Raw genomic sequence first — 56,411 nt, 5'->3', positions numbered from 1 at the left:
AACGAAGTGATGGTGATGGCCGACGACGAAGCCCTCAAGGCCAACCGTCTGGCGCTGCTGAACAACCTGCGCAACCTGTTCCTGCAAGTCGCGGATATCTCCTGCTGCAGTAATTTTGGTTGGGTAAGGATATTAAAAACGGCGCCGTTAAGGCGCCGTTTTTGTTTTGAAATATTCAAGTATTGACAGCTATATTGTCCCCAATCTCTGGTACAAACCAATTTGGTGGCCATGTCACAAATTCGCTTGGACAAAAATTCTGGTTTAAAAATTCCATTTTTGAGACTTGATCTGGCAAAAGTGAGAGCACATGGTTCTTCTCATCACTTTCATAATCCCAAAGATGATAACGGTTGTCTTTATTGTGAGCTCGGCGACTGGGGCCGAAGTCCATAGGAGCACATAAACGCACTAAGGGCCTACCGTCCTCTTTAGAAAAGAAAGTTAGCCTTATTTTTGTTTTGGCATGAATTGCATCAATAAATTGAGCTTCTTGCATAACCCCTCCTTTAAATGACAGGGAGCTCAATATAAACATCAACCTATAGTTTTTTCGTGTTGCAACTCACAAGTCTCCATAAAGGGAGGATTATTACTCCATGAAGGCTGGGGTATTGAAAATCCGTAGGTTCGATTAGCCATCAGGCGTAATCGGACGTTCGCGTAAATCTATTCTCCCGCCATAACGGCCAGCCGAATTTCCCCCTCCGGCTGACCAACCCTGACTCGCGGCAATAGCCGGGACAAATGCACCTCGATCGTCCGATTATGCTTCGCTAATCGAACCTACAACGGCTTTCCCAACGCGGCGACTATCTTTTCCACGCTCTGGGCTACCGACAGGGTGGCGCTATCCAGTATCAGGCGCTCCCTGTCACAGGGTTCATAATCGCGGTCGAGCACCGCCTGCCAATTCGGCAACGCCAGCCCCTCGATATCCACGGTCCGGTGCTCGACCCGCTCGCTGTGTAGCGTCGGATTTGAGCAGACGACCTCAACATCGAGACAGGGCACCCCGACCGAGAGGGCAATGTCGTGGTAAGCATCCCGGGTGAGCTGTATGGGGTTAACGGAATCCGTGATGACGATCGAGCCAAGTGTCAGGTTTTCTCTGGCCAGCCCATAGGCGACGACATAACCGGCTGGCCCCATCTCGTTATCCGCCTGCTCAGCGGCACGAATGGCCTGCTCTATGGTATCAATGCCCAGATAGACGGCGCCCAGTCGCTTGGCCAGGGCTCGCGCTATGGTGCTTTTTCCGCTGCCCGGCGCCCCACCGAGTGACCCCCTGCCGCGTTCGGGTATGGGCATGGGAAGCTGCCGCTGTTAGGGTATGACCATCAATTAATCGACGACCGAGGCGTTATGCAACGCAAGACTCTGGCGCTGTTGCTGGCCACCCATCTGCTGGTGGGAGCGGCCGGCTTTGCCACCGGCATCTATCTGCTGCCCATCCTGATAGCACCTGCCGCACCGAGCAGTGAACAGGTGACAGCCAGTCAGCAACAGGCGACCTTTAACGGCACCTTTCGCCGGGATCTGAAAGACAGCGATCGGCTGCACTGGGGGGAAGGCAAGGTGAGCATAGGACCGGACGCCATCAGCCTGATGGGCAGGCTGGCGCCGGGCCCCGACTACCAGCTCTATTTGTCGCCCGCCTTCGTCGAGACCGAGGCAGACTTCGCCCGCCTGAAGCCGCAGATGGTGCATGTCGGGCCGGTGAGGACCTTCGACAACTTTATCGTGCCGCTCCCCGCCGGAGTCGACCCGGCCCGTTACGACACCGTGATTGTCTGGTGTGAAACCTTCGGACAGTTCATCACCTCGGCCCGTTATCGGGAATGAGAGCCCGCCACCCAGCGCGTCTCACAGGCATACCGCCAACGAGCCCAATACAGAAAGCGCCCGACGGGCGCCTTCTGATGATCGGCAGCGACGCCGCCGACCTGCTGCACACAATGTCTTACTCCACTGGCGCCATCAGGTGCTGATAAGGGGTGCCAGACCACATGATGTAGGGGGCCGAGGTATCCGGATCTGCACCCTTCGGATACATGTCGTAGAAGGCATCATCCGCCCCGACGATCATCACGTGGGGCCCGGTCTGCAGCCAGTTGTTGCTGGTGGTGGGCTGGGTCGCGTAGGGGTCGGTGTTGCTGGCATCGGTGCCGCCCTTGAGCATGTACATGAAGCCGATCTTGCCCTTGGGCGGCATCTCGTGGCTGATCCAGGCATGGGCCCAGGCCATCGCCGCCGCGTCCATGCACATGGGATCCGGCCCCGGCGTGGCCGGGTTGTCTGGCATGCAGGTGAAGCCATTGCCGCCCTCGCGCAGGGTGCGCATCTTGCCGTCCGCCCCCATGGCCACTATGGTGGCGCCGGCTCCGACTTTGACGGGGGCCGCCGCCATGGCACTGGCGATCATTGCCTCGTCTGTCATGGCTGGCATACCGGCCTTCTCTTCGGCCTGAACCGGCGTGGTCATGGTGATGGCCGCGAGCACGCCCAGGGCCAATAGGTGTTTGCACATAACATCTCTCTCCCAATTGGGTGAATACGATGCAAAACAGGATCACGCACGGCCTGACTACCATGGCGGCCGTGCTGCCGGGCGCAGCTGTCTGGTGGATGGACGGGGTGATCGAAAGCTGGCAGCCCGGAGACAGTGACTCGCGGGCGCCATCTGTCTGACTATAGCCCCTCCAGGTCCCTGAGCCGGGCGGCACAAAAAACAAGGCGCCACCCGGGCGCCTTGTCGATAGAGGGTCGGAAGCCTCAAAAAGCTGCAAAAGGAAAAAAAGAAAAGCTAGGAAAAGCTAGGACACCCATCTTTTTGACAACGGAAAAAGCTAGGACACCCACCTTTTTGACAACGACATAGCTGGCTGCTTGGCTTGATGCATCACTGCCGAGGAGGTTTCCATGACCATCCCCCGTTCACGCCAGATCAGCCTCGCCGATACGCCCTATTACCACGTGGTCAGCCGCTGCGTCCGGCGTGCCTTTCTCTGCGGCCAGGATGATCACTCAGGCCAAAGTTACGAGCACAGGCGCCAATGGGTTGCCGACAAGCTGGGCCAGCTGTCGCAGGTCTTTGCCATAGGCATCTGCGCCTATGCCGTGATGAGCAATCACTATCATTTGGTACTCAAGGTGCAGGCCAACCTGGCCCATGAATGGAGTGAACATGAGGTGGCTGAACGCTGGTCACGCCTGTTTCAGTGGCCCTTGCTGGTGCGGCGCTGGTATCAGGGGGAGGAACTGATAGCACCCGAGCTGGACGTCGTGCACCAGCTGATCGCCCAGTGGCGGGAGCGTCTCCATTCCATCAGCTGGCTGGTGCGTTTGCTGAACGAGTCGCTGGCCCGCCAGGCCAATCAGGAAGATGGCTGCAAGGGCCACTTCTGGGAGGGGCGTTTCAAAAGCCAGGCCCTGCTCACCGAGTCGGCACTGCTGGCCTGCATGACCTATGTCGACCTCAATCCCATTCGGGCTGGCATCGCAACCACACCGGAGGGGAGCGACTTCACCAGCGTCCAGCAACGTATCGAGCAAACCGCTGATCTAGCCACAAAGCTCCCCTTGCTGTTGCCCTTTGCAAGAGAAGGTAAGCCAGAGGCGCTCCCCTGCTATTTTGCCGATTATCTGGCGCTGGTGGATTGGACAGGGCGAGCCATTCGCCTCGATAAGCATGGCCATATCCCGCATCATCTCGCACCTGTGCTCCAGCGCCTGGGCATAGAAGAGGGGCAGTGGTTGGGGCAAGTCACCCTGTTTCGGCGCCACGGTATCCGGGCGATTGGCGACAAGCTTTGCTGCCAGCGCTACGCGGTCCATTGTGGCCAGACACGATGTTACCAACCCAGCCCTTGATATCTTAAAAACTCGCGACTTCACTACCAATCCATCGATGACAGCGGCACTCGTTGGCGTTGCACGGGCACTGATTGCCCACTGGCAGCCACTGACGCTCGTTCAAGCTCACAGCTAGCACTATCACCACCGTTTCATACCTTCGAATCAGTCTGCACATGAGCGGGGCTTTCAAGTTATCCGCCATTTCCCATCAGGTGGGTGTCCCAATTCATCCCGCCAATCAGATGGGTGTCCCAATTCACTGCATTAGGTGGGTGTCCCAATGCAGGGCTTCCCAATGCAGGGAGGAGAAGATGCCGACCTACCTGTGTCTTTCGGTGGGGTTCGGTCTTGGAGGTGACGGATTGGATGGCAAGGGAATATGGCTTTCTGCGTCGTCATTCAGTCCCGGTTAATATCCGCAAGCCAGGGGTCTATATAATGGCGAAATATCTGCCATTGGATGGATTGGCCGGAATAGAGGCCAGGCCAATTGATAGATCAACATATTGGCTGCATTTCAATATGCATCCCTACAAAGGGTATTTTCATGAAACGTCACCTTATCCTTCCTGGCGCCATTATGGTGCTGAGCGCTTGCTCTTCCACTCCCAGCAGTGAATATACGAAAGCGGGTGCCTCTGAAGCCCAGAGAACAGATGCCCTATCCGAGTGCCAATATCAGGTCAAACTCAACAAGATCGAAGACGAAGAGCAGGCCGAGCTGATCAACCTGTGCATGCAAGGCAAAGGCTTCCGTCTGACCCCGGTGGAATAACCCACCATGACCGCCTGAAGCAATATCTGCCCACAATCAAAAGCCCCGCATGATGACCATGCCTGGGCTTTCTATCCTGCGGCGGCAATCGAAAAGCCGTTATCAATCAAGCTGTAGCCGAGATCCCGATTCTCACCTCGCCGTTGCCTCCCCGGCAAGGCCATGACTCCTCACAGCACGACGCCGAGCTGCCGTTGCAACTGCCGTTGCCCCTTGGGGGTCAGGGTCAGCTCACGGCTATCAAGCCCGCGCACCAGCCACCCCTTGTCCAGCATATGATTGAGCAGGCGGGCACCCAGCTGGCCGCCAAGATGCATGCGTCGCTCGCTCCAGTCGAGACAGTGGCAGGCGAAGGGGCGCTTGCCGGTCGCCACGCAGTCGATGCCAAGCTGGGCCAGATGCTGCTCCCCCTGCGGGGTCAGTCCATAGCCTTCCACTTCCAGCCAGCCTTGGCTCATCAGGCCGTCATGGAGTCTCACCCCCAGCTCCCCCGCCAGATGGTCATAACAGCTACGGGCAAAGCGCAGCCGCTCCGGGGTCTTGCTCCTGAGCGCCCCCGTGCCCATGTCCACCAGCCCCATCAGTTGCTCCACCACCAGCGCCACGTCATGGCTCGCGATGCGGTAGTAGCGATGCTTGCCCTGCCTGACACAGGCCGTCAGCCCCTGCTGCTGGAGCCGGGCCAGGTGACTGCTGGCGGTTGACGCCGACACCTCGGCCACCAGACTCAGCTCGGTGGCCGTCCAGGCGCGCCCATCCATCAGGGCGCACAGCATGCGGGCGCGGCTGCCATCGGCGATGGCGGCCGCCACCTGTGCCAACCCTTGTTCAAGGCTCTCCTGCTTGCTCATCTCGCTACTCTCTGCTTGCCCCTGTCACTGCCACTCTGCCGTGACCCTGCGGGCCTTGTCGATGTCGTCGGTGACCAGGATCAGCTGGTTGGCATGGTCGCTGTACAGGGTAATGATGTTGACCGAGGCCTCCCCCAGGGCGCTGCAGATGGCCCCCAGCTGCCCCGGCACCTCCTGCTTGAGGCGGCGCACCAGCACCTCGCGCACCGCCACCACCTCCAGCCCCCCTTGTTCGGCGGCCCGGGCCGCAGCGGCACCATCCTCCACCAGAAAGTGGGCATGGCCTGCGCCCCCCAGGGTGAACATGCCGCCCCCTTCCAGACTGACACCGGCCCGCCCCATCAAGCTCCCGAACAGCCCCAGTGTGCCCGGGTTATCGGGTAGCATCACGTGAATATCGTACATCCCTGACTCTCCTTGGTGACAAGAGACTCCAGAGTAGTGGCATAGCCCGGGCAATGCTTCGATGGCGGGCGAAGTGTCGGCCCTCAGCTGCTCATACTAGTCACGGCAAAACGGCGGGCGAAGTGTCAGACCTCAGCTGCCTATGCTGACCACGGCAAAACGGCGCCCGAAGGCGCCGCTTTTTCTACATCGGATCGCAAGGAATGCCGATCAGCCGGTATAGACAGGCAGCAGCCCCGCCATGTTGAGCAGATGGAAGGCGGCGGTCAGCACCCCGAACAGGATTACCAGCCCTATCATCAGGATACCGCCGGGGGCGCGAAAGCCCGCGCTGCCATCGGGCGCCGCCTTGCGCACCTTCCAGGCCAGCAGCGGCGGTATGATGCAGGTCCACAGGGTGGCCACGGCGCCCGCATAGCCGATGGCCACCAGGAAGCCGAACGGGAACAGCAGGGAGAGCACCAGAGGCGGCAGGAAGGTAACGCCCCAGGACTTGGCACGACCGGCGCGGCTGTTGTCGAACTTGAACAGATCCGCCAGATAGTCGAACACCCCCAGGCCCACCCCGATGAAGGAGGAGAGAATGGCCGCCATGGAGAAGGCGTTGAGGGCATTGGCCACCGCCCTGGATTCGATCACCGAACCGAGCGCCTTGAGCAGGGCATCCACGTTGCCCCCTTGTTCGATCACCGGGCCGAACTCGCTGCGGGGCAGGTTGCCGAACACGCTCACCAGCCAGATGAGGTAGAAGGTCAGCGCGATGACGGTGCCCCCCATGATGGCGCGGCTGGCACGGCGCTCCTCGCCGTAGTAGGCCCGCATGGACGACACCGAGTGGTGATAGCCGAAGGAGGTGAGCGCCACCGGCAGCATCACCAGGGCATAGGGGGCGTAGTGGGTCTCGCTGCCGACCCGGTCGAGCAGCAGGTCGAGGCGAACGTTCATCGACAGGCCAGAGATGCCGAAGGCAAAGCTCAGCCCCATCAGGATCACCAGCAGCACTGAGATGCGGTCCACCGCCCGGGTGGAGTGCCACACCAGCAGGGAGAAGAGCAGGGTAAAGAGGATGGAGCCCAGCTGGCTGCCCATCCCCGTCATGCCATCTATGATGAGACCGGCCGAGGTGATGTAGGCGTAGAGCAGGATGCCGCCGACGAAGTAGACGCTCAGGTTGTTGAGGGCATTGACCTTCTCCCCCAGCAGATCCCGGGTCACGGTATCGAAGGAGACACGCAGGGGATAACCCCGATAGGATTCCAGCAGCATCCAGCCGGAAACCGTCATCACCACCATGGTCAGCGCCACCGCGAGCATGGACCAGAGGCCCCAGGCACCCGCGCCCGCACTCGGCAGTCCCAACATACCGGCTCCCACACAGACGCCGGCAATGATGCATGCCCCGCCCACCAACGATGGTTTCTGTTCCATTACTCCCCCAAACGGATTGTTGACTGGTCACGGCGCGCCGCCGTGCTTCTCCTGCGTTCGCCAGTGCTGGCGCCGGGGGACTTTACCCTGCATGCCTTCGGGTATCAAATCCGGAGGAAAAATGGGGGGAAACAGGGGGGATATCCGGCCGTTGCCATCTGTTCGGGGCGGTTCAGACGCCAGACACCACACGGGGCGCCCGCAGGCGCCCCATGTCGGCTTGCCGGAAGGTTGAGGTCATCCGGTATAGATGGGCAGCATGCCCGCCATGGCCATCAGGTGGAAGACGGCCGTCAGCACCCCGAAGACGATGACGGCCACCACCATGGGCTGACCGCCGGGGGCCTTGAAGCCGCCCCCTTGTGGCGCCAGCTCCCGGGACTTCTTCGCCAGCAGGGCGGGGATGATGCAGGCCCAGACGGTCGCCGCCGCCCCGGCATAGCCGATGGCCACCACGAAGCCGAACGGGAACAGCAAGGAGAGCAGCAGGGGCGGCAGGAAGGTGACGCCCCAGGACTTGGCGCGGCCCTGGCGGCTGTTGTCGAACTTGAACAGATCCGCCAGATAGTCGAACACCCCCAGGCCCACCCCGATGAAGGAGGAGAGGATGGCCGCCATGGAGAAGAGGTTGATGGCGTTGGATACCCGCTTCGACTCGATCACCGAGGCCAGCGCGCCGAGCAGCACATCGACGTCGCCCCCCTTGGCGATGATGGGGCCGAAGGCATTGCGAGGCAGGTTGCCGAAGATGCTGAGCAGCCACAGCAGGTAGAGCGCCAGGGCGATCAGGGTACCCCCCAGGATCGCCTGCTTGGCCTTCTGCTCTTCGCCATAATAGGCCCGCATCGACGCCACCGAGTGGTGGTAGCCGAAGGAGGTGAGCGCCACCGGCAGCATGGCCAGGGCATAGGGGGCCTGACCCAGCTCCTCGGTGAGGGAGTGGAACAGTATGGTCGCGTCTATGTTGGCGGCAAGGCCCGACACCCCGAACACGAAGCTCAGCACCATAAAGGCGATCAGCACCACAGAGATGCGATCCACCGCCCGGGTCGAATGCCAGACGAAGCAGGAGAAGACCAGCACGAACAGGACGGACGCCAGCTGGCTGTTGATGCCGAGCAGGCCGCTCAGGATCAGACCCGAGGAGGTGATATAGGCATAGAGCAGGATGCCGCCCACGAAATAGACGGTCAGGTTGTTGAAGACGTTGATCTTGTGACCGAGCAGATCCTTGGTCACCGAATTGAAGGAGGCGGTCAATTCATAGGGTTTGAAGGCTTCCAGCAACATCCAGCCGGAGACCGTCATGACGATCATGGTGAGAATAATGGCGAGCGAGGACCAGCTGGTCCAGGCGCCCGCCCCCGCACTCGGCAACCCCAGCATGCCGGCGCCGACACAGACGCTGGCAATGATGCAGGCCCCTCCCGTCACGGATGGTTTCGATGTCATGTGTTGTCACTCCCGAAATTTCACAGAGCTGTGAAAAAAATGGGGCACCTGATTAAGTGCCCCTGACTCGTTATGCTTCTATTAATTTTTCACTCTTCTTGCTGACCACCTGGCCCTGAGGCTCGACCTCCTTCAACCTAGCGGTGAAGTGGCGCAGCACCGCCGGCTCATAGATGAAGTCCAGACCCTTCACGTTCCTGGCATTCTTCTTCACCTCGCCGAAGGCCTCGATGACAAAGTCCATGTGGGTCTGGGTATAGGTGGCGCGCGGTATGGTCAGGCGCAGCAGCTCCGCCGGGCAGGGGTGCTGCTTGCCGGTAGCGGGATCCCGCCCCAGCAGCAGTGAGCCAATCTCAACCGCCCGGATGCCCGCCACCTTGTAGAGCTCGCACGCCAGGGCGTGGGCCGGGAACTGATCCGCCGGGATGTGGGGGAGCAGCTTGCCCGCATCCACGAAGGCCGCATGGCCCCCCGCCTGCTGGCACACCACGCCGATGGCCTCCAGCCCGTCCACCAGGTACTGCACCTGACCGATGCGATAGGCCAGCCAGTCCTGGCGCATGCCGTCCCGCAGGCCCACCGCCAGGCGCTCCATGGCGCCCCCTTCCAGGCCGCCATAGGTCGGGAAGCCCTCCTGCACCACGCACAGGGTGCGGCACTCGGTGTAGACGTCCAGCATGCTGTCGTCCTTGAAGCAGAGCAGCCCCCCCATCTGCACCATGGCATCCTTCTTCGCCGACATGGCGAGGCCGTCCGCGTACTTGTAGGACTCCATGGTGATCTCTTCTATTGACCAGTTCGCGTAGCCGGGCTCTCGTTGCTGAATGAAGTAGGCGTTCTCCGCGAAGCGGGCGGAATCCATGATGACGGGGATGTCGTACTTTCTGGCGATCTCGTACACCGCCTTCAGGTTGGCGATGGAGACCGGCTGCCCCCCGGCGGAGTTGCAGGTGATGGTGCTGACGATGTAGGGCACGTTGGCCGGGCCCGCCTCCAGGATGGCCTCCTCCAGCTTCACCAGATCGAAGTTGCCCTTGAAGTCGGCGGTGACCGAGGTATCGAACGCCTCCCTGGTGTAGACGTTCTTCGCCACGCAGCAGTTGATCTGGGTGTGGCCCTGGGTGGTGTCGAAGAAGTAGTTGGAGAGCGCCACCATCTTCTTGCGATCCAGCCCCTTCTCCTGCTCCCGCTTCTTGATGAGCACGGGGATGTAGATCTGCTCGGCGCCGCGCCCCTGGTGGGTGGGGATGGTCAGGGAATAGCCGAAGATCTCCTGCACCGCCTGCTGCAGGGCATAGTAGCTGCGGCTGCCGCTGTAAGCCTCGTCACCGCGCAGCATGGCGGCCTGCATGTCCTGGGTGATGGCGCCGGTGCCGCTGTCGGTCAGCAGATCGATGAAGACATCTTCGCTGTCCAGCAGGAAGGGGTTCATGCCGGCGCGGACGATGGCCTCTTCCCGGTAGGCGCGGGTGGTGCGCTTGACCGGCTCGATGACACGAATACGGAAGGGTTCGGGCAGATGCTTGAAGTTTTCCATAATATAAATACCCCAGATTTAAATATTAAGAATGTGTCTCTTCCCCCGCCGAAAATAGAATATCCGGCAGGTGGGAAATATCGAGAATGGGTGCACGACATCGCCTCGCCGGAATAAACAGGCGATGACGGGTGCAGCTATTTCAGTTCAGGAATGGAGGCGGGCTAGTGGCATGGCAGGCATGCCGTGCCGCCGCGGGGAATTACAGCGGGAAGAAGAACGCGATTTTATGGTCCAGGGTAAACCACTTGGGATAGCTGACCTTGATATTCATGTTGTTGCTCATCTGGTTGGAATTAACAACGCCAATTAACAGGGTCCATTATGGTGGGGAGCGCTATATGATCAATTGCAATATGAGCAAAGTGGGATGGCGCTAACAATTTACCGGGGGAAAATTATACAGGTCGCCGTCGCAACGGGGTGGACACTGTCCCACCCCGACGCACACGGCGACTCAATGGCTCAACCAGGGCAGCCGTTGCAGCAACTCGTAGCGATCCGCCAGCGGCGTCTGGCTGACCCAGACCTCCAGCAGGCCGTAAGCGAGCAGCGGCAACACCAGCAGCAACAGGCAGAGCAGCCCCAGCAACTGGCGGGGGGCGAGCCGGCGCCCCTGCGTGCCCAGGTGCAATGCATCTGCCCGCTTGGGGCAGGCAGCCACGCAGCTCAGGCAGCTGGTGCACTCGAGACTGCGTACCGCGATGAGCTGGTGCACCTGGATGCGCGACGGGCAGGCCCGGCTGCACTTGTCGCAGTCGTGGCCCGCGCTTCGCAGGCAACGGGCCGGGTCACGGCGAATGCGCCATGGGGTCAGCAGGCCGAGCAGGGCCAGCCAGGCGCCATAGGGGCAGAGGTAGCGGCAAAACCCCTGCCGGAAGCTGGCGGTGAGCAGCAGCACCCAGCCAAGGCACAGACCCGAGACCAGGGTCAGGTTGAAGAAGAAGGCCCCCATCTTCATGTCCGCCGCCTGATGGTAGGGGCTGGCGAGGTAGCCGGGCAGGGCGGCGCTTGGCACCGCGATCAGCACGATAAACAGCAGGAAAGCGAGCACCAGAAACTTCTGGCCACGCAACACGACATCGAGCCAGCGCGGCGGCGTCCACTCCCCCACCAGCCATCGGCTGCGCAAACCGTGCAACCACTCCCCCACCAGCCCGAGCGGGCAGAACCAGGCACAGAACGCCCGCCCCAGCAGCAGGGCCGACAACGAGAGCACCAGCACGGTGACGGTGGCCGCCGGATGGTGCGGATCCACCAGCCCCTGTCCGAGCCAGGCCCGCAGCCCGAGGCCGCCTGCGATGGGCAGGAAGCCGTCCACCACGTCAGGGCGCACCAGCCAGGGGGGTATCCCCTGCCCCAGCTGCCAGGTGTGCAGGCCGTACTGCAGCGTCACCAGCCCCCAGCAGAGCAACAGCAGCTGGCGTGTGCGTCCCCGCAGCCACTGGCTGTCGAGCGCCTCGAGGGCGGGCAACGGCTGCCGCTGGTGCCAGAGGGCAAGCACGCCGGCCACCAGCCCCATGCCGAGCCAGATCAGGCTGTCCGCCGCCAGCAACCAGAGCATGAGCAGCAGGCCGAGGGCGAGGCGCCACTGCCAACCCGATCGCGCCTGCCACGCCAGCAGCACCAGATAGGCCAGGCCGGCGGCCATGGTCATCGCTTCAATCAGGCTCATGCATCTCCCTCATAGCACTCATGCGGATATGGGGGCAGGATAACGAACATCTGAGTTGATTATTTTGATCTGCATAGGCACAGGGGGAGATTCGGGCCAGTGCCCCTGCCCCTGCCCGCGATTGAGCCTTATGCCTTGCGGCTGTGGAACAGCGGCTGGTCGGATTCGGCCTGCTCGGCCCAGAAGTGGATATTGAAGCAGGCATCCTCCGACAGCTCGACCCTGTGCCAGTACTGGGGCGGGCTGGTGGCAAACTCCCCGGCCCGGATCACCAGGCTCAGCTCAGGCTCCTCGGCCTGTTCGTCGGCAAAGCCGTGATAGGTGACGGTGCCCTCCATCACGCACAGCTGGCCGAATACCCCGGCCGCGGTGTTGTGGTGGCTGAGCAGGGCTGCGGGTACGCTCTGGCGGGTGAAGAAGGGGGTGGAGCGGCGCACCACCCAGTGAGACGGTATCAGTTGCAGGGCCATATCGGTTCTCCTCGCGTGGCCGGGTCTATCCGGCCGGTGCAATAAATGAAATCAACGGGGCAGCTGACGCAGCAGCGGGAAGGCGGCGCTCATCTGGTCTCCCCCCACCACGAAGCCGCACAGCTTGCCATCTTCGCCGTGCGCCTCGGCCACCATGCCGTGGCTGTTCCAGCGGCACTGCCAGGCGAGATCTTCACCCCGGGTACGACCCGCCAGCTGCAGCGGGTAGCGCGGCGTCTTCACCTTCACCAGCATGGGCGGCAGGGCCAGCGGGGTCGGTGTGCCGAGCAGGGTGCGCGCCAGCGCATTGGCTCCCAGCACTATGGGTTGCAGGAAGGGGAGCAGCTGACCCTGCCACTGCACGCAATCCCCCAGCGCGAAGATATGGGGGTCGCTGGTCTGCAGCCGATCGTCGACCAGGATACCGCGCTCCACTGCCAGCCCGGCCCCGCGGGCCAGGGCCAGATTCGGCCGCAGGCCGATCGCGGCGATCACCAGATCCTGCTCGCTGATGCGCCCGTCGGTCAGGGTGACGCGCCAGCCATCCCCCGGCTGGCCATCTATCCTGGCGAGACCTGTCCCTAACTCCAGCTTGACCCCCTGACTGCGCAGCGCCTGTTGCAGCGGCTGGGTCAGAATGGCGGGCAGCAGGGCGCTGAGGGGGCTGTCTGCCAGATCCAGCAAGGTGACCTCGCGGCCATCGCTCGCCATATCCATCGCCAGCTCGCAGCCAATCAACCCCGCCCCCAGCACCAGGATGCGGCGAGCCTGCTGGATTGCCCCCTCGGCGGCGGCATACTCCTGCTGGCTGTTGAGGGTCACCAGATGCTCGCTTCCCGGTATCTCGGGGCGCGCCGCGCTGGCGCCGGTGGCCAGCACCAGCTGGCCATAGGGGAAGCTGCCCTGCTCGGTCAGCACCAGCCGCCGGACGGGATCTATGCCAAGCACGGGGCAATGGGGCAGCAGCGCGATGCGCTGCTGCTCGGCAAAGTTGCTGCCGCTAAGGCGGGTCATGGCCCCGGCGGCGCAGCCCCGGCTCACCACGTGGCTCAAGTCGGGCTTGTTGTACTCGTCACCGCTGTCGGCGGTGATGAGGCGGATAGGCTGCTCGGCGTCCAGCTTGCGCAGGCTCTTGACTAGCTGCTGGGCGGCGAAGCCGCTGCCGATCACCACTATCTCCCGGCTGATGCCGGCGTCACTCTGAGTTGCTGCACTCATACACAGGCCTCCACGGCGCAGGGTTCGAATACCTCCTTGCCGATGCCGCAACCCGGGCAGAGGAAGCTGTCAGGCACCTGAGCCCAGGGGGTGCCCGGCGCCACCCCCTGATCCGGCTCGCCCTGGGCCGGGTCGTAGACCCACTGGCAGACGGTGCAGAGCATGGCCTGGTCGTCATCCCATTCGGCGGCAGCCGCTGTGGCTTGCGGGGCCTTGGCTGGCACGAATGCTGGCGTCACGGCTGTCTGAGTTGTGGTGATCGGGCGGGGCGCGTCCAGCGGGTGCAGCGCCCACTGACGGGCGAGCCGGCGGCCGTGCTCGCGGCATTCGGCCAGCGCCGAGCCATCCGGCCGCCACTTGGCCTTGAGGGAGAGGCTGATATCGAAGCCCGCATCCATCAACCGGGTCTGGATCCGGTCCACCGCGCCGCCGGTCCAGCCGTAGCTGCCGAAGGCCGAGGCGCGCTTGTTACGGAAGCGCAGGCCGGTGATCTCTTCGAGCATGCCCGCCACCTTGGGCATCATGACGTTGTTCATGGTGGAGGAGCCCACCAGTACCCCCTTGGAGCGGAACACCTGGGTCAGGATCTCGTTCTTGTCGTGGCGGGCCACGTTGTAGATCTTCACCGCCACCCCCGGGTCCACCTCGTGGATGCCCTGGGCGATGGCATCGGCCATCATGCGGGTGTTGTTGGACATGGAGTCGTAAAACAAGGTGATGCGGTCTTCCTGATAGTGGTCGGCCCACTCCAGGTATTTCAGGATGATCTGGGTGGGGTCCTCGCGCCAGACGATGCCGTGGGAGGTGGCCACCATGCTCACCGGCAGGTTGAAGCCGAGCACCTCCTTGATCTTGGCGGTCACCAGGGGGCTGAAGGGGGTCAGTATGTTGGCGTAGTAGCGCTGGCACTGCTCCATCAGCTCGGTCTGATCCACCTCGTCGTTGAACAGGTGCTCGTCGCAGTAGTGCTGGCCGAAGGCGTCGTTGGAGAACAGCACAGCATCCTCGGTCATGTAGGTCATCATGCTGTCGGGCCAGTGCAGCATGGGTGTCTCGATGAACACCAGCTGTTTGCCGTTGCCGATGTCCAGGCTGTCACCGGTCTTGACCGGGTGGAAGTTCCACTCCGGGTGATGATGGTGGCCTGTGATGGAGTCGATGGCGTTGTGGGTGCAGTAGATGGGGGTGCCCGGGATGCGGGCCATCAGCTCGGTCAGGGCGCCGGCGTGATCCTCCTCGGCGTGGTTGATCACCACATAGTCGATGGCAGCGAGATCGATCTCGGCCGCCAGGTTCTGCACGAACTCGCGGCTGAACTTGTGATCGACGGTATCGATCAGCACGTTCTTCCCTTCGCGTATGAGATAGCTGTTGTAGCTGGTGCCCTTGTGGGTCTTGTACTCGGTGCCGTGGAAGTCCCGTACCTCCCAGTCCCGTTGGCCGACCCAGTGGATGTTGTTCTTGACGTGAATGCTCATCAGGCAGTTCCTCGAATGCAATAGTGGATGTTCGACTGAACTCGCTATTGCAGCAGGCATGCCAACTTATAAATCATTGTTTTTATTGGATACAAATCCCAGTCATTGTCATTAAGACAATCACGACATATAGTCAAAATCACAAACATACTGTCATTTGGACAATTATCGTGATCTCGACCGACAGCCTGGCGCGCATCGCCCTCGACCTGCAACTCGGCATCTCCCATCAGGACAGATTCCACCGCCTGATCCAGAGCGTGCGCAGCCTGCTGCACTCGGACGCCTCGGCCCTGCTGCGCTTCGAGGGGGGCCAGTTCATCCCGCTGGCCATCGACGGCCTGATGCAGGACGTGCTGGGGCGCCGCTTCGCCCTCAAGGATCACCCGCGCATGGAGGCCATCGCCCGGGCCGGCGACGTGGTGCGCTTCCCCGCCGACAGCACCCTGCCCGACCCCTATGACGGCCTGATCCCGGATCACGACGACTTCAAGGTGCACGCCTGCGTCGGCCTGCCGCTCTTCTCGGATCAGACCCTGATCGGCGCGCTGACCATAGACGGCATGAACCCGACCCAGTTCGACGCCATCAGCGACGAGGAGCTGCGGCTGGTGGGGGCCCTGGCCGCCGCCGCCCTCAGCAATGCCCTGTTGCTGGAGCGGCTCGCCCGCCAGAGCAGCGAGCCGCTCGCCTCAGTCCCCCATGCCGAGGGCCAGCCGGAGATGATAGGCCGCTCCCCCGCCATGGCCCGCCTGCGCCACGAGATAGAGGTGGTCGCCAGCTCGGAGCTGAACGTGCTGATCCTGGGGGAGACGGGGGTGGGCAAGGAGCTGATCGCCAAGGCGGTGCATCAGGGCTCACCCCGCGCCAGCGCGCCCCTGGTCTACCTCAACTGCGCCGCCCTGCCGGAATCGGTGGCCGAGAGCGAGCTGTTCGGCCACGTGAAGGGGGCCTTCACCGGCGCCATCCACAACCGAGCGGGCAAGTTCGAGCTGGCGGACAAGGGCACATTGTTTCTCGACGAGATTGGCGAGCTGTCGCTGGCGCTGCAGGCCAAGCTGTTGCGGGTGCTGCAATACGGGGATCTGCAGCGCATCGGCGACGACACCCCGCTCAAGGTCAATGTGCGCATCCTGGCCGCCACCAACCGGGATCTGAAGCAGGCTGTGGTCGAGGGGCAGTTTCGGGCCGATCTCTACCACCGTTTGAGCGTCTTCCCGATCCAGGCCCCGGCGCTGCGGGAACGCCCCGGCGACATCCCCCTGCTGGCCGGTTATTTTTGCGAACGCTGCCGGGTCAGCCTGGGGCTGGAGCGGCTGCGCATCCTGCCCGGGGCGCTGGCACTGCTCGAGGGTCACGACTGGCCCGGCAACGTGCGGGAACTCGAGCACGCCATCCACAGAGCCGCCGTGCTGGCGCGGGCCGAGCAGGGCAGCCAGTCCCCGGCCCTGGATGCCCATCACTTCAATCTGGGGGCGGCGGTCTCGCCGCAGCCTGCCGCCAGCACGACCCCCCCTGCCCCACCCGTCGCAGTCGGTCTCGGCCTGCGCGCCGCCACCGACGCCTTCCAGCTTCAGATAATAGAGCAGACCCTGGCCGCCCATGACGGCAACTGGGCCGCCACAGCCCGGGCGCTTGAGCTGGACGGCGGCAACCTGCACCGGCTCGCCAGACGGCTCGGCCTCAAAGCCTGAGACCCCAAAAACAAAAACCCCCTCGCGAGGGAGGGGGTTTTTCGTGGTGCCCGAGGCCGGGCGATCAGCGTAGGGACTTGACCGAGCGGCGGACGATCAGCTCGGGCTGGACCGTCATGGACTCGACTTCCAGCTCCTTGTTGCGGATCCGGCTCACCAGCTGCTGCACCGCCAGCAGGCCCAGCTCGGCCTTGGGGTGACGGATGGTAGTGAGCGGCGGGCTGGAGAAGCGCGCCATCTCGATGTCGTCATAGCCGATCATGGAGATGTCGTCCGGCACCTTGACCCCGGCTTCCCAGGCGGCGCAGATGGCGCCGATCGCCATGGGATCGTCGAAGGCGAAGACAGCGGTCGGCCGCGGCGTCAGGGCCAGGATCCGCTGCATGGCGTCGTAGCCGCTCTGGCTCTCGTAATCCCCTTCGAAGATCTGCTCGTCCTTCAGGGTCAGGCCATGCTCGCCCAGGGCGTCACGCACCCCGTCCAGCCGCTGCTGGGTGGTCGGCTTGTCGATCTGGCCCGTGATGCAGACGATCTCGGTGTGACCCTGCTCCAGCAGATGACGCACGGCCAGGCGCGCACCTATGCGGGCGTTGTCGTTGATCACGTTGGCAAAGTCGCACTCGGTTCCCCAGTCCAGTACCACCTGAGGCACGTTCTTGTGGATCCGCAGCATGTCCCGCAGCGGGGTGTCGATGTCGGTCCCCAGCACCAGCAAGCCGTCGACCCGCTTCTCCATCAGCATGCGCAGATAGTGCTGCTGACGGGGGGGCTGGTTCTCGGTGTTGCACAGGATCAGGCTGTAACCCTGTTCGAAGCAGTAGGCTTCCACCCCTTGCACCACTTCCGCGAAGAAGGGGTTGGCACTGGTGGTGACCAGCATGCCGATGGTCTTGGTCGAGTTGATCTTGAGGCTGCGCGCTACCGAATTGGGCGCGTAGTTGAGTTCTGCCACCGCCTCAAGCACTTTCTGGGTTGCATCTTCGCTGACCCGACGGGTGTGATTGAGTACATGTGAGACGGTGGAGATGGATACGCCTGCCCTGGAGGCGACATCCTTGATAGTGGCCATCTCTGTCTCCTGAATAACAAAGGCGGAACAGTAGCAGATTTCCCGAATAAAGGCTTGGTTTTAACGAGAGCTGCCAGCGAATTGTCAATCTTGGCTAATCTAGGCGGTCATTTCTTTTTGCGCAAACGGAATTTGGTCAAAATGAGAGCGGACGCAGAATGAAATATCGTCAGTTTTTTACTCTGAAAATTGTCACCGTGACAATTTGTTGTCAGTATGTTAATCGACATCCACGATATTAAACTCCAAAATATAATTTTAAGCAGGGCATTTGTTTCATAAAAGCCCTACCCAACCCGTTCCGGTTAGTATCTTTAACATCTTGTTATTGCACGGTGAGGAATGATAGAACCTTATCTATTGCCGGGCTGGCGGGACACAGGCTCGGAATGACACACGGAAAATGAAACAATCCACTGATTAAGGGACGAATCAATGAATAACTTGAGCAAAATGGCAGTCAGGGCAGCGGTTTCTTTGGCTCTGTTTGGATCAGTCTCCATGGCCAATGCGGCCGATACCATCAAGATCGGCATCGCCGGCCCCCTGACCGGCCCGGTCGCCCAGTACGGTGACATGCAGTTCACCGGCGGCAAGATGGCGGTCGAGCAGATCAACAAGGCCGGCGGCATCAAGGGCAAGCAGATCGAAGCCGTCATCTATGACGACGCCTGCGATCCCAAGCAAGCCGTGGCCATCGCCAACAAGGTGATCAACGACGGCGTCAAGTTCGTGGTCGGCCACCTCTGCTCAGACAACACCCTGCCCGCCTCCGACATCTATGAAGATGAAGGGGTGCTGATGGTGACCCCGGCCTCCACCAACCCCAAGATCACCGAGCGTGGCTACCAGCTGACCATGCGCACCATAGGCCTGGACAGCGACCAGGGCCCGACCGCCGCCAAGTACATCATCGAGCAGGTCAAACCCCAGCGCGTGGCCGTCATCCACGACAAGAAGCAGTACGGTGAAGGCATCGCCTCCAGCGTCAAGGCTGCCCTGGACAAGGCGGGCGTCAAGGTAGTGGCCTTTGAAGGCATCACCGCCGGGGACAAGGACTTCTCCGCCCTGATCGCCAAGCTGCAGAAAGAGAACGTGGACTTCGTCTACTACGGCGGCTACCACCCGGAGCTGGGCCTGATCCTGCGTCAGGCTGGCGAGAAGGGCCTGAAGGCCAAGTTCATGGGTCCGGAAGGTGTGGGTAACAAGGACATCTCCGCCATCGGCGGCCCGGCCTCCGAAGGCCTGCTGGTCACCCTGCCGAACAAGTACGATCTGCTGCCTGCCAACGCCTCCATCGTAGAAGCGTTCAAGGCCAAGGGTCAGGACTCCTCCGGTCCCTTCGTCTGGACCACCTACGCGGCCATGCAGGCTCTGGCGGCCGGTATCGCCAAGGCGGGCGAGGATGATCCCGCTGCCGTGGCTGCCGCCATGAAGGCCGCACCGATCGACACCGTCATGGGCCCCCTGAGCTGGGCACCGAACGGTGACCTCAAAGGCTTCGAGTTCGGTGTCTTCCAGTGGCACGCCGACGGTACCTCCAGCCAAGTCAAATAATCTGCCGGTCGGGGGTGACAAGCGTCACCCCCTCCTTTCTTTGCGGGCAAGTACAGGGAACGCAGTATGTCCGAACACCTTCTTTATCTGGTTCAGCAGTTGCTGAACGGATTGACCATAGGCAGCACCTATGCGTTGATCGCCATCGGCTACACCATGGTCTACGGCATCATAGGCATGATCAACTTCGCCCACGGCGAGGTCTACATGATCGGCTCCTATGTCGCCTTCATGGTGATGGCGGGGCTCATGATGATGGGCATCGACAGCACAGTGCTGCTGCTGGGCGGCGCCTTTCTGATCAGTATCCTCATCACCGGCAGCTATGGCTGGACCATAGAGCGGGTCGCCTATCGCCCGCTGCGGGGCGGCAATCGCCTCATCCCCCTCATCTCCGCCATCGGCATGTCGATCTTCTTGCAGAACATGATGCGGATGGCACAGGGTTCGCGCGACATCGCCATGCCCACCCTGATCTCCGGTGGCTGGACCCTGGGCGGTGAGGACGGCTTCCAGGCCAGCCTCTCCTACATGCAGCTCATCATCTTCGTGGTGACCTTCATCACCATGCTGGCGCTGACCCAGTTCATCAACCGCTCCCGCATGGGCCGCGCCTGTCGCGCCTGTTCGGAAGACATCAAGATGGCCAACCTGCTGGGCATAGACACCCACGTGGTCATCTCCATCACCTTCGTGCTGGGGGCCACCCTGGCCGCCGTCGCGGGCGTGCTGCTCGGCATGTATTACGGCGTCATCAACCCCTACCTCGGCTTTATGGCCGGTCTCAAGGCGTTTACTGCAGCGGTATTGGGCGGCATCGGCAGCATTCCTGGCGCCGTGATCGGCGGCCTGCTGCTCGGCGTGGTCGAGGCGCTCACCGCCGGTTACCTCAGCACCGAGTACAAGGATGTGATGGCTTTCGCCCTGCTCATCTTCGTGTTGCTCTTTATGCCCACCGGCATCCTGGGTCGTCCGGAGGTCGAGAAGGTATGAAAAAACAATTTATCCATGCCTGCATCGCCAGCCTGATGCTGCTGGTGCTCTCCTTCTGGCTGCTCGGCTTCAAGCTGGAGACCGATGGCTCCAGCCTGCTGGTGGTGAGTCGGCTCGATGTCTCCCTGGCCTGGCTGCTGGGGGGCGCCACCATCGTCTTCTGGTTCCAGATGCTGCGCGGCCAGATCAGTCGCCTGTTCCAGGCCTCCATCAGCGGCTTCTCCGTCGGCTTCACCAAGCTGGTGCTGCCGAGCCCGGAGGAGGCGCCCAAGCTCTATAACCTCACCGCCATCCTGGTGCTGCTGTTTGCGGTCAGCTGGCCCTTCATGGCCTCGCGCGGTGCCATCGATCTCGCCACCCTGGCGCTGATCTACATCATGCTGGGGCTGGGGCTGAACGTGGTGGTGGGCCTCGCCGGCCTGCTGGATCTCGGTTACGTCGGCTTCTACGCGGTCGGCGCCTACAGCTACGCCCTGCTCAACACCTACTTCGGTCTGAGCTTCTGGGAGTGCCTGCCCATCGCCGGCCTGATGGCGGCCACCTTCGGCTTCCTGCTCGGCTTCCCTGTGTTGCGGCTGCGGGGGGACTATCTGGCCATCGTCACCCTGGGCTTTGGCGAGATCATCCGCATCCTGCTCAACAACATGACCACGCTAACCGGCGGCCCGAACGGGATCTCCGGCATTCCCAAGCCGACCCTGGGCGGCCTGGAGTTCAACCGCACCGTCAAGGACGGGGGCTTTGGCACCTTCCACGACTTCTTCGGCATCGCCTACAACGCCAACCACAAGGTGATCTTCCTCTACCTGATGGCCCTGGTGCTGGTGGTGGCGACCCTGTTCGTCATCAACCGCCTGCTGCGGATGCCGCTGGGCCGTGCCTGGGAGGCGCTGCGGGAAGACGAGATCGCCTGCAAATCCCTGGGGCTCAACCCCACCATCATCAAGCTGACCGCCTTCACCATAGGCGCCTGCTTCGCGGGCTTCGCCGGCAGCTTCTTCGCCTCGCGCCAAGGCTTCATCAGCCCGGAGTCCTTCGTCTTCATCGAGTCGGCCATCGTCCTCGCCATCGTGGTGCTGGGCGGCATGGGCTCCCAGATCGGGGTGGTGCTGGCAGCCATCGTGATGACGGTGCTGCCTGAGCTGGCCCGCGAGTTCAACGAGTACCGCATGCTGATGTTCGGCCTCTTGATGGTGTTCATGATGATCTGGCGGCCGCAGGGACTGCTGCCCATGAGCCGACCCCATATGGAGCTGCGCAAATGAGCAAACTGAACGATACCAACAACAAATTGCTCGATGTCTCCGATCTGTCGATGCGCTTCGGCGGCTTGCTGGCGGTCAACGGCGTCAAGCTGGACGTGGACAAGGGGGAGGTGATCTCCATCATAGGCCCCAACGGGGCGGGCAAGACCACCATCTTCAACTGCCTGACCGGTTTCTACCGTCCGACCGGCGGCACCATCCGCTACCGTGGCGAGGAGATCCAGGGGCTGCCCGGCCACCTCATCGCCCGCAAGGGGATAGTGCGCACCTTCCAGCACGTGCGCCTGTTCAAGGAGATGACGGCGGTGGAGAACCTGCTGGTGGCCCAGCACAGACACCTGAACACCGGCTTCATCGCCGGCCTGTTCAAGACCCCGGCCTTCCGCCGTGCCGAGAAAGAGGGGCTGGAGCAGTCCGCCTTCTGGCTGGAGAAGGTGGGCCTCAAGGATCTCGCCAACCGCCCCGCCGGCAACCTGGCCTATGGCCAGCAGCGTCGCCTCGAGATCGCCCGCTGCATGGCGACCCGGCCCGAGCTGCTGATGCTGGATGAGCCTGCCGCCGGCCTCAACCCGCACGAGACCGACGAGCTCAACGACCTCATCTCCAACCTGAGGGACGAGTTTGGGGTGTCAGTGTTGTTGATAGAGCACGATATGAAACTGGTGATGGAGATCTCCAACCGCATCTTTGTGGTGAACCAGGGTACCCCGCTGGCCCACGGCAAGCCGGATGAGATCCGCAGCAATCCGGCCGTGATCAAGGCCTATCTGGGCGAGTCATAGGGTCTGTTGACGTTTCGTCACGACCGCGACGGAGTCAGTTTTGACGCGAAACTAGGCGCGAGGCGCGAAGTTTGGTGATCCATATGAGCCGTCGAGTAACGACGTTACGCGAAAAAACGGACCCGTCCCTTCGGGTTGCGCGGCAAATGACGCCATGCGTTGTTGCGGGACTTGCCAAGGGAATAGCCATTGTCTGCGCCCCGCGTCTAGCCTGGCGTCATTTGACGCGGCAACGCGGCTTGCGCCGAAACATCAACAGACCCTAGGGAAGCAAGATGTTAGAACTTCGCAACGTATCGACCCACTACGGCAAGATCCAGGCGCTGCACGACGTCAGCGTCGAGATAAAAGAGGGGGAAATCGTCACCCTGATCGGCGCCAACGGCGCCGGCAAGACCACCCTGCTGATGACGCTGTGCGGCGAACCCAAGCCCAGCAGCGGCAGCATCTGGTTCGAGGGGGAGCAGATAGACTCCCTCAGCACGGCCCGCATCATGCGCAAGGACATCGCAGTGGTGCCTGAGGGGCGCCGCATCTTCGCCCGCCTGACGGTGCAGGAGAACCTGCTGATGGGGGCCTTCTTCGTCGACAAGGCCGAGCAACCAGCCCTGCTGGATCAGGTGTTCACCCTGTTCCCACGGCTGCACGAGCGGCTGGAGCAGCGGGCGGGCACCATGTCCGGCGGCGAACAGCAGATGCTGGCCATAGGCCGGGCCCTGATGAGCAAGCCGCGTCTGCTGCTGCTGGACGAGCCCTCCCTGGGGCTGGCCCCCATCATCATCCAGCAGATCTTCGACACCATAGAGCAGCTGCGCCAGAAGGGGATGACCATCTTCCTGGTGGAGCAGAACGCGAACCAGGCGCTCAAGCTGGCGGATCGGGGCTATGTGCTGGAGAACGGCCGGGTGGTGCTGCAGGACACGGGGGCGGCCCTGCTCGCCAATCCGGCAGTGCGCCAGGCCTATCTCGGCGGCTGATCATGAGCAGGGCAGAGGCAGGGCCGGACAGACACAGCTTCTGGCACGATCCTGCCCTGCCCTTCATCGAGGCGCGGGCGGTGCAGGATGGCCGCCACGTCTGCTACGACAAGCACAGCCACCCCCACTTCTCCATCGGCGCCATCACCGGCGGCCACAGTCACTACCTCAACCAGCGCAGCCTGCAAGAGGTCGGCCCGGGTTCCCTGGTGCTGATGAACCCGGAAGAGGTGCACGCCTGCAATCCCATCGCGGACCAGCCCTGGTCCTATCTGATGTTCTACCTCGATACCGACTGGCTGCGCAGCCAGCAGGAGGAGGCGGGCCTCGGCAGCGAATTCAGGCCCTTCGACATGACGGCGAGCCGGGATCCCCTGCTCTACCAGGGCTTGCGGCACCTCCATCACCAGCTGGTAGAGGCGTCGGATCCCCTGGCCCGCGAGGTGGCCTGCCACCTGTTCAGTCGCCAGTTGCTGGCCAGGCTCACCCCGGCCAGGTGGGACGATCGCCCACCCCGGCACCTGCAACGGGCCGCCGAGCTGATGCAGGACGACAGCGCCAGCCCCCTCAGCCTGTCACAGCTGAGCGCCGTGGCCGGGCTCACCCCCTCCCACTTCGTGCGCGCCTTCAGCCACCATTACGGCATGACCCCTCACGCCTATCTGCTGGATAGACGGATCCGCCACGCCCGCACCCTGCTCAGGCAGGGGCAACCCCTGGCCGAGGTCGCCCTGGCCAGCGGCTTCGCGGATCAGGCGCACTTCCAGCGCCAGTTCAAGCGCCGGGTCGCCACCACCCCGGGCCAGTACAGGACCCAGCTCGCCCGTCAGGCTGAACGCACCAGATAGGCGGCGCTGAGCAGCAACAAGAGCGCCATGGCCCGGTTGAACCAGCGCAACCGGCGAGGCACGAGCAGCAGCCCCTGCATGCAACTGCCGGCATAGGCCCAGCAGGCGATGGAGCCGAGGCAGATCACCAGATAGATAGAAGTAAACACGGGCTACCTCCCCGCCCGCGACACCGCAGGCTCCCATCCCAAGGCTGGCGGCGGGCCGGGCCTTGGGATTGAGCCACTGCATCAGGGCCCCGTACCAGAAGGCGGGGGGCGCCCCCTCGACCCGCTCCAGCTGCCCCCTGTCCACCAGCAGTTGCCAGGCCATGTAACAGAGAAAGATCACGCCGCCCCAGTGGATGGCGCCCGCCGCCACCGGCCAGCGGGACAGGGCCCCCCCGAGGCCCAGCCCCATCAGCAGGAGCAGCAGGATGAAGCCCAGGGTCGCCCCCACCACGTGGCGCAGGCTGGCCGGAAAGCCATAACGGGCGCCGGTGCCGAGGGCGACCAGGTTGACCGGACCGGGGGAGATGGACATGGCCAGGGCAAACCCGGACATGGACAACAACAGACTGATTTCCATGGATGATGCTCACGCAAAGGATTGAGCCACCAGCCTATCCGGCCCGCCCAAGCCGGTATTGAAGGAAATTGCGATCCCGCGGCACATGGCAAGGCACATTGCGGACTTAGCGCAAGCCACGGCTTGCGGTAAACTGGCCCTCAATCCTCCATTTTCAGGACATCTCAATGGACCAGTTTGCCCATATCAGCGCCCATGATGCCCACCAGAAGCTGAGCGCAGGCGAAGCCCGTCTCGTGGACATTCGCGATCCCCAATCCTTCGAGACGGCCCACGCGGTCGGCGCCTTCCACCTCACCAACGGTTCCCTGGTTCGCTTCATGAACGAGGTGGACTTCGACACGCCGGTCATAGTGATGTGCTATCACGGCAACAGCAGCCAGGGAGCGGCCCAGTATCTGCTGCAACAGGGCTATGACGCCGTCTACAGCCTGGACGGCGGCTTCGAGGCCTGGCGCAGGGAGTTCCCGATCCAGGCAGGCGACGCATGACAGGGACGGGCCACTCCTCCCCGGCCGGTATGATCCAGCTGCTGGTGCTGGGCGACGCCCGCATGGCCCAGGCGCTGGTGGATTACCTCGCCACCCTGGGCATCTCGTGCGAGCTGACCCAGTCCGAGCTCGGCGTCTCCGTCTGGCTGGCGGACGAGCAGCGCCTCGCCCAGGCCCAGCAGGAGGTGAAGCGCTTCCTCGCCGAGCCCAATCACCCCCGCTACATGGAGGCCTCCTGGCAATCCGGCCGGGCGGATGCCCGTATCGACTACAGCAAGGGGATGACGGATCCGGTCACCGACTTCCTCCATCAGGCGGGCCCCCTGACCCTGGTGGTCATCATCGCCTGCCTGGCCATCTATGCCCTGGATGCCATAGGCCTGCCCATCTTCGACGAGCTGGCGTTCCACCCGACCCTGGCCCAGTTCACCGACTGGCAGGCCTGGCGCTACGTCACCCCGGCCTTTATCCACTTCTCGGTGCTGCACCTGGTGTTCAACCTGCTGTGGTGGTGGTATCTCGGCGGCCAGATCGAGCAGCGGCTCGGCAGCGGCAAGCTGTTTATCCTGCTGCTGGTCGGGGCCGCGCTGCCCAATATCGCCGAGTTTTTCGTGAGCGGTCCGCGCTTTGGCGGCCTCTCCGGGGTGGTCTATGCCCTGCTCGGCTACAGCTGGATGCGTGCCAGATTGCAGCCCGCCTGCGGCCTCACCATGCCACCGGCACTGATGGGCTTCATGCTGATCTGGCTGGTGCTCGGCTTCTTCGACATGCTAGGCACCCCCACTGCCAACATGGCCCATCTGGTCGGTCTGCTGGTCGGCCTGGCGCAAGGCTGGCTGGACAGGCACCACAGGCCCGCCTGAGTTGTTGTAGTCATCGAGGCGGCTGCAATCTGCTCGGCAGCCGCCAGCCAGATGGCCGGCCCGACCCGAGTCGTAGAAACGAAAACGCCGCCCCCAGGGGCGGCGTTTTTATTGGTCGGCCGGCTTACTGCTTGAGCAGGCTGGCGTCGGTCACCTTGACCGCGGTGCCACCGCTCGCGAAGAAGCTGCCGAACTGGGTCTGCATCTCTGTGGTGACGGCGCCGGTCGGATCGAAGTTCTCGTCCGGTGCCAGCAGCGAGCTGTGACCACCCGCCACGAAGCGGGTGGCGTGGTGGTTGGCCGCGCCGGTCGCGCTCAGGGGTTGCAGGGCCAATACCTTGAACAGCGGCTCGGTGCCACCCAGAGGGGCGGTAGCAATGCTGTTCGGGATCACCCGATCCGACAGGCTCAGGGCGCCGTCCCCGACGACTTCAGTGGCAAACAGCGGGAAGTCCGCCGCTATGCCGCGACCCAGGTTGATCGGATCAGCCGAGTCCAGTACCGACTGGGCTGCGAAGCTGTAGCTCTGCAGGGTACCGGCTGCGGTGGCCTGGGTGGCGGCGTCCTGGCTCGGCAGGAACTCGTTGACGAAGCAGGTCGGCACCGCCGTCTTGCAGTTAGGCGCATAGGCGGTGAAGGCCGCCTTCAGGGCCGCACTGCCAGCGGTCAGCACGCTCATCTGGATGGTCGGGCCGAAGGTCGGCGAGTTCAGCAGCAGCGGCGCTATGCCGCCACCCGGCATGGCCAGACCGCCGGTGTCGAACTTGAACAGGGCATCGGCCTGGGGATTGCCAACGGACTGGTTGGCCACCGCCAGCAGGTTGGCCCCCGCGATGGCGCCCAGGGAGTGACCCAGGAAGTGCACCTTGAGGCTGCCCGCCGTGCCGATGGCGCCCTTGGCATTGGCCAACCCCACCGCCAGACGCAGGCCCAGCAGATCCGCCACGCTCTGTTTCAGGTTGTCACGGGCCACCGTCAGGTAGCTCAGGTTCAGGTAGGGGGTCGGGTTCTCGGAGGTGGTCACCGAGTCCATGCTGCCGGTCAGGGCGAAGCCGCGCTCACCGTGCAGCGGATGATCGATCACCACCACGGCCACGTTCTTGCTCGCCTGGGCGCCGGCGCCGATCTGACCAAGGGCCAGGGCGTAGGCGTTCTCCTTCACCGAGGTGACGCCGTGCTGATAGATGATCACGTCGGTGATGGCTGTCAGCGGCGCGGCGGCGAAGATCCGCATCGGGACGGACTGCACCTCTTCCAGCTTGGGCAGCGGGTTGAAGCGGCCTATGTTCATCTCGGGATCCAGCGCCTTGCCGCCGGAGGTGAGGGTCACCCCGATCAGCTTGCTCGCTTCCGCCAGCAGCTCGGCCTGACGGCTCGGATCGGCGATGAGTTCGCCCAGCAGGGCCGGATCCACACCGGCGCCCACCAGGCCGCCGATCACCTCGGCATCCTGTGCCTTCAGCGCATTGGCGATGGAATAGAGGCTGGGGATGGCGCCGTGCCAGGACTGGGTCCTGGCCTTGTCCCAGGAGCCGGCGGTGGCCGGAGAGGAGAGGAAGTAGGGCAGCTTGACGGTGCCGCTATAAACCTTGGCTGCCTGCGCCAGGCCGTTGAGCGGGGTGCCTGGGCCAAAGGCGGCAGCAATGGCATCCTTCTGCTCCTGAGGCAGGAAGGGCTCGGCGTCCAGCTGGGTCAGGAAGGCGGCGTTTGCCGTCACCCCCAAGGTGTAGGTGCCGGGCAGGCTGCTGTTGCCCAGGGCATCCTGCTTCCACAGGGCGGCAGCGTCCAGGGTCGGGCTCTTGAGCACGGAAGCGGCCGCACCCTTCACCGCCACCAGCACGTCGGCACCGGACTGGGTACCGAACCAGTCGGAGAAGATCACGTGGTCGCTGGTGATGCCGGTGGCAGCCTTGAACAGCCCTTCCTGCAGCGCGATCAGGCCGCTGATGGTCTGCTCCTGGGCATTGCTGCCGGTGCTGGTCTTGTAGTTGCTGTAGTCGCTACCCGGTCGCAGGGGGTTGCCGCTGCTGTCCTTGAGCGAATCGGTCGCCACTATCATGTAGTAGGAAGCGGGATTGAGCGGCTTGAGCGGCACCAGGTTCAGCTTGCCCGCCGACTCGGCGACCACGAAATCCACCCCGTAGGCCAGCACCTTCTTCACGCCACTCGGGCGCAGGGCGGCGCTGTCGAACTCCAGCTCCAGCAGGTAGAGCGGGGCCACCGAGGCACCGAATTCGGCGGCGGACGGCGCCTTGACCGTGATGCCTGAGGCCGTCACGGGCACTATCTGGATCGCCTGGGTAGTGGACCAGCCATCCAGGGTGGAGAGGGCGGAGACTGGATTGGAGAGATCGGCCGTTTCGGTCGAGAACTTCAGGGTGCCGTCACTGGCACGGGCGGCCAGGGCGCTGGGGCGCGCCGCATTGGTGCCGCTCAGCAGATAATCGAGATAGCTTGAGGTATCGCCTTTGTTATCGTCACTGCCACCACAACCGCTCAGCAGCGCACTGACGACGGCCGCGTAAATTAGCTTCTTTTTCATATCCTTATCTCTTTTATGTTGTTATCCATGATGAGCCTGACGGGGTAGGGTCCAAACCCGACCGAGTCATATTAACAGCAACGCAACAATTAATAAGCCTCTGGTCGGTCATCTGATCTGATTTTTTTGTGTACAGCATCAAGGAATTGGAATTGATCCCCGGCGAAAGAGGGTAGCAGCCTTCCCCTTATCACCAGACCCGACCAGAGCCTTTCCGCGCCAGTGGCGCAAAAAGCCACCCCGATCTCGGCAAAGGGGGGGATTTGTCGGTAGAATGGCGCCATTGCTTAAGGAGAACCCCATGATCGACCCGAAAAAACTGGAAGAGATCGCCAAACAGATACACAACGCCCTGCCGCCCGGCATTCGCAGCATGGGTGAAGAGGTGGAGAAGAAGACCCGTCAGGTGCTGCAGGCCCAGCTGAACAAGCTGGATCTGGTGAGCCGCGAAGAGTTTGACGTGCAGACCAAGGTGCTGCTGCGCACCCGGGAGAAGCTGACCGCCCTCGAGGCCAAGCTGGCCCAGCTGGAACAGCAGCTCGCCGCCAAGGGCGAGTAATCCGGCGCTACGTCCCGTCGGTACATAAGACAAACCCCAGCCAGGCTGGGGTTTGTTGTTTCTGATGCCCGAGGGGGATGGGCCGATACGGGCTGGCGAACCAAGTTGCTCACCCCCTCATCCCCCCTTCTCCCGCGAAAGGAGCAAGGCGCGGATAGGCGTTCCTCGGGAAGACAGTGATCAGATAAATTCGTAGGCGTCGCCGAAGATGCGCTCGGGCTCGGCACCCAGCACCTTGAACTCCTCGCGGGCGGCACCCGCCATCTCGAAGCGACCGGCCACATAGATGTCGTAGTCATGCAGGCTGACGAAGTCATCCATGATGGCCTTGTGCACCAGGCCGGTCTTGCCGGTCCAGTCCGCTTGTGGCTCCTGCACCACGGGGATGAAGGTGAGCGGCGCATAGTCGCGCTCCCACTGCTGCATCTGCCCCTGCTCATAGAGCCAGTGCGCCTGGCGCACGCCCCAGTAGAGGAACACCGGGCGCTTGCTGCCGGTATCGATCAGATACTCCAGGATGGCGCGGGCGTAGGAGAAGCCGGTACCGCCCGCCATCAGGATCAGGGGGCGCGGTGATTCGTCGCGCAGGAAGGCCTTGCCCGCCGCCAGCTCGATCTCGATCTCCCCCTGCTCGCGCATGCGGGCCAGCACCTGACCGGCGTAGGCGTTTTCCGGGGTGGCACCGATCTGCAGCTCCAGCACACCGGAGCGGGTCGGCGAGTTGGCGATGGAGAAGGGGCGCTTGTCCGAATCGCTCATCACCACCAGCAGATACTGGCCAGGCTTGAAGCTCACCGCTTGCTGTGGCGTCAGGGCCACGTGCCAGATGGTGTCGACATATTCGCGCAGTTCCTCTACGCGGCACTTGATACGTTGCATTCTTGTCCTTGTGAGGGGCCTGCCCGGCCCGCTTCGCTCATGGTTTCACTGTTTTTATGGCGACCAGTTGGTGGTCAAGTCAGTCGAGCATACCCAATTCGGCACGGCAATACCGCACTTTTGCGTCGGTATGGCCGCCAGCCCGGGTGGGTCGCTCAGTCGAGGATCTTCAACTCGTCCCAGATCCCGTCGATCTTCTGCTTCACCGCCTCGTCCTGGACTATGGGCTGACCCCACTCCCGGTTGCTCTCCCCCGGCCACTTGTTGGTGGCATCCAGCCCCATCTTGGAGCCTAGCCCCGAGACCGGCGAGGCGAAGTCGAGGTAGTCGATGGGGGTGTGCTCGATCAGGGTGGTGTCCCGCGCCGGGTCCATCCGGGTGGTGATGGCCCAGATCACGTCCTTCCAGTCCCGGGCGTTGATGTCGTCGTCGCAGACGATCACGAACTTGGTGTACATGAACTGGCGCAGGAAGGACCAGACCCCCAGCATCACCCGCTTGGCATGGCCGGGATAACGCTTCTTGATGGTCACCACCGCCATCCGGTAGGAGCAGCCTTCCGGCGGCAGGTAGAAGTCCACGATTTCGGGGAACTGCTTCTGCAGCAGCGGCACGAACACCTCGTTCAATGCCACTCCGAGCACGGCAGGCTCATCGGGCGGACGGCCGGTGTAGGTGCTGTGATAGATGGCATCACGGCGCATGGTCATGTGGGTGATGGTGAACACCGGGAACTCGTCCACCTCGTTGTAGTAGCCGGTGTGATCCCCGTAGGGGCCCTCGGGCGCCATCTCCCCCGGCTCCAGATAGCCTTCCAGCACGATTTCGGCGCTGGCGGGCACCTCCAGATCGCAGCTCAGGGCCTTCACCACCTCGGTGCGGCTACCCCGCAGCAGGCCGGCGAAGGCGTATTCGGAGAGACTGTCCGGCACCGGCGTCACAGCGCCGAGTATGGTCGCAGGATCGGCGCCGAGCGCCACCGCCACCGGGAAACGCTCACCCGGGTGGGCCTCCTGCCACTCGCGAAAATCGATGGCACCGCCGCGGTGATCCAGCCAGCGCATGATCAGCTTGTTCTTGCCGATCTTCTGCTGGCGGTAGATGCCGAGGTTCTGGCGCTTCTTGTAGGGGCCACGGGTGATGGTCAGCCCCCAGGTCACCAGGGGCGCCACATCGCCGGGCCAGCAGTGCTGGATCGGGATCTGGTCCAGATCTACCGCATCCCCCTCCAGCACCACCTGCTGGCAGGGGGCGGAGGAGAGCCGCTTGGTCGGCATGTTGAGCACCTGCTTGAAGATGGGCAGCTTCTCCATCAGCTCCTTGAGGCCGCGGGGCGGCTCTGGCTCTTTCAGGTAGGAGAGCCAGACCCCGACCTGGCGCAGGGCACCGACATTGGGTTGGCCCATGCCCATGGCGACCCGATCCGGGGTGCCGAACAGGTTGGTCAGCACCGGCATGGAATAGCCTTTGGGATTCTCGAACAGCAGGGCCGGGCCGCCCGCACGCAGGGTGCGGTCGCTGATCTCGGTCATCTCCAGATAGGGGTCTATCTCGCGGCTGATCCGCTTGAGCTGTCCAGTTTGTTCCAGCTGCGCGATGAAATCACGCAAGTCCTTGTATTTCATGCAGGTACCCTAGCGGGGTCAGGAGGTTCCGCATTATAACCCTGGCCGCGCATCCGGTGTACCCGTATCGGGCAGCATGATGGACGAGGCGTGACGCCGCTCCTGCCGGGTGAGCCTGTCCGCCAGCTGGCCCAGCAGCCTGGGCTCGTCCATCTGCAGCAAGAGACCGGCCACCAGGCCGCCATACTGGTGCTTGCCGAGCTCCGCCAGCAGATACTGCTGGGCACCGTCCGGCAGCGGCGAGAGCTGGCTGAGCTGCTGCAGGGCGGGGATCATCAGCCGCCCGTTGCGGCTGGCGGCGATCAGCAGATCGCTCGCCTCCTGGCCGGTATGGAAGCGGGTAATGGAGTGCAGGGCCGCCAGGCTGTCGTGATCCACAGGCTGGCGCCACAGCTTCAGGTAGAGCGCGGTGTCGCCCGTCCGTTCGATGAGGTGCAGCAGCAACTGGTTGTCAGGCAGGAAGAGATTGAGGGAGGCTAGCCGGTCGGCCTCGCGTCGCAGCACTGGGGCGGGCTGGTCATCGAGCACGGCCAGCAGCGCCTGTTGCTGCCGGGCCAGCTCAGGGTTGCGGCTGTAGTAGAGCTGCTTGTAGTCGAAGCTGTTCTGCTCCAGCAGTTGGCGGTAGTTATCCTGCCAGGCCAGTTGCTGCCAGTGGTTGAGCACCAGCCGGGCCTCGGCGGCAAAATCATAGGCTGGCAGCTGCACCAGGAAACCGTCCACCTCCCCCTCCACCAGCCATTGCGGCGCCTTGGCGGCCTGCTCCCGTACCCAGGCCAGCAGGGCGGGGCTGGGGGCGGCCGATGACTTGAGCCCGCTCAGCAGCTGATGCAGCAAATACTCCCGCTGCCCCACCGACAGGGTCTCGAGCAGCGAGTCCATGGCATCAAACTGCCCAAATGCCATGCGGCTATCCAGGTACGCCCGGTGCCCCTCCAATCCCTCGTCCGCCACCAGAGGTGCCTGCAGCTGCGGCGGGGTATCGGCATGCACAGGGGCAGCCAGCATCCAGCAGAGTCCGATGAGAAATACCAGCTTCATGACGTCCCTTTCCTTGTGACATCGAGGCTACATACTACTAAGCCAGCCGTGAAATAGATAAACAAAAACCGCGACCTGGGCCGCGGTTCTGTCATTCCAAGATGCAGTTATTTCTGCTGACGCTTCATGGAGTCGAAGAATTCGTCGTTGGTCTTGGTGGCTGCCAGCTTGTCGATGAGGAACTCGATGCTGTCGATCTCGCCCATGGGGTGAATGATCTTGCGCAGTATCCACATCTTCTGCAGCTCGTCCGGCGCGGTCAGCAGCTCTTCCTTGCGGGTGCCGGAGCGGGTGATGTCGATGGCCGGGTAGACGCGCTTCTCGGCAATCTTGCGCGAGAGGTGCAGTTCCATGTTGCCGGTACCCTTGAACTCTTCGTAGATGACTTCATCCATCTTGGAGCCGGTGTCGATCAGCGCGGTGGCGATGATGGTCAGGCTGCCGCCTTCCTCGACGTTACGGGCCGCACCGAAGAAGCGCTTCGGACGATGCAGGGCGTTGGCATCCACACCACCGGTTAGCACCTTGCCCGATGACGGGATGACGGTGTTGTAGGCGCGCGCCAGACGGGTGATGGAGTCCAGCAGGATCACCACGTCCTTCTTGTGCTCGACCAGGCGCTTGGCCTTCTCGATCACCATCTCGGCAACCTGGACGTGACGGGAGGCAGGCTCGTCGAAGGTGGAAGCGATCACTTCACCCTTCACCATGCGCTGCATCTCGGTCACTTCTTCCGGGCGCTCGTCGATCAGCAGAACGATCAGTTCGCAGTCCGGGTGGTTGTAGGCGATGCTCTGGGCGATGTTCTGCAGCAGCATGGTCTTACCGGCCTTGGGCGGTGCGACGATGAGGCCACGCTGACCTTTACCGATGGGGGACGCCAGATCCAGCACACGGGCGGTGATGTCTTCGGTAGAGCCGTTGCCACGCTCCATGCGCAGACGCTCGTTGGCGTGCAGGGGGGTCAGGTTTTCGAACAGGATCTTGTTGCGGGAGTTTTCCGGACGGTCGTAGTTGACGTCGTTGACCTTGAGCAGGGCGAAGTAGCGTTCACCCTCTTTCGGCGGCCGGATCTTGCCGGAGATGGTATCACCGGTACGCAGGTTGAAGCGGCGGATCTGGCTCGGGGAGACATAGATGTCATCCGGGCCTGCCAGATAGGAGCCGTCTGCGCTGCGCAGGAAGCCAAAGCCGTCGGTCAGGATTTCCAGCACACCGTCGCCAAAGATATCCTCGCCACCCTTGGCGTGCGCCTTGAGGATCGCGAAGATGATGTCTTTCTTGTGCGCCCGAGCCAGATTTTCCAACCCCATGGATTCGCCAAGCTGTACCAGCTCGGACACAGGAGTGTTCTTTAATTCAGTCAGATTCATAGTGGTGAAAGTCTGTAAGCAAGGATTGAAATGAGGAGACAGTCTGCTGGATTGATGCTGATCGGATTTGACTTGCCAGGCTGCTGTTAAGCAAAGAGTCAGGCAAAAAGGTTAGCAAACGAGCGATAAACTAGCACCAATCGGGATGAGCGTCTAGGTGATAAAACACAAGGAGCGCATTATTGCAATGCGCTCCTTCTTGATTATTACAGGTTACCGTCCAGGAACTCTTTCAGCTGAGTCTTGGACAGGGCGCCGACCTTGGTCGCTGCCACTTCGCCATTCTTGAACAGCAAGAGGGTCGGGATACCGCGAATGCCATACTTGGGCGGAGTGTCGGCGTTATGATCGATGTTCAATTTCGCCACTGTCACGCGACCGGCATATTCTTGGGCGACTTCGTTCAGGATCGGGGCAATCATCTTGCACGGACCGCACCATTCAGCCCAGAAATCGACCAGAACGGGGCTGTCGGCTTTGATTACATCGGCCTCGAAGCTGGCATCGCTCAGCTGAACAATCTTGTCACTCATCTCCAACTCCAGTCAGTAATTAAGGCTTTATTGATGGTTCAACAAAGGCAATAGTTGCCCTATTTGAAATGATCCTGTTTATTATTGCAAGCCTAACCTGATAACCTACCGCCATGAGCAAAACACATCTAACGACCGAAAAATTCGCCCAAATGGGCCTCGAACCCGAAGTTCTGGCTGGTCTGGAATCAAAGGGATTTCACTATTGTACGCCCATCCAGGCACTGTCTCTGCCGCTGCTGGTAGAAGGCCATGACCTCGCCGGTCAGGCCCAGACGGGGACCGGCAAGACCCTTGCCTTCCTGGCCGCGACCTTCAACTATCTATTGACCCATCCGCTGACCAGGCCGCGCCTCGTCAATCAGCCCCGCGCCATCATCATGGCCCCGACCCGGGAGCTGGCGGTCCAGATCTACAACGATGCAGAAGGCATGTCCGCCTCCACCGGGCTCAAGCTCGGTCTCGCCTATGGTGGCGAAGGCTATGACAAGCAGCTGGCCGTGCTGGAACAGGGTGTCGACATCCTGATCGGTACCACTGGCCGCATCATCGACTACTTCAAGTCCAAGGTCATCGATCTCGGCAACATCCAGGTGGTGGTGCTGGACGAAGCGGATCGCATGTTCGATCTCGGCTTCATCAAGGACATCCGCTTCCTGTTCCGCCGCATGCCGCCCGCCACCGAGCGTCTGAGCATGCTGTTCTCCGCCACCCTCTCCCTGCGGGTGCAGGAGCTGGCCTACGAGCACATGAACCACCCGGAACACGTGCAGATCGAGCCGGAACAGATGACGGGCGTGCGGATCAAGGAGGAGCTGTTCTACCCCTCCAACGAAGACAAGATGCTGCTGCTGCTCTCCCTGATGGAAGAGGAGTGGCCGGAAAAAGCCATCGTCTTCGCCAACACCAAGCATGTCTGCGAAGACGTGCATGCGTGGCTGGAGAACGACGGCCACCGCGTCGGCCTGCTGACCGGTGACGTGCCGCAGAAGAAGCGGATGAAGATCCTGGAAGACTTCACCAAGGGCACCCTGGACATCCTGGTCGCCACCGACGTGGCCGCCCGTGGTCTGCACATCCCGGACGTGACCCACGTCTTCAACTACGACCTGCCCGACGACGCCGAAGACTATGTACACCGTATCGGTCGTACCGGTCGTGCCGGCAAGAGCGGTCACTCCATCAGCCTGGCCTGTGAAGACTATGCCTTCAACCTGCCGGCCATCGAGGAGTACATCCATCACCCCATCCCGGTCAGCAAGTACGATCGCGACTCCCTGCTGGATGACGTGACCCCCCCGAAACGGGTGTTCCGCAACCGTCAGCCGGTGAACCGCAACATGCGGGATCGCCAGGGTGGTGGCAACAGCAACAACCGCCGTCGTCCGCCACGCAAGAACTGAGGGACGGGCCCAGTTGCACAACTCGCCGCTCTATGCCGCCATCGACCTCGGCTCCAACAGCTTTCACATGCTGGTGGTGCGCGAGGTCGCCGGTGCCCTGCGCACCGTCACCAAGGTCAAGCGCAAGGTTCGCCTCGCCGCCGGTCTCGATCCGGAATTTCGTCTCAGCCGTGCCGCCATGGAGCGGGGCTGGGACTGCCTGCGTCTGTTCTCCGAGCAGTTGCAGGACATTCCGTCCGACAACATCCGGGTGGTGGGTACCGCCACCCTGCGCCTCGCCACCAACGTCGACGAGTTCCTGAGCGAAGCGGAACGGGTGCTCAACCACAGCATCGAGATCATCTCGGGCGAGGAAGAGGCCAAGACCATCTACGAGGGGGTCTCCTGGACCTCTGCCGGGGAAGGCAATCGGCTGGTGATCGACATCGGCGGCGCCAGCACAGAGCTGGTGATAGGCGAACACAGCGAGGCCAAGCTGCTCAACAGCCTGCACATGGGCTGCGTCACCTGGCTCAACAACCACTTCGGTGACGGCGAGCTCTCCGAGGCCCGTTTCCAGCAGGCCATTGCCGCCGCCAGGACGGTGCTGGAGAAGGTGGCGGAAGATTATCGCGCCCTCGGCTGGCGCACCTGTGTCGGCGCCTCCGGCACTGTCCAGGCGCTGCAGGAGATCATGCTGGCGCAAGGGAAGAGCGAGCGGGTCACCCTGCCCAAGCTGCAGGAGCTGATGGGTCAGGCCATCGCCTGTGGCAGGCTGGATCGGCTGCAGCTGGAAGGGCTGGCCGCCGAGCGGCTGACCGTGTTCCCCTCCGGCCTCGCCATTCTGATCGCCATCTTCGAGACCCTGAGCATAGAGAGCATGACGCTGGCGGGTGGTGCCCTGCGAGAGGGCCTGATCTACGGCCTGCTCGGCAACAATCACGACTGTGATGCCCGGGACAGAACCGCCGACAGCCTGATCAGCCGCTATCAGCTCGACAAGGAACACGCCGAGCGGGTACGCGATACCGCCGTCGAGGCGTTCAACCAGCTGCAGCCGGCCTGGCGACTCTCCAAGCGTTACGGTCGCCCGATCTTGCGTTATGCCGCCCTGCTGCACGAGATCGGCCTCTGCATCGAGTACAAGAAGGCGCCGCAACACGCCGCCTACATCATCGACAATATCGACATGCCGGGCTTCACCCCGGCGCAGAAGAAGCTGTTGTCGGCCCTGCTGTTCAACCAGCGGGACGAATTCAAGCTGGACACCCTAGAGAAGCAGGGCGCCGTCACCGGTCGCCAGGCGATCCGGCTGGCCCGCATCCTGCGCATCGCACTGATCCTCTGCATGCGCCGCACCCAGGGCACTGTGCCCAGCTTCACCCTGCAGGCCGAGGAGGAGTCGCTGACCCTGACCCTGCCCAAGGGGTGGATGGACGAACACTACCTGCGCGCCAGCGAGCTGCGGCTCGAGGTGGAACGCCAGCAGAAGATGGGCTGGCCCACCCGGGTGCAGGAAGCCTGATTGGGCGCCACGCGCCCACTCTGCTCCTTTTCCCATCTGTTCCGACAATCTCTTTCGCAGCCAGGTTCGGCACCATTCAAGGCCTTACCTTTGATTTGATTTAACTTTTTATCCAACTACGGATCTCCGTTCCCTCCTGCCATCTAGCCTCTATCGCCAGCTCGGCTAGAGTTGGATTGTCTCTCCCATAGGAACGGAAACCATGAAACATTTGACCCTGATCGGCCTGACCGCCCTGCTGACCGCCTGTGGTGGTGGCAGCGACAGCAATGACAACCCACAGAATGCCCAGATGTCCCTGGCCTTCTCCGACGCCCCGGTGGACTCGGTCAGCAAGGTCTGCATCGCCGTTTCCAACATCAGCATCCATCCCGTCTCGGGCACAGAGCAGGCATGGAGCACCGCCAGCTTCCTGACCTCGGCCCAGGACGATGGCTGCACGCCGGCAGGGGAACTCATCCCCCTCGACAGCGCGGGACACCCCCTGTTCACCTACATCGATCTGCTGCAATACCCGGGCTCCGCCAGCCGTCCCCTGCTGGCCAGCCAGAGCGTGGTACCCGGCGAATACAGCCAGATGCGACTGCGGGTCCTGGATGGCCGGGATGCGGGCAATCAGTTTTTGGACGGCACCCCCTACTCCTACGTCAGGCAGGATGATGGTGTGATCAAGCCGCTGGAAGTGCCCAGCAACGAGCTCAAGCTGGATGCCTTCACCATCGCCGCCAACGGCCTCAGCGCCTTCACCACAGAGTTCGACCTGCGCCACTCCATGGTGTTGCCGGGTCATGAGGAGTATTACAAGCTCAAGCCAAGAGGCGTGCGGCTGGTGAACAACACCGAGGTGGCCACCGTCAAGGGCACAGTGGCCAGCGGGCTCTGTGGTGGCGTTCTGACCGACAAGGCCTTCGTCTACTTCTATGACGAGTTGCGCCCGGTGGGCGACGACGCTTACCCGGACATGGCAGACCTCGACAACGGCTTCTATGCCAGCGCCCCCGTACTGCCCCTGGCTGGTGGTGGCTACGGCTACGAGCTGGGCTTCGTGAACCTCGGCAATTACGACATGACGCTGGTCTGCAACGGCGACGAAGATGATCCGGAACTGGCCGGCGACCCGCTGCAACTGGAGCAGGTGCTGAAGGCTCAGGCGGTAGTGGCCCCCACCACCAGCATCAACTTCCAGTAAGGGGCCAGGGGCTCAGGGGCGAGAAGCATCATGACTGACTATCAACCCATCAGCTGTGACCTCTACGACTGGCTCGAGATAGCCGCCCGCTGGCAACTGCCTGTGACCCTCGCCAGCCGCGACGGTCGCCGGTGGGATGACAGGATCCGCACCATAGAGGCCAGCGACGGCGTCGAGTATCTGCTGCTGGAGAGCGGCGAGCGTCTCAGCCTCGCCGATCTGGCGACCCTGGATCTCGTCTGGCAGGGGGAAGCGCGGCATATCCGCTTCGCCCCCGCCAGCTGACCTCAAGGCAAAAAGGAGGGCCAACACAGGTTGGCCCTCCTTTTTTGCATCCGCGACTCACACCGGCAGTTAACCCGCCAGCGCCGCCATCACATAGACGTCGAAGCGGTTGCTCTTGGTCTCTATGGCCATGCTCGGTTTGTGCTCGTTGAGCCAGCCCGCGTAGTCCGGACGCTTCACCACCACCCGCTTCTGTGCCATCTGCAACGCCGCCGGCAGCAGGGCATCCGCATCGAGATCCGGCCCCACCAGGGACTGGAACACCCGCATCTCCTTCTTCACCAGCGCCGACTTCTGCTTGTGGGGGAACATGGGGTCCAGGTAGATGACCTCTGGCCGCTCCGGCAACGCCAGCAGGTTGTCCACCGCAGGCCCCTGCAGGAGATGCATGCGCTCGCTGACCCAGGGGCCTATCTCGGGATCCTGCGCCGCCCGCGCCAGACCGTCCTGCAACAGGGCCGCCACCACGGGGCTGCGCTCTATCAGGGTCACCTTGCAGCCGAGGGAGGCGAGCACGAAGGCGTCGCGGCCGAGCCCGGCGGTGGCATCCACCACGGTCGGCATGGCCCCGGACTTCAACCCCACCGCCTTGGCGATGGACTGGCCGCGGCCGCCACCGAACTTGCGCCTGTGGGCAACGGCCCCTTCCACGAAGTCCACATAGACGCCGCCGAGCTTGGGTTCGTCCAGCTTGCGCAGCTCCAGCCTGGTGTCAGTCAGCACCAGCGCAAAGGGGGCGGGAAACTCCACCTCGGCCAGACGCAGTCGCAGGGCGTCCAGCTCGCCGTCGCGGGCGGGCACTTCACTGAAAACCTGGATATGGGGCATAACGAAGACTCATGGCGGCACGGAAGCGGGCATGATAGCAGAAGCGGGGGATCAGCTCACTGTGGTCAGGTTGGCCAGGTTCATCCCCTGGCGATTGAGGGTCAGGTATTCCACCAGATCGTCATAGGGCAGCGGGCGGCTGAGCAGATAGCCCTGGGTGAAGGCACAGCCCTTCTGGCAGAGGAAGTTGAGCTGCTCCCGGGTCTCCACCCCCTCGATCACCACCTGCATGCCGAGGTTGTGCACTATGTTGATGATGCCGTCCAGCAGCAGCCTGTCCTGCTCGTTGAAGGGGATGTGGCGCACGAAGGATCTGTCTATCTTGACCAGATCCACAGGGAAGGTGCGCAGGTAGTTGAGGGCCGAGTAGCCGGTGCCGAAGTCGTCGATGGCCAGCTTGCAGCCCGCCTCGCGCAGGGCATCGATCCTCACCCTGTGCTGATCGCTGCTCTCCATCAGCAGGGACTCGGTGATCTCTATGATGATGTCCGCCGGGTCCAGGTCGAAGTGGCGGATCACCCTGAGCCACTCGTTCGCCTCGGGATCTATGGTCTGAAACTCCAGGGTGGAGCGGTTGATGGACATCTGCAACTCCGGGAAACCGGACTTCTGCAGCCTCGCCAGATCCCGGCACGACTGCCAGAGCACCAGGGCACCCAGCCCCTGGATGAGCCCCGCCTCTTCCGCCAGCGGGATGAAGTCTGCCGGCGAGACCTGACCCCAGTGGGGGTGATACCAGCGCACCAGGGCCTCCAGCTTGGCGACCCGGCCGCTGCGATTGTCCCAGATGGGCTGATAGGCCATGGTCAGCTGCGCCAGCTTGATGGCCTCCGCCAGATCCTGCTGCATCTGGTGGCGCTGGCTCACCTCTTCCCGCATGGAGGCGCTGTAGGTACCGAGGGAGCGTCCCTGCCGTTTGGCGACGAACAGCGCCTGCTCCGCATTGCGCAGCAGCTCGTCGCTGTCGCCGCCGTCGTTGGGGCAGAGGGTGATGCCGAGGGTCGCGGTCACATAGAGGTGCTGATTGGCCAGCATGAAGGGTCGGGCGAAGCCGCCGATCACCTGCTTGGCGAACACTTCGGCCTGGCGGCGGTTGACGATGCCGGGCACCAGGAAGGCGAACTCGTCGCCGCCGATGCGGGCCACCAGATCCTCGGTGCGCACCCGGCTCACCAGCCGATCCGACACCTCTCGCAGCAGGGCATCGCCCACATGGTGATCCATGCTGTTGTTGACCGCCTTGAAGTTGTTGAGATCCAGCACCATCAGCGCGAAGCGCTCCCCCCGCTCGCAGAAGCGGGCGAGACAGCGGCCGAACAGCCAGCGGTTCGGCAGCCCGGTGAGGTTGTCATAGTTGGCCTGGGCGGCGATCTTCTGCTCCGCCAGCTTGGTCTGGGAGAGATCGCTGAAGATGGCGATGTACTGGCTGATCCTGCCCCCTTCCCGCAGGGCGCTGATCATCAGCTGCTGGGGATAGAGCTTGCCGTTCTTGCGCTTGTTCCACACCTCGCCGCGCCAGATCCCCACCCGCTCCAGGGCGTGGTACATGTCGGCGTAGAAGGTCTGATCGTGCAGCCCGGACTTGAGCAGGCTGGGGCGCTGGCCGCGGGCCTCCTCCTCGCTGTAGCCGGTGATCTTCTCGAACGCCGGGTTCACCGAGATGATGCGGCTGTCGGCATCGCACACCAGGATGGCCTCGGAGAGGTTGTCATAGACCCGGTGGGAGAGCTTGAGCTGCTCCGCATGGCGCTTCATGGGGTCTATGTTCTCCAGCACCACCATGAGGTAGTCGGGATGCATCTGCTCGTTGCGGATCAGGGTCACAGTCACCCGGCCCCACAGCACAGAGCCGTCCCGGTGCAGGTAGCGCTTCTCCTGGGTGAAGGCGGGGCGCTCTCCCCGCTTGAGGGCATCGTAGAGCGGGATGCTGGTCAGCCAGTCGTCTGGGTGGTTGAGCTCGGCGACGGTGAGCCGCAGCAGCTCCTGCTGGCTATAGCCCAGCATCTTCTCGATGGCCGGGTTGACCCAGAGGATGGTGCCGTTCAGATCGAGCTTGCCGATGCCGACCGGCGCATGGGACATCATGGTGTCCAGGAAGTCGGGGCATTCCGGCTGGGTTGGGGGCGACTGACGCTGCTGCTGATACATCAGGGCCAGTTCACGGCCGGCGAGCGGTGCCAGCAGCCGCAGCAGTCCCATGATCTTGTCCATTCTGGGGGTGGCCCGCTTGAACATGACGCTGCACAGCCCCAGGGTCTCGCCCTCGGCACTCTTCAGTGCGACGCCGGCATAGGCCCTGACCTGGCAGCGCTCCAGCACGGCCGCATGGGGAAACAGCTCCCGGGTACGATCGCTGAACCAGGCTTCTCCCTGCTGCATGGCGATCTCGCCCGGGGTGTCCGCGAGGGGGAAGCTGTAGGAATTGATGTCGAGAGAGGCGGGATAGGCGGCATGCACGGTGAAGAAGAGCCCGGCCTGATCCTTGCCTGAAACCAGGACGAAGTCAGCCCCGACCGCGTTGGCGATTTCACTCACAAAGGTATCAAAATATCCCTGACCACTCGAATGAGACAGGCTGGAGATGATTTGATAGACAGACTCGAGTGCTCGCCTCATGGCAAGGTTCTTTCTCTCCTTGGAAGGTAGAACCCGACTCTACTGAAGAGGCGGGGCCAGTGCAAACATGCACTCCGCAAGATATTAAAAAGCCTTGAAAAAAGGGACCAAAAGGTCCCTTTTTCTCTCAAAAATCACGCTGTGATCCCACTATGTCGCAAATCTGTACCTGCTTGAAGCTCACGCCGGCGAAGGCGCCGGGCCTCAGGTGGCTATCCCGCTGTGACGTAGCAGGGCATCCACCTTGGGCTCGCGACCGCGGAAGGCGCGGAACAGCTCCATCGGCTCTTTCGAGCCACCCTTCTCGAGAATGTTTTTCAGGAAGGATTGGCCGGTGGCCGGATTGAAGATCCCCTCCTCCTCGAAACGGGAGAAGGCATCGGCGGAGAGCACCTCGGCCCACTTGTAGCTGTAGTAGCCCGCCGCATAGCCGCCCGCGAAGATGTGGGAGAAGCTGTGCTGGAAGCGGTTGAACGCCGGCGGCGTCATCACGGCCACCTGGCTGCGCACCTCCGCCAGCAGGGCCGGGATCTGATCCGGATTGGCCGGGTCAAACTCCTGATGCAGACGGAAGTCGAACAGGGCGAACTCCAGCTGACGCAGCATCTGCATCGCCGCCTGGAAGTTGCGGGCGGTCAGCATCTTCTCCAGCAGATCCGCGGGCAGCGGCTCGCCGGTTTCATGATGACCGGAGATGAAGGCCAGCGCCTCGGACTCCCAGCACCAGTTCTCCAGGAACTGGCTCGGCAGCTCCACCGCATCCCAGGCCACGCCGTTGATACCGGCCACGCCGGCCACGTCGATCCGGGTCAGCATGTGGTGAATGCCGTGGCCGAACTCGTGGAACAGGGTGACCACTTCGTTGTGGGTGAAGAGGGCCGGCTTGCCATCCACCGGGCCGTTGAAGTTGCAGGTCAGGTAGGCCACCGGCTTTTGCAGCGAGCCATCCTGACGGTAGCGACGACCCAGACAGACATCCATCCAGGCGCCGCCCTGCTTGTGTTCCCGAGCGTAGAGATCGAGGTAGAAGCTGCCGCGCAGCTCGTCCTCGGCATCGAAGATATCGTAGAAGCGCACGTCCGGATGCCAGGTATCGATGCCGAGGCGCTCGCGCACCTTCATGCCGAACACCCGCTTCACCACCTCGAACAACCCCTTCACCACCTTGCTGGCGGGGAAGTAGGGGCGCAGTTGCTCGTCGGAGATAGAGAACTTGTGCTGCTTGAGCTTCTCGGCGTAGTAGGCGAGATCCCAGGCCGCCAGCTCGCTCTGGCCGTGCTGCTCGGCGGCGAAGGCGCGGATCTCCTCCAGCTCGGCCTTGCCTTGGGGCAGGGACTTGGCCGCCAGGTCCGTGAGGAAGCTCACCACCTGCTCGGTCTTGTCCGCCATCTTGGTGGCGAGGGAGAGCTCGGCGTAGTTGGCAAAGCCCAGCAACTGGGCCAGCTCGCGGCGCAGGGTGAGCAGCTCGCTCATGATGGCGGAGTTGTCCCACTTGCCCGCATTGGGGCCCTGATCGGAGGCGCGGGTGGTGAAGGCCTCATACAGCTCGGCCCGCAGGGCACGGTTGTCCGCATACATCATCACCGGCAGGTAGGAGGGGATGTCCAGGGTGAACAGCCACCCCTCCTTGCCCTTCAGCTCGGCCATCTGGCGGGCGGCCGCCTGCGCGCTCGCGGGCAGACCGGCCAGTTCGGCCTCGTCGGTCACCAGCTTGCTCCAGCCCTGGGTCGCATCCAGCACGTTGTTGCTGAAACGGGAGGCCAGCTCGGAGAGGCGAGACTGGATCTCGCCATAGCGCTGCTGCGCCTCGGCAGGCAGACCTATGCCGGAGAGGCGGAAGTCACGCAGGGTATTCTGGATCTCCTTGCGCTGGGCGCCGCTCAGCAGGAGGAAGTCGTCGCTCTCGGAGAGGGCCAGATAGGCCTGATAGAGCCCTTCATGCTGGCCCACATAGGTCTGGAATTCGGAGAGCAGCGGCAGGCAGGCGTCATGGGCTGCGCGCAGCGCCTCGCTGTTCTGTACGGCGTTGAGGTGGCTGACCGGCGACCAGATCCGGGACAGGCGGTCATTGACCTCTTCCAGCGGGGCGATCAGGCTGTCCCAGGTGTGGGGCTCCTTCTGGGCCAGCACATCGGCAATCTTCTGTTTGCAATCGGCGATGGCCTGCGTCACGGCAGGCTGCACCTGATCGGGCTGGATCTGGCTGAAGGGGGGCAGCGAGTCCATCGTCAGCAAAGGGTTAGTCATCTGCGGTACCTCTAAATGCTCTGCAGCCCCTGCCGTCCAGAAGCTTGCTTGGACCATCTAAGATGTAGGCAGAAACCCCATTTATCAAGCCTTTGCCGCCCAGAGCCGGGTCTGCTGCCCAGATTTCGCCAAAAGCTGCTCATTAATGCAGCGATCCTGCATCCAGAGACGACAATGCCGGCCAAAGGGCCGGCATTGTGAGGGCATCGACGCTACCCGTCTCAGCGTTGGGCGTCCTCTTTCAACCACTGGGCGACCCGCTTGGCGAAGTAGGTGAGGATGCCGTCGGCACCGGCCCGCTTGAAGCAGAGCAGGGACTCCAGCACGCACTCCTTCTCCTTGAGCCAGCCGTTCTGGATCGCCGCCATGTGCATGGCATACTCGCCGCTCACCTGGTAGGCGAAGGTCGGCACCCCGAACTGATCCTTCACCCGACGGATCACGTCCAGGTAGGGCATGCCCGGCTTGACCATGACGCTGTCCGCCCCTTCGGCGATATCCAGCGCCACCTCGTGCAGGGCCTCGTTGCCGTTGGCCGGATCCATCTGGTAGCTGGCCTTGTTGCTCTTGCCGAGGTTGGCGGCGGAGCCCACCGCATCGCGGAACGGGCCATAGTAGCTGGAGGCGTACTTGGCGGAGTAGGCCATGATCTGGACGTTGACGAAGCCGTTCTCTTCCAGCGCGGCGCGAATCGCTCCGATGCGGCCATCCATCATGTCGGACGGCGCCACTATGTCGGCCCCGGCGGCGGCGTGGGAGAGCGCCTGCTTCACCAGGATCCCGGTGGTGATGTCGTTTTGCACATAGCCTTCGTCATCGATGATGCCGTCCTGACCGTGGGTGGTGAAGGGATCCAGCGCCACGTCTGTGATGACACCCAGCTCCGGGAAGCGGGCCTTGAGGGCACGGGTGGCACGCTGGGCCAGCCCGTCCGGGTTGTAGGCCTCTTCCGCCATCAGGCTCTTCTGCTCCAGCGGGGTCACCGGGAACAGGGCGATGGCGGGCACGCCGAGGGCCACTAGCTCTTCGGCCTCCGCCAGCAGCAGATCGATGGAGAGCCTGTCCACCCCCGGCATCGAAGCGACGGCTTCACGCTGACCCTCCCCCTCCAGCACGAACACCGGATAGATGAGATCGTTGACGGTCAGCTGGTTCTCGCGCACCAGACGACGGCTGAAATCATGTTTGCGCACCCGGCGCAGGCGGCGACCCGGAAAGGCGCCCGGAAGAGTTATGGCCATGAATCACTCCAGAAGAGGAAGTTGGAAAAATGCGGCGGAGGTGGCCCGGGTATGGGCCAGCAAGGCCTCGGGCGCTTCACCACGGCAGGCCGCCACCACCTGGGCGATGTGCGGCAAAAAAGCGGGTTCGTTGCGTTTCGGACGCGGTTTCAAATCCCGCGGCACCAGATAGGGAGCATCGGTCTCGATCATCAGCCGACCGACGGGGATGCGCGCCACCTGCTCGCGCAGCAACTGGCCGCGCCGCTCGTCGCACAGCCAGCCGGTCACCCCGATATGCAGCCCCAGCGCCAGGCACTCGTCCAGCTCCTCGTCGGAGCCGGTGAAGCAGTGCAGCACGGCCCCCGTCAATCTGGGCAACCAGGGCCGCAGGATCTCGACAAAGCGGGTGTGGGCATCGCGGCAGTGGAGAAACACCGGCATCCCCAGCTCGGCGGCCAGCGCCAGCTGGGTGTCGAACACCGCATCCTGCACCGGACGGGGGGAGAAGTCGCGGTTGTAGTCGAGGCCACACTCGCCGATGGCCACCACCTGGGGCAGCGCCGCCAGGGCGCGCAAGGCGGGCAGGGTCTGCTCATCCACACTCTTGGCATCGTGAGGATGCACCCCGGCGGTGGAGAAGCAGTAACCGGGCCACTCGGCGGCCAGTGCCGCACTCTCGCGGCTGCCGGCCAGATCGGTACCGGTCAGGATCAGCGCCTCGACCCCGGCGGCGCGGGCGCGGGCCACCAGTGCTGGCTGTTCGCCGGCAAACTGGGGGCTGGTGAGGTTGAGACCAATGTCGATCATGGGATCAGAGGTTCCGAACAAAAGGAATGCATATCAGGTATTTGAAAACCATCTACTCGATGGGGCATCACCATACGCCTCGAACGGATGCATGAAAAGAGGAAGGGAGCCTCAGCTCCCCTCGTTCTGCTATTCCTGCGGACTTCGTCATCCTCTCGCCGTCCGGCAAACAGATGACGAACAGAGCCTCAGCTCTCCACATCCGGTTGTTCCTGCTCTTCCTCGTCCTCTTTCCTCACATAGAAGCGGGCGAAGAAGAGACCTATCTCCCACAGGGCCCACATGGGGATCGCCAGCAGGGTCTGGGAGAAGACATCGGGCGGGGTCAGCAGCATGCCGACCACGAAGACCCCGACGATGACGTAGGGGCGCTTCTCCTTCAGACTCTTGGGGGTGGTGACCCCGGTCCAGCACAGCAGTATGGTGGCCACAGGTATCTCGAACGCCACCCCGAACGCGAAGAACAGGGTCAGCACGAAGTCCAGATAGCTGGCAATGTCGGTCGCCACCGTCACCCCGGCGGGGGCCGTGCTGGTGAAGAAGCCGAACACCAGGGGGAACACCACGTAGTAGGCGAACGCCATGCCGGCATAGAAGAGCACGGCACTGGAGGCCACCAACGGCATGACGAGACGCCGCTCGTGCTGGTACAGGCCGGGGGCGATGAAGGCCCAGGCCTGATAGAGCAGATAGGGGATGGCCAGGAAGAAGGAGACCACCAGGGTCAGCTTGATGGGCGTGATGAAGGGGGTCGCCACGTCCGTCGCTATCATGCTGGTCCCTTCAGGCAGCTGGCTGAGCAGCGGCCGGGCCACGAAATCGTAGATGTCGTTGGAGAAATAGATAAGCGCGACAAACGCCAGCAGGATGGCGGAGATGGAACGCAGCAGACGGGTTCTCAGCTCCACCAGGTGGCTGATAAGGGGTTGTTCGGCCTGACTCATGGCTTCACCTCCCCTTTGCCGGCCGACTCGCTGACGGGCTCGCGCTGGCTGTTGACCGGCGGCACCTCGGTCAGCTGCACCGCAGGCTCCACCGGGGCGACGGGTTCAGCCTGGGTGACCGGCTCGGAGCGTGGCGGGCGGATCTCGTTCTGCGCTTCCTGCTGTGGCTGATAGGGACGGTTCACCGACTGGGCCGCCGCCTTCAACTGCTCGATGGACTCCTGCAGCTCTGGACTCAGGTTGCTCATCTGCAACTGCTCGGCCTTCTTCAGATCATTGTGCAGCTCTTGCAACTTCAGCTCCTGCTCCAGCTCTGTCTTGACCGAGTTGGCGGTACTGCGGATCAGCCTGATCCAGTGGCTGGCGGTACGGATGGCGACCGGCAACCGCTCGGGACCCAGCACCACCAGGGCGACGACACCGATGACGACCAGCTCCCAAAAACCGATGTCGAACATGGCTTAGGCCTGATCTTTGTCTTTCTGCTTGGCGGTCTCGGCACTGCTGGCCGTCTCGTTCAGCTGCTTGGCCGGAAACTCCGCATCCTTCTGCTCGGGCTTGGCATCGGCCGGATCATCCGACAGCGCCTTCTTGAACCCCTTCACGGCGGCACCCAGATCGCCGCCGATACCACGCAGCTTCTTGGTACCGAACAGCAGCACGACGATGACTGCGATGATCAACAATTGCCAAATACTGATACCACCCATGACTTTCTCTCCAGGATAGGCGCCTGATGGCGCAGTTTAATTAATGAATGCGGGTCTTCAACCAGCCCAGCAGCCAGCATAACCCGGCGCCGGCGAGACTGATTTGTCCCCACTCAATATGTTGTTTCTGGGTCAGCAAGAATACACCCACCAACAGTAGGCTGGCTCCCACCCCTAAGAGGTAGCGGGCCTGTCCCTGACGGCGGCTGTGCAGGCGAAAATCGGCGAACATCTGCTCGAAGTGGTGCTGCTGATGCCGCGCCTGGCGCAGGGTCTCGTAGACCAGCTCAGGCAGCTCCGGCAGCTTCTCCGCCCAGAAGGGGGCCTTCTCGCGGATCGCGTTGAGCACAGCCTTGGGGCCCACCTGCTCGTGCATCCAGCTTTCCAGGTAGGGCTTGGCGGTCTGCCACAGGTCCAGCTGGGGATAGAGCTGGCGCCCCAGCCCTTCCACATAGAGCAGGGTCTTCTGCAGCAACACCAGCTGGGGCTGCACCTGCATGTTGAAGCGGCGGGCGGTATTGAACAGGTTGAGCAGCACGTGGCCGAACGAAATTTCGGAGAGCGGCTTCTCGAAGATGGGCTCCAGCACGGTGCGGATGGCGAACTCGAACTCGTCCACCTTGGTGTCAGGCGGTACCCAGCCGGACTCCACGTGCAGCTGCGCCACCCGCTGATAGTCACGGTTGAAGAAGGCGAGGAAGTTCTCCGCCAGGTAGCGCTTGTCTTCCCGGTTCAGGGTGCCGACGATGCCGCAGTCGATGCCGATCCAGAGCGGATTCTCCGGATGCTCGTAGGAGACGAAGATGTTGCCAGGGTGCATGTCCGCATGGAAGAAGCTGTCACGGAACACCTGGGTGAAGAAGACCTCGACCCCGCGCTCCGCCAGCAGTTTCATGTTGGTGCCGTTGGCCTCCAGCGCGGCGATGTCGGAGACGGGAATGCCGTAGATGCGCTCCATCACCAGCACCTGCTCGCGGCAGTGATCCGTGTAGACCTCGGGCACATAGAGCGCCTCCGAGCCGGTGAAGTTGCGCCTCAGCTGGATGGCGTTGGCGGCTTCGCGCATCAGATTCAACTCGTCGAGTATGGTCTTGCGGTACTCCTCCACCACCTCGACGGGGCGCAGCCGTGCGCTCTGGGGCACGAAACGGGCCACCAGACGGGCCAGCGCCTGCATCAGTCGCAGATCGGCCTCGATGACGGGCTCTATGTCGGGACGGATCACCTTGATGACGATCTCCCTGCCATTCTCCTTCAAGCGGGCGGTATGGACCTGGGCAATGGAGGCGGATGCCAGCGGCGTCTCGTCGAAGTCATCGAACAGCGTCTCGATGGGGCAACCCAGGCTCGCCTCTATCTGGCGCCTGGCCTCCTGCCCGCAGAAGGGGGGCACCCTGTCCTGCAGCAGAGCCAGCTCTTCGGCGATGTCCGGTGGCAGCAGATCCCGGCGGGTCGACAACATCTGGCCAAACTTGATGAAGATGGGGCCCAGGGCCTCGAAGGCGAGGCGAATGCGGGCGCCCCGGCACAGCTCCGGCTGTTTGTTCTTGAGCCAGAACAGGCTGCGGCGCACCAGGCGTCCGGGCCAGGGTTGATAGCGGGCGGGAACCAGCTCGTCGATGCCCTGCTCCAGCAGGATGCTGACGATGCGATAGAGGCGTTTGAACTCCTTGGGGGTCATCAGCTCACCTGCTGCTCGAGGCGGGCCAGCCGCAACTCGACCGCCTTCATGTGCTGTGCCAGCAGCTCGACGTCGTCGTTGAAGCTCGCCACTTCCAGCGGGCCGGGGGCGAGGCGGGCCTCCTCGGTGAGGTACTCGGCCAGCTGGCGCTGGGAGCGGCACAGCTCGCGGCCCACCACGCGACGGGCCTGACGGGCGCCGCCACACAGGGTATGAGCCAGCACGTCGCCGGTATAGCGCGACAGCTCCTCCTCCCAGTCGATGTCCAGCTCCCCCAGCAGGGCGCTGAAGGCCTGCACCAGCTGGGGATCGCCGCTCAAGTCCAGCTTCTCCTCGCGGATATAGCGAGTCAGGGCGGAAGGATCCTTCAGCAGGCCGATCGCCGTCAGCGAGAGGCTCAACACGGCGTCGGGCTCCCCTTCATAGCGGGCCAGCACATCAAGTCGACGCTCGGAGAAGACAAACCAGAGCGGCTTGAGCTCACGCAGCTCCAGCTTGAGTACCTTGCCCACGAGCTTGCGCAGCCGCGCCGGGCTCTGCTTGTCGAGTGCCAGCAACTGGTTGAGGCTGGTTTCGATCACCGCGGTGACCATGGCATCCATCGGCATAGGCGACCTTAAAACTTGTAACCACGGTGCAGGGCGACCACACCCTGAGTCAGGTTGTAGTACTCCACCTGCTCGAAGCCGACCTGCTCCATCATGCCCGCCAGGGTCTGCTGATCCGGGTGCATGCGAATGGATTCCGCCAGGTACTTGTAGCTTTCCCCGTCGTTCGCGACGATTTCGCCCATTTTCGGCAGCAGCTTGAAGGAGTAGAGATCGTAGAGTTTGGCGATCACCTCGGTCGAAGGCTTGGAGAACTCCAGCACCAGCAGACGGCCACCCGGCTTGAGTACCCGGAACATGGAGGCCAGCGCCTTGTCCTTGTCGGTCACGTTGCGCAGGCCGAAGCCTATGGTGATGACGTCGAAGTGATTGTCCGGGAAGGGCAGCGCCTCGGCATTGGCCTGCACGTAGGAGACGTTGTTCGCCACCCCCAGGTTGCGCAGCTTGTCGCGGCCCACCTTGAGCATGGAGTCGTTGATGTCCGCCAGCACCACCTGACCCGTCTCGCCGACGATGCGGGAGAACTTGGCGGTCAGATCCCCGGTGCCACCGGCCAGATCCAGCACCTTCTGACCCTTGCGCACACCGGAACAGTCGATGGTGAAGCGCTTCCACAGGCGGTGAATGCCGAATGACATCAGATCGTTCATCAGATCATACTTGGCCGCCACCGAATGGAAGACGCCAGCCACCAGAGTTTCCTTCTCGGTCGCCGCCACGGTTTTATAGCCAAAATGCGTAGTATTAGTCTGTTCCGACATCCCTCAAACACCCATAGAGCAAAGAATGGCCGCCAGTTTACCAGAGCCGGTGACCTGCGGACACCTTAAACCCGGCTGGCAACCAACTGCATCCCCAGCATCACCATGGCCATACAGAGGAAGAGATTGAGACCTATGTTGAGCAATGCCTTCAGATAGGCGCCTTGCTGTGCCAGCACCACGGTATCCAGGGCGAAAGAGGAGAAGGTGGTCAGGGCACCGAGGATACCCACCATCAGCAGCGGCTTCATGGGGTGTTCCACCACATGGCCATGGCTGATCAGCGCAAAGGCGATGCCCATGATGAAGGAGCCCACCACGTTGACCACCAGGGTGCCGTAGGGGAAGTGGCGTCCCAGCAGCAGCGCCATCAACTCGGCGATACCAAAACGAAGGCAGGCGCCGATGGCACCACCGGCCGCGACAAATAACCAGGTTTGCATGAGGAGGCTCCATAAGTGTCAGGCCGACATTATGCAAAATGCCGGCAAGCGGGGATAGCGGGGCAATTAATCTGCGGGGTTGGCCGCCTCATCGGCGAAAATCCACCGGCTCTGTCTGATCCAGATGCAGGGAGGTCTGCGCTGGCCGGGTCTCGGCAATCACGCGGCCATGGCGGATGGAGTAGCGCACCGGCACCTGACGACGCACCGCATCGAAGCCGCTCTCGGCGGGCAGGATCAGCAGGTTGGCCGGTTTTCCCACCTCGACGCCATAGCGATCCTGCACGTTCAGGGTGCGGGCACTGTGGCTGCTGATGAGCTTCAAGCCGTCGTTGATCTGCTCGTAGCCCATGATCTGGCAGACATGCAGCCCCATGTGCAGCACCTGCAACATGTTGGCCGTTCCCATGGGATACCAGGGATCGAACACATCGTCGTGGCCGAAGCAGACGTTGATGTTCGCTTCCAGCATCTCCTTCACCCGGGTGATGCCACGGCGCTTGGGGTAGGTATCGAAACGTCCCTGCAGGTGAATGTTCACCAGCGGATTGGCGACGAAGTTGATGTCCGCCATCTTGAGCAATCGGAACAGGCGAGAGGCATAGGCCCCGTTGTAGGAGTGCATGGCGGTGGTATGGCTGGCGGTGACGCGATGGCCGATACCACGCTCGTAGGCGAGCGTCGCCAGGGTCTCGATAAAGCGGGACTGCTCGTCATCGATCTCGTCGCAGTGCACATCCACCAGAACCTGATACTTCTCGGCAAGATCGAAGACGTAATGCAGACTTTCGACCCCATACTCCCGGGTGAACTCGAAATGGGGAATGGCGCCGATCACGTCGGCTCCCAGCTTGAGCGCCTCTTCCAGCAAGGCCTTGCCGTTGGGATAGGAGAGGATCCCCTCCTGCGGGAAGGCAACGATCTGCAGCTCGACCCACGCCTTCATCTCTTCCCGCACCTCCAGCATCGCCTTCAGGGCCACCAGGTTGGGGTCGGAGACATCCACATGGGTGCGAACGAACTGGATGCCGTTGGCGATCTGCCACTTCAGCGTCTGTATGGCCCGCCGCTTCACATCTTCATGGGTCAGCAGCGCCTTGCGTTCGGCCCAGCGCTCTATCCCCTCGAACAGGGTACCGGAGAGGTTCCAGCTCGGCTCACCGGCGGTCTGGGTAGTATCGAGGTGAATGTGGGGCTCGATAAAGGGGGGCATCGCCATCCCCTCCTCCCCATCCAGTTCCCGGGTGGAGAGGAGGATCTGGCTCATGGGGGCTATGGTCCTGATCAGACCATCCTGACACAGGATCTGCCACAGCCCCTCCCTGCCACTCAGACGCACATTCTTTATCAACATGTACCTTTCCCCTTAGAGACGCTGATTGCCTTTGCCAATCCACAACTTAGCTCGGATCAATTTAATAGAAAAGCGTTCACACAGAATGCAGATGAGACTGACATCATTGAAGGAGAGCAACGATAAAGGGAGTGGACCGGGATGAGAGCAGGATTGACCGAGATCGGCAGCGCAGGCTTGTTTCACGAGTATCTGCAGACGCTGGGCATCAACAAGCCCCCATTGACCGTGATCGACGAACAGTGGGAGTACAGACGGAACGAACAGCTGGTCGCAGCCATTCAGATAGAGGCTTCCGGGCGGGCTCGCTTCTATCTCGATGCCAGACAGATTTCGATGAACTGAATGGTAAAAACAAAAAAGCCTCCCTTTTCAGGGAGGCTTTCGTTTTCATGGTGCTGATACCCAGAGTCGAACTGGGGACCTCATCCTTACCAAGGATGCGCTCTACCAACTGAGCCATATCAGCACACTAACCGGTAAAGACCGCACTGTGTGCGCTATCTAAATCTTCTGTCCAACACGACCTGACGTCGTATCGCGACCAACCACATCGCTGTGATTGCTTAATTGAAGCCTGGCAGTGTCCTACTCTCGCATGGCGAATGCCACACTACCATCGGCGCTACCGCGTTTCACTTCTGAGTTCGGCATGGGATCAGGTGGTTCCACGGCGCTATGGCCGCCAGGCAAAAAACTTCATCTGGAAAGCTGACGTGAGTAACGACTGATTGGCTATTGCCTGGTCGCTATCACTGAATTTTTGAGTAGTTCGTTCATTCGCTACAAGCACCAGAAACACTTCTTGGGTGTTGTATGGTTAAGCCTCACGGGTAATTAGTATGGGTTAGCTCAACACGTCGCCGCGCTTACACACCCCACCTATCAACGTTGTGGTCTCCAACGGCCCTTTAGGACCCTCAAGGGGTCAGGGATGACTCATCTCAGGGCTCGCTTCCCGCTTAGATGCTTTCAGCGGTTATCGATTCCGAACTTAGCTACCGGGCAGTGCCACTGGCGTGACAACCCGAACACCAGAGGTTCGTTCACTCCGGTCCTCTCGTACTAGGAGCAACTCCCTTCAATCATCCAACGCCCACGGCAGATAGGGACCGAACTGTCTCACGACGTTCTGAACCCAGCTCGCGTACCACTTTAAATGGCGAACAGCCATACCCTTGGGACCGACTTCAGCCCCAGGATGTGATGAGCCGACATCGAGGTGCCAAACACCGCCGTCGATATGAACTCTTGGGCGGTATCAGCCTGTTATCCCCGGAGTACCTTTTATCCGTTGAGCGATGGCCCTTCCATTCAGAACCACCGGATCACTATGACCTACTTTCGTACCTGCTCGACCTGTCCGTCTCGCAGTTAAGCTGGCTTATGCCATTGCACTAACCTCCTGATGTCCGACCAGGATTAGCCAACCTTCGTGCTCCTCCGTTACTCTTTGGGAGGAGACCGCCCCAGTCAAACTACCCACCAGGCACTGTCCGCGAGCCCGATTCAGGGCCCTGCGTTAGAACATCAAACATACAAGGGTGGTATTTCAAGGACGGCTCCAGCGCAACTGGCGTCACGCCTTCAAAGCCTCCCACCTATCCTACACATGTAGGTTCAATGTTCAGTGCCAAGCTGTAGTAAAGGTTCACGGGGTCTTTCCGTCTAGCCGCGGGTACACCGCATCTTCACGGCGAATTCGATTTCACTGAGTCTCGGGTGGAGACAGCATGGCCATGGTTACACCATTCGTGCAGGTCGGAACTTACCCGACAAGGAATTTCGCTACCTTAGGACCGTTATAGTTACGGCCGCCGTTTACCGGGGCTTCGATCAAGAGCTTCGCTTGCGCTAACCCCATCAATTAACCTTCCGGCACCGGGCAGGTGTCACACCCTATACGTCCACTTTCGTGTTTGCAGAGTGCTGTGTTTTTGATAAACAGTCCCAGCCATCTGGTCACTGCGACTCCCAACTGCTCCATCCGCAAGGGACTTCACTGTCAAGAGCGAACCTTCTCCCGAAGTTACGGTTCTATTTTGCCTAGTTCCTTCACCCGAGTTCTCTCAAGCGCCTTGGTATTCTCTACCCGACCACCTGTGTCGGTTTGGGGTACGATGACTTGTAATCTGAAGCTTAGAGGCTTTTCCTGGAAGCAGGGCATCAATGGCTTCACCACCGTAGTGGCTTCGTCTCGTGTCTCAGTGTTGTGTCTCCGGATTTGCCTAGAAACACCACCTACGCACTTTCACCAGGACAACCGTCGCCTGGCCCACCTAGCCTTCTCCGTCCCCCCATCGCAATTACAAGTCGTGCAGGAATATTAACCTGCTTCCCATCGATTACGCCTTTCGGCCTCACCTTAGGGGTCGACTCACCCTGCCCCGATTAACGTTGGACAGGAACCCTTGGTCTTCCGGCGAGGAGGCTTTTCACCCCCTTTATCGTTACTTACGTCAGCATTCGCACTTCTGATATCTCCAGCATGCCTCTCGACACACCTTCGCAGACTTACAGAACGCTCCCCTACCACTCACACATAAGTGTGAATCCGCGGCTTCGGTGCCTGGTTTGAGCCCCGTTACATCTTCCGCGCAGGCCGACTCGACTAGTGAGCTATTACGCTTTCTTTAAATGATGGCTGCTTCTAAGCCAACATCCTAGCTGTCTGAGCCTTCCCACATCGTTTCCCACTTAACCAGAACTTTGGGACCTTAGCCGGCGGTCTGGGTTGTTTCCCTCTTCACGACGGACGTTAGCACCCGCCGTGTGTCTCCCGGATATTACTTACTGGTATTCGGAGTTTGCATGGGGTTGGTAAGTCGGGATGACCCCCTAGCCCAAACAGTGCTCTACCCCCAGTAGTATTCGTCCGAGGCGCTACCTAAATAGCTTTCGGGGAGAACCAGCTATCTCCGAGTTTGATTGGCCTTTCACCCCCAGCCACAGGTCATCCCCTAACTTTGCAACGTTAGTGGGTTCGGTCCTCCAGTTGATGTTACT

At 62.2% G+C, this 56,411-nt stretch carries 51 protein-coding genes, 1 tRNA gene, 2 rRNA genes and 2 pseudogenes (2 of these 56 only partly in view); 19 read left to right on the top strand and 37 right to left on the bottom strand.

All coding sequences use genetic code 11. From position 1 onward, the window contains the following. A pseudogene (gene glyS, locus ACWPWQ_RS04305) lies at positions 1 to 102 on the top strand (glycine--tRNA ligase subunit beta) (its annotated part extends 1,956 nt beyond the left edge of the window); the annotation flags it as partial. A gap of 73 nt (positions 103 to 175) precedes the next feature. On the opposite strand, the gene ACWPWQ_RS04300 reads toward glyS, so the two are convergent. Together ACWPWQ_RS04300 and ACWPWQ_RS04295 are read right to left on the bottom strand one after the other, a co-directional pair. Beyond that, positions 176 to 499 (bottom strand): hypothetical protein, encoded by a 324-nt coding sequence (locus ACWPWQ_RS04300; RefSeq protein ID WP_454009087.1) that lies wholly within the window; start codon positions 497 to 499, stop codon positions 176 to 178. 287 nt (positions 500 to 786) lie between these two features. Continuing rightward, positions 787 to 1,311: an AAA family ATPase gene (locus ACWPWQ_RS04295; RefSeq protein ID WP_454009086.1), complete on the bottom strand. Its 525-nt coding sequence runs from the start codon at positions 1,309 to 1,311 to the stop codon at positions 787 to 789. Between the two features lie 54 nt (positions 1,312 to 1,365). On the opposite strand from ACWPWQ_RS04295, the gene ACWPWQ_RS04290 reads away from it, so the two are divergent. Further along, positions 1,366 to 1,845 (top strand): DM13 domain-containing protein, encoded by a 480-nt coding sequence (locus ACWPWQ_RS04290; RefSeq protein WP_454009085.1) that lies wholly within the window; start codon positions 1,366 to 1,368, stop codon positions 1,843 to 1,845. 118 nt (positions 1,846 to 1,963) lie between these two features. Here the strand turns inward: ACWPWQ_RS04290 and ACWPWQ_RS04285 are convergent, their stop codons facing one another. Beyond that, the gene (locus ACWPWQ_RS04285; RefSeq protein WP_236661812.1) at positions 1,964 to 2,530 is read right to left on the bottom strand and encodes a hypothetical protein; all 567 of its coding nucleotides are present in this window, start codon (positions 2,528 to 2,530) and stop codon (positions 1,964 to 1,966) included. Between the two features lie 392 nt (positions 2,531 to 2,922). Here ACWPWQ_RS04285 and ACWPWQ_RS04280 point away from each other — a divergent pair, with 392 nt between their 5' ends. Beyond that, entirely contained in the window at positions 2,923 to 3,873 is a 951-nt protein-coding gene (locus ACWPWQ_RS04280) for a transposase (protein ID WP_454009084.1), read from the top strand. A 532-nt stretch (positions 3,874 to 4,405) separates the two neighbouring features. Next, positions 4,406 to 4,633 (top strand): putative periplasmic lipoprotein, encoded by a 228-nt coding sequence (locus ACWPWQ_RS04275; RefSeq protein WP_265435867.1) that lies wholly within the window; start codon positions 4,406 to 4,408, stop codon positions 4,631 to 4,633. A 170-nt stretch (positions 4,634 to 4,803) separates the two neighbouring features. Here the strand turns inward: ACWPWQ_RS04275 and ACWPWQ_RS04270 are convergent, their stop codons facing one another. From ACWPWQ_RS04270 to norV, 10 genes are all read right to left on the bottom strand, one after another. Beyond that, positions 4,804 to 5,484: an ArsR/SmtB family transcription factor gene (locus ACWPWQ_RS04270; RefSeq protein ID WP_454009083.1), complete on the bottom strand. Its 681-nt coding sequence runs from the start codon at positions 5,482 to 5,484 to the stop codon at positions 4,804 to 4,806. Positions 5,485 to 5,508: 24 nt separating this feature from the next. Continuing rightward, complete coding sequence (locus ACWPWQ_RS04265) at positions 5,509 to 5,889, bottom strand: amino acid-binding protein (protein ID WP_268435818.1); 381 nt, start codon at positions 5,887 to 5,889, stop codon at positions 5,509 to 5,511. A gap of 210 nt (positions 5,890 to 6,099) precedes the next feature. Further along, positions 6,100 to 7,317: an aromatic amino acid transporter gene (locus ACWPWQ_RS04260; RefSeq protein WP_454009082.1), complete on the bottom strand. Its 1,218-nt coding sequence runs from the start codon at positions 7,315 to 7,317 to the stop codon at positions 6,100 to 6,102. 237 nt (positions 7,318 to 7,554) lie between these two features. Beyond that, on the bottom strand, positions 7,555 to 8,769 hold the full coding sequence (locus tag ACWPWQ_RS04255) for an aromatic amino acid transporter (RefSeq protein WP_454009081.1): 1,215 nt from the start codon (positions 8,767 to 8,769) through the stop codon (positions 7,555 to 7,557). Between the two features lie 70 nt (positions 8,770 to 8,839). Next, positions 8,840 to 10,306 carry a tryptophanase gene (gene tnaA, locus ACWPWQ_RS04250; protein ID WP_454009080.1) on the bottom strand — a complete coding sequence of 489 codons (1,467 nt, stop codon included), beginning with the start codon at positions 10,304 to 10,306 and terminating at the stop codon, positions 8,840 to 8,842. 202 nt (positions 10,307 to 10,508) lie between these two features. Beyond that, positions 10,509 to 10,580 (bottom strand): tryptophanase leader peptide, encoded by a 72-nt coding sequence (tnaC, locus tag ACWPWQ_RS04245; protein ID WP_223302601.1) that lies wholly within the window; start codon positions 10,578 to 10,580, stop codon positions 10,509 to 10,511. Between the two features lie 183 nt (positions 10,581 to 10,763). Then, positions 10,764 to 11,981 carry a 4Fe-4S binding protein gene (locus ACWPWQ_RS04240; RefSeq protein ID WP_454009079.1) on the bottom strand — a complete coding sequence of 406 codons (1,218 nt, stop codon included), beginning with the start codon at positions 11,979 to 11,981 and terminating at the stop codon, positions 10,764 to 10,766. 128 nt (positions 11,982 to 12,109) lie between these two features. Beyond that, complete coding sequence (locus ACWPWQ_RS04235; protein WP_454009078.1) at positions 12,110 to 12,451, bottom strand: DUF1971 domain-containing protein; 342 nt, start codon at positions 12,449 to 12,451, stop codon at positions 12,110 to 12,112. A gap of 51 nt (positions 12,452 to 12,502) precedes the next feature. Continuing rightward, a complete protein-coding gene (norW, locus tag ACWPWQ_RS04230; RefSeq protein ID WP_454009077.1) occupies positions 12,503 to 13,669 on the bottom strand; it encodes an NADH:flavorubredoxin reductase NorW in 1,167 nt (388 codons plus the stop codon). Continuing rightward, entirely contained in the window at positions 13,666 to 15,147 is a 1,482-nt protein-coding gene (gene norV, locus ACWPWQ_RS04225; protein ID WP_454009076.1) for an anaerobic nitric oxide reductase flavorubredoxin, read from the bottom strand. The genes norW and norV overlap by 4 nt, the downstream gene beginning before the upstream one ends. A 170-nt stretch (positions 15,148 to 15,317) precedes the next feature. On the opposite strand from norV, the gene norR reads away from it, so the two are divergent. Continuing rightward, positions 15,318 to 16,841, top strand: a complete 1,524-nt coding sequence (gene norR / locus ACWPWQ_RS04220; RefSeq protein WP_454009075.1) for a nitric oxide reductase transcriptional regulator NorR — start codon at positions 15,318 to 15,320, stop codon at positions 16,839 to 16,841. 64 nt (positions 16,842 to 16,905) lie between these two features. On the opposite strand, the gene ACWPWQ_RS04215 is transcribed toward norR, so the two are convergent. Beyond that, on the bottom strand, positions 16,906 to 17,910 hold the full coding sequence (locus tag ACWPWQ_RS04215) for a substrate-binding domain-containing protein (RefSeq protein ID WP_025328814.1): 1,005 nt from the start codon (positions 17,908 to 17,910) through the stop codon (positions 16,906 to 16,908). Positions 17,911 to 18,345: 435 nt separating this feature from the next. Between ACWPWQ_RS04215 and ACWPWQ_RS04210 the strand changes: the two genes are divergently transcribed. The 6 genes from ACWPWQ_RS04210 (at position 18,346) to ACWPWQ_RS04185 (ending at position 24,332) form a co-directional block, all read left to right on the top strand. Beyond that, positions 18,346 to 19,467, top strand: coding sequence for a branched-chain amino acid ABC transporter substrate-binding protein (locus ACWPWQ_RS04210; RefSeq protein WP_162519276.1), 1,122 nt, complete (start codon positions 18,346 to 18,348; stop codon positions 19,465 to 19,467). Between the two features lie 66 nt (positions 19,468 to 19,533). Next, complete coding sequence (gene livH, locus ACWPWQ_RS04205; protein ID WP_139438553.1) at positions 19,534 to 20,460, top strand: high-affinity branched-chain amino acid ABC transporter permease LivH; 927 nt, start codon at positions 19,534 to 19,536, stop codon at positions 20,458 to 20,460. Next, the gene (locus tag ACWPWQ_RS04200) at positions 20,457 to 21,725 is read left to right on the top strand and encodes a high-affinity branched-chain amino acid ABC transporter permease LivM (RefSeq protein WP_139438550.1); all 1,269 of its coding nucleotides are present in this window, start codon (positions 20,457 to 20,459) and stop codon (positions 21,723 to 21,725) included. The genes livH and ACWPWQ_RS04200 overlap by 4 nt, the downstream gene beginning before the upstream one ends. Continuing rightward, positions 21,722 to 22,507, top strand: coding sequence for a high-affinity branched-chain amino acid ABC transporter ATP-binding protein LivG (gene livG / locus ACWPWQ_RS04195; protein WP_139438547.1), 786 nt, complete (start codon positions 21,722 to 21,724; stop codon positions 22,505 to 22,507). The genes ACWPWQ_RS04200 and livG overlap by 4 nt, the downstream gene beginning before the upstream one ends. Before the next feature lie 275 nt (positions 22,508 to 22,782). Then, entirely contained in the window at positions 22,783 to 23,484 is a 702-nt protein-coding gene (locus tag ACWPWQ_RS04190; RefSeq protein WP_025328819.1) for an ABC transporter ATP-binding protein, read from the top strand. Positions 23,485 to 23,486: 2 nt separating this feature from the next. Continuing rightward, a complete protein-coding gene (locus tag ACWPWQ_RS04185; protein ID WP_454009074.1) occupies positions 23,487 to 24,332 on the top strand; it encodes a helix-turn-helix domain-containing protein in 846 nt (281 codons plus the stop codon). On the opposite strand, the pseudogene ACWPWQ_RS04180 reads toward ACWPWQ_RS04185, so the two are convergent. After that, positions 24,311 to 24,875: pseudogene (locus ACWPWQ_RS04180) on the bottom strand (LysE family translocator). The gene ACWPWQ_RS04185 and the pseudogene ACWPWQ_RS04180 sit on opposite strands and share 22 nt — an antisense overlap. A 191-nt stretch (positions 24,876 to 25,066) precedes the next feature. On the opposite strand from ACWPWQ_RS04180, the gene glpE reads away from it, so the two are divergent. Both glpE and glpG read left to right on the top strand, forming a co-directional pair. After that, positions 25,067 to 25,390, top strand: coding sequence for a thiosulfate sulfurtransferase GlpE (glpE, locus tag ACWPWQ_RS04175; protein WP_404837437.1), 324 nt, complete (start codon positions 25,067 to 25,069; stop codon positions 25,388 to 25,390). Between the two features lie 29 nt (positions 25,391 to 25,419). Then, a complete protein-coding gene (gene glpG / locus ACWPWQ_RS04170; protein ID WP_202048065.1) occupies positions 25,420 to 26,253 on the top strand; it encodes a rhomboid family intramembrane serine protease GlpG in 834 nt (277 codons plus the stop codon). 124 nt (positions 26,254 to 26,377) lie between these two features. On the opposite strand, the gene ACWPWQ_RS04165 is transcribed toward glpG, so the two are convergent. Further along, on the bottom strand, positions 26,378 to 28,795 hold the full coding sequence (locus ACWPWQ_RS04165) for a VolA/Pla-1 family phospholipase (RefSeq protein ID WP_454009073.1): 2,418 nt from the start codon (positions 28,793 to 28,795) through the stop codon (positions 26,378 to 26,380). 301 nt (positions 28,796 to 29,096) lie between these two features. On the opposite strand from ACWPWQ_RS04165, the gene ubiK reads away from it, so the two are divergent. After that, a complete protein-coding gene (gene ubiK / locus ACWPWQ_RS04160; protein WP_010672374.1) occupies positions 29,097 to 29,354 on the top strand; it encodes a ubiquinone biosynthesis accessory factor UbiK in 258 nt (85 codons plus the stop codon). A 180-nt stretch (positions 29,355 to 29,534) separates the two neighbouring features. Here the strand turns inward: ubiK and fre are convergent, their stop codons facing one another. From fre to trxA, 5 genes are all read right to left on the bottom strand, one after another. Further along, on the bottom strand, positions 29,535 to 30,233 hold the full coding sequence (gene fre, locus ACWPWQ_RS04155) for an NAD(P)H-flavin reductase (RefSeq protein ID WP_042648685.1): 699 nt from the start codon (positions 30,231 to 30,233) through the stop codon (positions 29,535 to 29,537). Between the two features lie 155 nt (positions 30,234 to 30,388). Then, positions 30,389 to 31,858 (bottom strand): 4-hydroxy-3-polyprenylbenzoate decarboxylase, encoded by a 1,470-nt coding sequence (ubiD, locus tag ACWPWQ_RS04150; RefSeq protein ID WP_025328827.1) that lies wholly within the window; start codon positions 31,856 to 31,858, stop codon positions 30,389 to 30,391. Between the two features lie 33 nt (positions 31,859 to 31,891). Next, positions 31,892 to 32,896 carry a hypothetical protein gene (locus ACWPWQ_RS04145; RefSeq protein WP_454009072.1) on the bottom strand — a complete coding sequence of 335 codons (1,005 nt, stop codon included), beginning with the start codon at positions 32,894 to 32,896 and terminating at the stop codon, positions 31,892 to 31,894. A 107-nt stretch (positions 32,897 to 33,003) separates the two neighbouring features. Then, entirely contained in the window at positions 33,004 to 34,269 is a 1,266-nt protein-coding gene (gene rho / locus ACWPWQ_RS04140; protein ID WP_010672370.1) for a transcription termination factor Rho, read from the bottom strand. A gap of 206 nt (positions 34,270 to 34,475) precedes the next feature. Then, positions 34,476 to 34,802: a thioredoxin TrxA gene (gene trxA, locus ACWPWQ_RS04135; RefSeq protein WP_025328829.1), complete on the bottom strand. Its 327-nt coding sequence runs from the start codon at positions 34,800 to 34,802 to the stop codon at positions 34,476 to 34,478. A 113-nt stretch (positions 34,803 to 34,915) separates the two neighbouring features. Between trxA and rhlB the strand changes: the two genes are divergently transcribed. The 4 genes from rhlB (at position 34,916) to ACWPWQ_RS04115 (ending at position 39,183) form a co-directional block, all read left to right on the top strand. Beyond that, a complete protein-coding gene (gene rhlB, locus ACWPWQ_RS04130) occupies positions 34,916 to 36,205 on the top strand; it encodes an ATP-dependent RNA helicase RhlB (protein ID WP_025328830.1) in 1,290 nt (429 codons plus the stop codon). Between the two features lie 13 nt (positions 36,206 to 36,218). Further along, entirely contained in the window at positions 36,219 to 37,709 is a 1,491-nt protein-coding gene (gene gppA / locus ACWPWQ_RS04125) for a guanosine-5'-triphosphate,3'-diphosphate diphosphatase (protein WP_454009071.1), read from the top strand. Positions 37,710 to 37,911: 202 nt separating this feature from the next. Then, on the top strand, positions 37,912 to 38,898 hold the full coding sequence (locus tag ACWPWQ_RS04120; RefSeq protein WP_202048052.1) for a DUF4382 domain-containing protein: 987 nt from the start codon (positions 37,912 to 37,914) through the stop codon (positions 38,896 to 38,898). 30 nt (positions 38,899 to 38,928) lie between these two features. Then, complete coding sequence (locus tag ACWPWQ_RS04115; protein ID WP_454009070.1) at positions 38,929 to 39,183, top strand: Rho-binding antiterminator; 255 nt, start codon at positions 38,929 to 38,931, stop codon at positions 39,181 to 39,183. Positions 39,184 to 39,252: 69 nt separating this feature from the next. Here the strand turns inward: ACWPWQ_RS04115 and ACWPWQ_RS04110 are convergent, their stop codons facing one another. The 13 genes from ACWPWQ_RS04110 to ACWPWQ_RS04050 all read right to left on the bottom strand — a co-directional run bounded on the left by ACWPWQ_RS04110 (position 39,253) and on the right by ACWPWQ_RS04050 (position 53,405). Continuing rightward, positions 39,253 to 40,011 (bottom strand): class I SAM-dependent methyltransferase, encoded by a 759-nt coding sequence (locus ACWPWQ_RS04110; RefSeq protein ID WP_406569531.1) that lies wholly within the window; start codon positions 40,009 to 40,011, stop codon positions 39,253 to 39,255. Between the two features lie 51 nt (positions 40,012 to 40,062). Further along, positions 40,063 to 42,627 (bottom strand): sensor domain-containing phosphodiesterase, encoded by a 2,565-nt coding sequence (locus tag ACWPWQ_RS04105; protein ID WP_319914028.1) that lies wholly within the window; start codon positions 42,625 to 42,627, stop codon positions 40,063 to 40,065. A gap of 204 nt (positions 42,628 to 42,831) precedes the next feature. Beyond that, the gene (gene prlC / locus ACWPWQ_RS04100) at positions 42,832 to 44,874 is read right to left on the bottom strand and encodes an oligopeptidase A (RefSeq protein WP_454009069.1); all 2,043 of its coding nucleotides are present in this window, start codon (positions 44,872 to 44,874) and stop codon (positions 42,832 to 42,834) included. A 221-nt stretch (positions 44,875 to 45,095) separates the two neighbouring features. Beyond that, positions 45,096 to 46,115, bottom strand: coding sequence for a porphobilinogen synthase (hemB, locus tag ACWPWQ_RS04095; RefSeq protein WP_454009068.1), 1,020 nt, complete (start codon positions 46,113 to 46,115; stop codon positions 45,096 to 45,098). A gap of 3 nt (positions 46,116 to 46,118) precedes the next feature. Beyond that, positions 46,119 to 46,904 (bottom strand): TatD family hydrolase, encoded by a 786-nt coding sequence (locus tag ACWPWQ_RS04090; protein ID WP_454009067.1) that lies wholly within the window; start codon positions 46,902 to 46,904, stop codon positions 46,119 to 46,121. Between the two features lie 188 nt (positions 46,905 to 47,092). Then, positions 47,093 to 47,848 carry a twin-arginine translocase subunit TatC gene (gene tatC / locus ACWPWQ_RS04085; protein WP_202048058.1) on the bottom strand — a complete coding sequence of 252 codons (756 nt, stop codon included), beginning with the start codon at positions 47,846 to 47,848 and terminating at the stop codon, positions 47,093 to 47,095. Then, positions 47,845 to 48,306, bottom strand: a complete 462-nt coding sequence (tatB, locus tag ACWPWQ_RS04080; protein ID WP_454009066.1) for a Sec-independent protein translocase protein TatB — start codon at positions 48,304 to 48,306, stop codon at positions 47,845 to 47,847. The genes tatC and tatB overlap by 4 nt, the downstream gene beginning before the upstream one ends. A gap of 3 nt (positions 48,307 to 48,309) precedes the next feature. Continuing rightward, the gene (gene tatA / locus ACWPWQ_RS04075) at positions 48,310 to 48,558 is read right to left on the bottom strand and encodes a Sec-independent protein translocase subunit TatA (protein ID WP_025328841.1); all 249 of its coding nucleotides are present in this window, start codon (positions 48,556 to 48,558) and stop codon (positions 48,310 to 48,312) included. Between the two features lie 40 nt (positions 48,559 to 48,598). Next, positions 48,599 to 50,239, bottom strand: a complete 1,641-nt coding sequence (gene ubiB / locus ACWPWQ_RS04070; protein ID WP_139438510.1) for a ubiquinone biosynthesis regulatory protein kinase UbiB — start codon at positions 50,237 to 50,239, stop codon at positions 48,599 to 48,601. Then, positions 50,239 to 50,847, bottom strand: a complete 609-nt coding sequence (locus ACWPWQ_RS04065) for a ubiquinone biosynthesis accessory factor UbiJ (RefSeq protein ID WP_454009065.1) — start codon at positions 50,845 to 50,847, stop codon at positions 50,239 to 50,241. Before ACWPWQ_RS04065 ends, ubiB begins: the two co-directional genes overlap by 1 nt. An 8-nt stretch (positions 50,848 to 50,855) precedes the next feature. Then, entirely contained in the window at positions 50,856 to 51,608 is a 753-nt protein-coding gene (ubiE, locus tag ACWPWQ_RS04060; protein WP_454009064.1) for a bifunctional demethylmenaquinone methyltransferase/2-methoxy-6-polyprenyl-1,4-benzoquinol methylase UbiE, read from the bottom strand. Positions 51,609 to 51,673: 65 nt separating this feature from the next. Further along, positions 51,674 to 52,051, bottom strand: coding sequence for a fluoride efflux transporter CrcB (crcB, locus tag ACWPWQ_RS04055; protein ID WP_139438501.1), 378 nt, complete (start codon positions 52,049 to 52,051; stop codon positions 51,674 to 51,676). Positions 52,052 to 52,139: 88 nt separating this feature from the next. After that, complete coding sequence (locus tag ACWPWQ_RS04050; RefSeq protein WP_454009063.1) at positions 52,140 to 53,405, bottom strand: cytosine deaminase; 1,266 nt, start codon at positions 53,403 to 53,405, stop codon at positions 52,140 to 52,142. 141 nt (positions 53,406 to 53,546) lie between these two features. On the opposite strand from ACWPWQ_RS04050, the gene ACWPWQ_RS04045 reads away from it, so the two are divergent. Next, positions 53,547 to 53,750, top strand: a complete 204-nt coding sequence (locus ACWPWQ_RS04045; protein WP_265435839.1) for a hypothetical protein — start codon at positions 53,547 to 53,549, stop codon at positions 53,748 to 53,750. Positions 53,751 to 53,798: 48 nt separating this feature from the next. On the opposite strand, the gene ACWPWQ_RS04040 is transcribed toward ACWPWQ_RS04045, so the two are convergent. The 3 genes from ACWPWQ_RS04040 to ACWPWQ_RS04030 all read right to left on the bottom strand — a co-directional run. Further along, positions 53,799 to 53,874: transfer RNA gene (locus ACWPWQ_RS04040), tRNA-Thr, on the bottom strand. A gap of 106 nt (positions 53,875 to 53,980) precedes the next feature. Beyond that, positions 53,981 to 54,095 (bottom strand): 5S ribosomal RNA (rrf, locus tag ACWPWQ_RS04035). Between the two features lie 126 nt (positions 54,096 to 54,221). Beyond that, a 23S ribosomal RNA gene (locus ACWPWQ_RS04030) occupies positions 54,222 to 56,411 on the bottom strand; it runs 700 nt beyond the window's last position.

The organism is Aeromonas sp. Marseille-Q7275 (genome assembly GCF_965119515.1).
The sequence above is the reverse complement of the archived record's forward strand: the minus strand, read 5'-3'. Positions and strand labels throughout refer to the sequence as shown.

Coding starts and splice junctions, on each gene's coding strand:
- ACWPWQ_RS04300 (WP_454009087.1), bottom strand. CDS start 499: ATGCAAGAAGCTCAATTTATTGATGCAATTCATGCCAAAACAAAAATA.
- ACWPWQ_RS04295 (WP_454009086.1), bottom strand. CDS start 1,311: ATGCCCATACCCGAACGCGGCAGGGGGTCACTCGGTGGGGCGCCGGGC.
- ACWPWQ_RS04290 (WP_454009085.1), top strand. CDS start 1,366: ATGCAACGCAAGACTCTGGCGCTGTTGCTGGCCACCCATCTGCTGGTG.
- ACWPWQ_RS04285 (WP_236661812.1), bottom strand. CDS start 2,530: ATGTGCAAACACCTATTGGCCCTGGGCGTGCTCGCGGCCATCACCATG.
- ACWPWQ_RS04280 (WP_454009084.1), top strand. CDS start 2,923: ATGACCATCCCCCGTTCACGCCAGATCAGCCTCGCCGATACGCCCTAT.
- ACWPWQ_RS04275 (WP_265435867.1), top strand. CDS start 4,406: ATGAAACGTCACCTTATCCTTCCTGGCGCCATTATGGTGCTGAGCGCT.
- ACWPWQ_RS04270 (WP_454009083.1), bottom strand. CDS start 5,484: ATGAGCAAGCAGGAGAGCCTTGAACAAGGGTTGGCACAGGTGGCGGCC.
- ACWPWQ_RS04265 (WP_268435818.1), bottom strand. CDS start 5,889: ATGTACGATATTCACGTGATGCTACCCGATAACCCGGGCACACTGGGG.
- ACWPWQ_RS04260 (WP_454009082.1), bottom strand. CDS start 7,317: ATGGAACAGAAACCATCGTTGGTGGGCGGGGCATGCATCATTGCCGGC.
- ACWPWQ_RS04255 (WP_454009081.1), bottom strand. CDS start 8,769: ATGACATCGAAACCATCCGTGACGGGAGGGGCCTGCATCATTGCCAGC.
- tnaA (WP_454009080.1), bottom strand. CDS start 10,306: ATGGAAAACTTCAAGCATCTGCCCGAACCCTTCCGTATTCGTGTCATC.
- ACWPWQ_RS04240 (WP_454009079.1), bottom strand. CDS start 11,981: ATGAGCCTGATTGAAGCGATGACCATGGCCGCCGGCCTGGCCTATCTG.
- ACWPWQ_RS04235 (WP_454009078.1), bottom strand. CDS start 12,451: ATGGCCCTGCAACTGATACCGTCTCACTGGGTGGTGCGCCGCTCCACC.
- norW (WP_454009077.1), bottom strand. CDS start 13,669: ATGAGTGCAGCAACTCAGAGTGACGCCGGCATCAGCCGGGAGATAGTG.
- norV (WP_454009076.1), bottom strand. CDS start 15,147: ATGAGCATTCACGTCAAGAACAACATCCACTGGGTCGGCCAACGGGAC.
- ACWPWQ_RS04215 (WP_025328814.1), bottom strand. CDS start 17,910: ATGGCCACTATCAAGGATGTCGCCTCCAGGGCAGGCGTATCCATCTCC.
- ACWPWQ_RS04210 (WP_162519276.1), top strand. CDS start 18,346: ATGAATAACTTGAGCAAAATGGCAGTCAGGGCAGCGGTTTCTTTGGCT.
- livH (WP_139438553.1), top strand. CDS start 19,534: ATGTCCGAACACCTTCTTTATCTGGTTCAGCAGTTGCTGAACGGATTG.
- ACWPWQ_RS04200 (WP_139438550.1), top strand. CDS start 20,457: ATGAAAAAACAATTTATCCATGCCTGCATCGCCAGCCTGATGCTGCTG.
- livG (WP_139438547.1), top strand. CDS start 21,722: ATGAGCAAACTGAACGATACCAACAACAAATTGCTCGATGTCTCCGAT.
- ACWPWQ_RS04190 (WP_025328819.1), top strand. CDS start 22,783: ATGTTAGAACTTCGCAACGTATCGACCCACTACGGCAAGATCCAGGCG.
- ACWPWQ_RS04185 (WP_454009074.1), top strand. CDS start 23,487: ATGAGCAGGGCAGAGGCAGGGCCGGACAGACACAGCTTCTGGCACGAT.
- glpE (WP_404837437.1), top strand. CDS start 25,067: ATGGACCAGTTTGCCCATATCAGCGCCCATGATGCCCACCAGAAGCTG.
- glpG (WP_202048065.1), top strand. CDS start 25,420: ATGATCCAGCTGCTGGTGCTGGGCGACGCCCGCATGGCCCAGGCGCTG.
- ACWPWQ_RS04165 (WP_454009073.1), bottom strand. CDS start 28,795: ATGAAAAAGAAGCTAATTTACGCGGCCGTCGTCAGTGCGCTGCTGAGC.
- ubiK (WP_010672374.1), top strand. CDS start 29,097: ATGATCGACCCGAAAAAACTGGAAGAGATCGCCAAACAGATACACAAC.
- fre (WP_042648685.1), bottom strand. CDS start 30,233: ATGCAACGTATCAAGTGCCGCGTAGAGGAACTGCGCGAATATGTCGAC.
- ubiD (WP_025328827.1), bottom strand. CDS start 31,858: ATGAAATACAAGGACTTGCGTGATTTCATCGCGCAGCTGGAACAAACT.
- ACWPWQ_RS04145 (WP_454009072.1), bottom strand. CDS start 32,896: ATGAAGCTGGTATTTCTCATCGGACTCTGCTGGATGCTGGCTGCCCCT.
- rho (WP_010672370.1), bottom strand. CDS start 34,269: ATGAATCTGACTGAATTAAAGAACACTCCTGTGTCCGAGCTGGTACAG.
- trxA (WP_025328829.1), bottom strand. CDS start 34,802: ATGAGTGACAAGATTGTTCAGCTGAGCGATGCCAGCTTCGAGGCCGAT.
- rhlB (WP_025328830.1), top strand. CDS start 34,916: ATGAGCAAAACACATCTAACGACCGAAAAATTCGCCCAAATGGGCCTC.
- ACWPWQ_RS04120 (WP_202048052.1), top strand. CDS start 37,912: ATGAAACATTTGACCCTGATCGGCCTGACCGCCCTGCTGACCGCCTGT.
- ACWPWQ_RS04115 (WP_454009070.1), top strand. CDS start 38,929: ATGACTGACTATCAACCCATCAGCTGTGACCTCTACGACTGGCTCGAG.
- ACWPWQ_RS04110 (WP_406569531.1), bottom strand. CDS start 40,011: ATGCCCCATATCCAGGTTTTCAGTGAAGTGCCCGCCCGCGACGGCGAG.
- ACWPWQ_RS04105 (WP_319914028.1), bottom strand. CDS start 42,627: ATGAGGCGAGCACTCGAGTCTGTCTATCAAATCATCTCCAGCCTGTCT.
- prlC (WP_454009069.1), bottom strand. CDS start 44,874: ATGACTAACCCTTTGCTGACGATGGACTCGCTGCCCCCCTTCAGCCAG.
- hemB (WP_454009068.1), bottom strand. CDS start 46,115: ATGGCCATAACTCTTCCGGGCGCCTTTCCGGGTCGCCGCCTGCGCCGG.
- ACWPWQ_RS04090 (WP_454009067.1), bottom strand. CDS start 46,904: ATGATCGACATTGGTCTCAACCTCACCAGCCCCCAGTTTGCCGGCGAA.
- tatC (WP_202048058.1), bottom strand. CDS start 47,848: ATGAGTCAGGCCGAACAACCCCTTATCAGCCACCTGGTGGAGCTGAGA.
- tatB (WP_454009066.1), bottom strand. CDS start 48,306: ATGTTCGACATCGGTTTTTGGGAGCTGGTCGTCATCGGTGTCGTCGCC.
- tatA (WP_025328841.1), bottom strand. CDS start 48,558: ATGGGTGGTATCAGTATTTGGCAATTGTTGATCATCGCAGTCATCGTC.
- ubiB (WP_139438510.1), bottom strand. CDS start 50,239: ATGACCCCCAAGGAGTTCAAACGCCTCTATCGCATCGTCAGCATCCTG.
- ACWPWQ_RS04065 (WP_454009065.1), bottom strand. CDS start 50,847: ATGCCGATGGATGCCATGGTCACCGCGGTGATCGAAACCAGCCTCAAC.
- ubiE (WP_454009064.1), bottom strand. CDS start 51,608: ATGTCGGAACAGACTAATACTACGCATTTTGGCTATAAAACCGTGGCG.
- crcB (WP_139438501.1), bottom strand. CDS start 52,051: ATGCAAACCTGGTTATTTGTCGCGGCCGGTGGTGCCATCGGCGCCTGC.
- ACWPWQ_RS04050 (WP_454009063.1), bottom strand. CDS start 53,405: ATGTTGATAAAGAATGTGCGTCTGAGTGGCAGGGAGGGGCTGTGGCAG.
- ACWPWQ_RS04045 (WP_265435839.1), top strand. CDS start 53,547: ATGAGAGCAGGATTGACCGAGATCGGCAGCGCAGGCTTGTTTCACGAG.